Source organism: Escherichia sp. WS338 (assembly GCF_046486405.1).
GTDB lineage: Bacteria > Pseudomonadota > Gammaproteobacteria > Enterobacterales > Enterobacteriaceae > Escherichia > Escherichia coli.
In genome coordinates, this window is record NZ_JBJQLL010000001.1 from 230687 (window position 1) to 288357 (window position 57671).

Annotated in this window: 50 protein-coding genes and 1 pseudogene (2 of these 51 running past the window's edge); 24 read left to right on the forward strand and 27 right to left on the reverse strand. The window is 51.7% G+C overall.

The features are described from left to right. Nucleotides 1–6, reverse strand: partial view of an aerobic respiration two-component sensor histidine kinase ArcB gene (gene arcB, locus ACJHWT_RS01175; RefSeq protein ID WP_000809774.1) — the beginning only. 2331 nt of this gene lie to the left of the window's left edge; only the first 6 of its 2337 coding nucleotides appear in the window; its start codon is at nucleotides 4–6; its stop codon lies beyond the left edge, outside the window. 95 nt (nucleotides 7–101) lie between these two features. Further along, entirely contained in the window at nucleotides 102–1031 is a 930-nt protein-coding gene (locus ACJHWT_RS01180; RefSeq protein WP_001306030.1) for a TIGR01212 family radical SAM protein, read from the reverse strand. A 674-nt stretch (nucleotides 1032–1705) separates the two neighbouring features. Here ACJHWT_RS01180 and gltB point away from each other — a divergent pair. From gltB to ACJHWT_RS01195, 3 genes are all read left to right on the forward strand, one after another. After that, a complete protein-coding gene (gene gltB, locus ACJHWT_RS01185; protein WP_001696240.1) occupies nucleotides 1706–6166 on the forward strand; it encodes a glutamate synthase large subunit in 4461 nt (1486 codons plus the stop codon). A gap of 12 nt (nucleotides 6167–6178) precedes the next feature. Next, nucleotides 6179–7597, forward strand: coding sequence for a glutamate synthase subunit GltD (gltD, locus tag ACJHWT_RS01190; protein ID WP_000081645.1), 1419 nt, complete (start codon nucleotides 6179–6181; stop codon nucleotides 7595–7597). Between the two features lie 183 nt (nucleotides 7598–7780). Then, on the forward strand, nucleotides 7781–8908 hold the full coding sequence (locus ACJHWT_RS01195; RefSeq protein WP_000445162.1) for a YhcG family protein: 1128 nt from the start codon (nucleotides 7781–7783) through the stop codon (nucleotides 8906–8908). A gap of 59 nt (nucleotides 8909–8967) precedes the next feature. Here ACJHWT_RS01195 and nanQ read toward each other — a convergent pair whose 3' ends face one another. The 6 genes from nanQ to nanR all read right to left on the reverse strand — a co-directional run bounded on the left by nanQ (nucleotide 8968) and on the right by nanR (nucleotide 14444). Further along, nucleotides 8968–9432: an N-acetylneuraminate anomerase gene (gene nanQ / locus ACJHWT_RS01200; RefSeq protein WP_000605257.1), complete on the reverse strand. Its 465-nt coding sequence runs from the start codon at nucleotides 9430–9432 to the stop codon at nucleotides 8968–8970. Next, complete coding sequence (nanK, locus tag ACJHWT_RS01205; protein ID WP_000208991.1) at nucleotides 9429–10304, reverse strand: N-acetylmannosamine kinase; 876 nt, start codon at nucleotides 10302–10304, stop codon at nucleotides 9429–9431. The genes nanQ and nanK overlap by 4 nt, the downstream gene beginning before the upstream one ends. Next, nucleotides 10301–10990: an N-acetylmannosamine-6-phosphate 2-epimerase gene (locus tag ACJHWT_RS01210; RefSeq protein WP_000054239.1), complete on the reverse strand. Its 690-nt coding sequence runs from the start codon at nucleotides 10988–10990 to the stop codon at nucleotides 10301–10303. The genes nanK and ACJHWT_RS01210 overlap by 4 nt, the downstream gene beginning before the upstream one ends. Nucleotides 10991–11037: 47 nt before the next feature. Then, nucleotides 11038–12528 carry a sialic acid transporter NanT gene (gene nanT, locus ACJHWT_RS01215; protein WP_000108472.1) on the reverse strand — a complete coding sequence of 497 codons (1491 nt, stop codon included), beginning with the start codon at nucleotides 12526–12528 and terminating at the stop codon, nucleotides 11038–11040. 109 nt (nucleotides 12529–12637) lie between these two features. Further along, nucleotides 12638–13531, reverse strand: coding sequence for an N-acetylneuraminate lyase (gene nanA / locus ACJHWT_RS01220; protein WP_000224714.1), 894 nt, complete (start codon nucleotides 13529–13531; stop codon nucleotides 12638–12640). A gap of 121 nt (nucleotides 13532–13652) precedes the next feature. Further along, nucleotides 13653–14444: a transcriptional regulator NanR gene (gene nanR, locus ACJHWT_RS01225; RefSeq protein ID WP_000523844.1), complete on the reverse strand. Its 792-nt coding sequence runs from the start codon at nucleotides 14442–14444 to the stop codon at nucleotides 13653–13655. A 379-nt stretch (nucleotides 14445–14823) separates the two neighbouring features. On the opposite strand from nanR, the gene dcuC reads away from it, so the two are divergent. Then, complete coding sequence (gene dcuC, locus ACJHWT_RS01230) at nucleotides 14824–16191, forward strand: anaerobic C4-dicarboxylate transporter DcuC (RefSeq protein ID WP_000466981.1); 1368 nt, start codon at nucleotides 14824–14826, stop codon at nucleotides 16189–16191. Nucleotides 16192–16234: 43 nt separating this feature from the next. Here dcuC and sspB read toward each other — a convergent pair whose 3' ends face one another. From sspB to zapE, 5 genes are all read right to left on the reverse strand, one after another. Next, nucleotides 16235–16732: a ClpXP protease specificity-enhancing factor gene (sspB, locus tag ACJHWT_RS01235; protein WP_000366126.1), complete on the reverse strand. Its 498-nt coding sequence runs from the start codon at nucleotides 16730–16732 to the stop codon at nucleotides 16235–16237. A gap of 5 nt (nucleotides 16733–16737) precedes the next feature. Continuing rightward, nucleotides 16738–17376, reverse strand: coding sequence for a stringent starvation protein SspA (sspA, locus tag ACJHWT_RS01240; RefSeq protein WP_000257293.1), 639 nt, complete (start codon nucleotides 17374–17376; stop codon nucleotides 16738–16740). A 394-nt stretch (nucleotides 17377–17770) separates the two neighbouring features. Beyond that, on the reverse strand, nucleotides 17771–18163 hold the full coding sequence (gene rpsI, locus ACJHWT_RS01245) for a 30S ribosomal protein S9 (RefSeq protein WP_000829818.1): 393 nt from the start codon (nucleotides 18161–18163) through the stop codon (nucleotides 17771–17773). A 15-nt stretch (nucleotides 18164–18178) separates the two neighbouring features. Then, nucleotides 18179–18607, reverse strand: coding sequence for a 50S ribosomal protein L13 (gene rplM, locus ACJHWT_RS01250; protein WP_000847559.1), 429 nt, complete (start codon nucleotides 18605–18607; stop codon nucleotides 18179–18181). A gap of 218 nt (nucleotides 18608–18825) precedes the next feature. Further along, nucleotides 18826–19953: a cell division protein ZapE gene (gene zapE, locus ACJHWT_RS01255; protein ID WP_001192339.1), complete on the reverse strand. Its 1128-nt coding sequence runs from the start codon at nucleotides 19951–19953 to the stop codon at nucleotides 18826–18828. A 193-nt stretch (nucleotides 19954–20146) separates the two neighbouring features. On the opposite strand from zapE, the gene zapG reads away from it, so the two are divergent. The 3 genes from zapG to degS all read left to right on the forward strand — a co-directional run bounded on the left by zapG (nucleotide 20147) and on the right by degS (nucleotide 23223). Beyond that, complete coding sequence (gene zapG / locus ACJHWT_RS01260; RefSeq protein ID WP_001295270.1) at nucleotides 20147–20545, forward strand: Z-ring associated protein ZapG; 399 nt, start codon at nucleotides 20147–20149, stop codon at nucleotides 20543–20545. Between the two features lie 153 nt (nucleotides 20546–20698). Next, nucleotides 20699–22066, forward strand: coding sequence for a serine endoprotease DegQ (gene degQ / locus ACJHWT_RS01265; RefSeq protein ID WP_001316675.1), 1368 nt, complete (start codon nucleotides 20699–20701; stop codon nucleotides 22064–22066). A gap of 89 nt (nucleotides 22067–22155) precedes the next feature. Then, on the forward strand, nucleotides 22156–23223 hold the full coding sequence (gene degS / locus ACJHWT_RS01270; RefSeq protein WP_000497726.1) for an outer membrane-stress sensor serine endopeptidase DegS: 1068 nt from the start codon (nucleotides 22156–22158) through the stop codon (nucleotides 23221–23223). 62 nt (nucleotides 23224–23285) lie between these two features. Here degS and mdh read toward each other — a convergent pair whose 3' ends face one another. Continuing rightward, nucleotides 23286–24224 carry a malate dehydrogenase gene (mdh, locus tag ACJHWT_RS01275; RefSeq protein WP_001295272.1) on the reverse strand — a complete coding sequence of 313 codons (939 nt, stop codon included), beginning with the start codon at nucleotides 24222–24224 and terminating at the stop codon, nucleotides 23286–23288. A 434-nt stretch (nucleotides 24225–24658) separates the two neighbouring features. On the opposite strand from mdh, the gene argR reads away from it, so the two are divergent. Continuing rightward, a complete protein-coding gene (argR, locus tag ACJHWT_RS01280) occupies nucleotides 24659–25129 on the forward strand; it encodes a transcriptional regulator ArgR (protein WP_001257846.1) in 471 nt (156 codons plus the stop codon). 365 nt (nucleotides 25130–25494) lie between these two features. Beyond that, the gene (gene yhcN, locus ACJHWT_RS01285) at nucleotides 25495–25758 is read left to right on the forward strand and encodes a peroxide/acid stress response protein YhcN (RefSeq protein WP_000695690.1); all 264 of its coding nucleotides are present in this window, start codon (nucleotides 25495–25497) and stop codon (nucleotides 25756–25758) included. Nucleotides 25759–25812: 54 nt separating this feature from the next. Here the strand turns inward: yhcN and ACJHWT_RS01290 are convergent, their stop codons facing one another. The 4 genes from ACJHWT_RS01290 to aaeX all read right to left on the reverse strand — a co-directional run bounded on the left by ACJHWT_RS01290 (nucleotide 25813) and on the right by aaeX (nucleotide 29293). Beyond that, nucleotides 25813–26085 carry a barstar family protein gene (locus ACJHWT_RS01290; RefSeq protein WP_001029013.1) on the reverse strand — a complete coding sequence of 91 codons (273 nt, stop codon included), beginning with the start codon at nucleotides 26083–26085 and terminating at the stop codon, nucleotides 25813–25815. 91 nt (nucleotides 26086–26176) lie between these two features. Beyond that, complete coding sequence (gene aaeB, locus ACJHWT_RS01295) at nucleotides 26177–28144, reverse strand: p-hydroxybenzoic acid efflux pump subunit AaeB (protein WP_000510962.1); 1968 nt, start codon at nucleotides 28142–28144, stop codon at nucleotides 26177–26179. Nucleotides 28145–28149: 5 nt separating this feature from the next. Continuing rightward, the gene (aaeA, locus tag ACJHWT_RS01300) at nucleotides 28150–29082 is read right to left on the reverse strand and encodes a p-hydroxybenzoic acid efflux pump subunit AaeA (RefSeq protein ID WP_000854028.1); all 933 of its coding nucleotides are present in this window, start codon (nucleotides 29080–29082) and stop codon (nucleotides 28150–28152) included. A 7-nt stretch (nucleotides 29083–29089) separates the two neighbouring features. After that, nucleotides 29090–29293: a p-hydroxybenzoic acid efflux pump operon protein AaeX gene (gene aaeX, locus ACJHWT_RS01305; RefSeq protein ID WP_000051841.1), complete on the reverse strand. Its 204-nt coding sequence runs from the start codon at nucleotides 29291–29293 to the stop codon at nucleotides 29090–29092. 182 nt (nucleotides 29294–29475) lie between these two features. On the opposite strand from aaeX, the gene aaeR reads away from it, so the two are divergent. After that, nucleotides 29476–30405, forward strand: a complete 930-nt coding sequence (gene aaeR / locus ACJHWT_RS01310; RefSeq protein ID WP_000440317.1) for an HTH-type transcriptional activator AaeR — start codon at nucleotides 29476–29478, stop codon at nucleotides 30403–30405. 127 nt (nucleotides 30406–30532) lie between these two features. On the opposite strand, the gene tldD is transcribed toward aaeR, so the two are convergent. From tldD to csrD, 8 genes are all read right to left on the reverse strand, one after another. Next, on the reverse strand, nucleotides 30533–31978 hold the full coding sequence (gene tldD / locus ACJHWT_RS01315) for a metalloprotease TldD (protein WP_000055909.1): 1446 nt from the start codon (nucleotides 31976–31978) through the stop codon (nucleotides 30533–30535). Between the two features lie 155 nt (nucleotides 31979–32133). Beyond that, entirely contained in the window at nucleotides 32134–35934 is a 3801-nt protein-coding gene (gene yhdP, locus ACJHWT_RS01320; protein ID WP_001253530.1) for an AsmA2 domain-containing protein YhdP, read from the reverse strand. 67 nt (nucleotides 35935–36001) lie between these two features. After that, complete coding sequence (rng, locus tag ACJHWT_RS01325) at nucleotides 36002–37471, reverse strand: ribonuclease G (RefSeq protein ID WP_000123197.1); 1470 nt, start codon at nucleotides 37469–37471, stop codon at nucleotides 36002–36004. Then, nucleotides 37461–38054 carry a nucleoside triphosphate pyrophosphatase YhdE gene (gene yhdE / locus ACJHWT_RS01330; protein WP_000203096.1) on the reverse strand — a complete coding sequence of 198 codons (594 nt, stop codon included), beginning with the start codon at nucleotides 38052–38054 and terminating at the stop codon, nucleotides 37461–37463. The genes rng and yhdE overlap by 11 nt, the downstream gene beginning before the upstream one ends. 8 nt (nucleotides 38055–38062) lie before the next feature. Next, nucleotides 38063–38551, reverse strand: coding sequence for a rod shape-determining protein MreD (gene mreD, locus ACJHWT_RS01335; protein WP_000179409.1), 489 nt, complete (start codon nucleotides 38549–38551; stop codon nucleotides 38063–38065). Further along, nucleotides 38551–39654 carry a rod shape-determining protein MreC gene (gene mreC / locus ACJHWT_RS01340; RefSeq protein WP_000802518.1) on the reverse strand — a complete coding sequence of 368 codons (1104 nt, stop codon included), beginning with the start codon at nucleotides 39652–39654 and terminating at the stop codon, nucleotides 38551–38553. The genes mreD and mreC overlap by 1 nt, the downstream gene beginning before the upstream one ends. Before the next feature lie 65 nt (nucleotides 39655–39719). Further along, complete coding sequence (mreB, locus tag ACJHWT_RS01345; RefSeq protein ID WP_000913396.1) at nucleotides 39720–40763, reverse strand: rod shape-determining protein MreB; 1044 nt, start codon at nucleotides 40761–40763, stop codon at nucleotides 39720–39722. Between the two features lie 304 nt (nucleotides 40764–41067). Continuing rightward, nucleotides 41068–43008, reverse strand: coding sequence for an RNase E specificity factor CsrD (gene csrD / locus ACJHWT_RS01350; protein ID WP_001241448.1), 1941 nt, complete (start codon nucleotides 43006–43008; stop codon nucleotides 41068–41070). Nucleotides 43009–43159: 151 nt separating this feature from the next. Between csrD and ACJHWT_RS01355 the strand changes: the two genes are divergently transcribed. From ACJHWT_RS01355 to ACJHWT_RS01410, 12 genes and pseudogenes are all read left to right on the forward strand, one after another. Further along, complete coding sequence (locus ACJHWT_RS01355; RefSeq protein ID WP_001148486.1) at nucleotides 43160–44134, forward strand: MDR family oxidoreductase; 975 nt, start codon at nucleotides 43160–43162, stop codon at nucleotides 44132–44134. 36 nt (nucleotides 44135–44170) lie between these two features. After that, entirely contained in the window at nucleotides 44171–44335 is a 165-nt protein-coding gene (locus ACJHWT_RS01360; RefSeq protein WP_000838293.1) for a hypothetical protein, read from the forward strand. Next, nucleotides 44320–44707: pseudogene (locus ACJHWT_RS01365) on the forward strand (sulfoxide reductase heme-binding subunit YedZ); the annotation flags it as partial. The gene ACJHWT_RS01360 and the pseudogene ACJHWT_RS01365, both read left to right, overlap by 16 nt. Before the next feature lie 404 nt (nucleotides 44708–45111). Further along, nucleotides 45112–45582, forward strand: coding sequence for an acetyl-CoA carboxylase biotin carboxyl carrier protein (accB, locus tag ACJHWT_RS01370; protein ID WP_000354622.1), 471 nt, complete (start codon nucleotides 45112–45114; stop codon nucleotides 45580–45582). 10 nt (nucleotides 45583–45592) lie between these two features. After that, nucleotides 45593–46942, forward strand: coding sequence for an acetyl-CoA carboxylase biotin carboxylase subunit (gene accC / locus ACJHWT_RS01375; protein ID WP_000884639.1), 1350 nt, complete (start codon nucleotides 45593–45595; stop codon nucleotides 46940–46942). 108 nt (nucleotides 46943–47050) lie between these two features. Then, nucleotides 47051–47293, forward strand: coding sequence for a YhdT family protein (locus ACJHWT_RS01380; RefSeq protein WP_000381170.1), 243 nt, complete (start codon nucleotides 47051–47053; stop codon nucleotides 47291–47293). After that, on the forward strand, nucleotides 47283–48734 hold the full coding sequence (panF, locus tag ACJHWT_RS01385) for a sodium/pantothenate symporter (RefSeq protein ID WP_001175718.1): 1452 nt from the start codon (nucleotides 47283–47285) through the stop codon (nucleotides 48732–48734). Before ACJHWT_RS01380 ends, panF begins: the two co-directional genes overlap by 11 nt. An 11-nt stretch (nucleotides 48735–48745) precedes the next feature. Then, a complete protein-coding gene (prmA, locus tag ACJHWT_RS01390; RefSeq protein ID WP_001145825.1) occupies nucleotides 48746–49627 on the forward strand; it encodes a 50S ribosomal protein L11 methyltransferase in 882 nt (293 codons plus the stop codon). Between the two features lie 328 nt (nucleotides 49628–49955). Next, on the forward strand, nucleotides 49956–50921 hold the full coding sequence (gene dusB, locus ACJHWT_RS01395) for a tRNA dihydrouridine synthase DusB (protein ID WP_001219652.1): 966 nt from the start codon (nucleotides 49956–49958) through the stop codon (nucleotides 50919–50921). A gap of 25 nt (nucleotides 50922–50946) precedes the next feature. Further along, nucleotides 50947–51243, forward strand: a complete 297-nt coding sequence (gene fis / locus ACJHWT_RS01400) for a DNA-binding transcriptional regulator Fis (RefSeq protein WP_000462905.1) — start codon at nucleotides 50947–50949, stop codon at nucleotides 51241–51243. An 85-nt stretch (nucleotides 51244–51328) separates the two neighbouring features. Further along, nucleotides 51329–52213, forward strand: a complete 885-nt coding sequence (gene yhdJ, locus ACJHWT_RS01405; protein WP_001258942.1) for an adenine-specific DNA-methyltransferase — start codon at nucleotides 51329–51331, stop codon at nucleotides 52211–52213. A gap of 83 nt (nucleotides 52214–52296) precedes the next feature. Continuing rightward, entirely contained in the window at nucleotides 52297–52476 is a 180-nt protein-coding gene (locus ACJHWT_RS01410) for a DUF2556 family protein (RefSeq protein ID WP_001527795.1), read from the forward strand. Nucleotides 52477–52478: 2 nt separating this feature from the next. Here ACJHWT_RS01410 and acrS read toward each other — a convergent pair whose 3' ends face one another. Continuing rightward, nucleotides 52479–53141 (reverse strand): multidrug efflux transporter transcriptional repressor AcrS, encoded by a 663-nt coding sequence (gene acrS / locus ACJHWT_RS01415; RefSeq protein ID WP_001129503.1) that lies wholly within the window; start codon nucleotides 53139–53141, stop codon nucleotides 52479–52481. A 398-nt stretch (nucleotides 53142–53539) separates the two neighbouring features. Here acrS and acrE point away from each other — a divergent pair, with 398 nt between their 5' ends. Both acrE and acrF read left to right on the forward strand, forming a co-directional pair. After that, the gene (acrE, locus tag ACJHWT_RS01420) at nucleotides 53540–54697 is read left to right on the forward strand and encodes a multidrug efflux RND transporter periplasmic adaptor subunit AcrE (protein ID WP_000160347.1); all 1158 of its coding nucleotides are present in this window, start codon (nucleotides 53540–53542) and stop codon (nucleotides 54695–54697) included. Nucleotides 54698–54708: 11 nt separating this feature from the next. Then, nucleotides 54709–57671, forward strand: the 5' portion of a protein-coding gene (gene acrF, locus ACJHWT_RS01425; protein ID WP_001273248.1) for a multidrug efflux RND transporter permease subunit AcrF. 142 nt of this gene lie beyond the right edge of the window; only the first 2963 of its 3105 coding nucleotides appear in the window; the start codon lies at nucleotides 54709–54711; the stop codon falls past the right edge of the window.

The window sequence follows — 57671 nt, forward strand, 5'->3', positions numbered from 1 at the left end:
CTTCATTAGGGAATTCCTTCACGACAACCTGCCCCAATAATACCCAATTCTGACAGTTACGTTATAAATTGTGTGAGAAATGCGGAATTCCCCTCAACGACCTACTCCGTTGGAGGTAGCCACGGACGTCCCAGCGCCGATCCCTGTACGCCATGTTCATTCAGATAGCGATCCAGCTCGACCATTCCCGTCCATCGATTTTCGCACCACAGAGGAGCAAGCAGCGTCGGGCGACGGGCGCTGGCGGAAATGCGGTGGTAGATCACTTCCGGTGGCGTATGGCGAATCATTTCTCCGGCAGTGAGCGTGTAATCCTCCAGTTCAATACCGTTCAAACGCCCCGCTTCCCAGGCTTTCGCCATAATGCTGCCTTTCACTATATGCAGCGGATGCAGCTTTATGCCGTCCACGCCGGTTTCAACCACTCGCTCCAGCGTTTGCAAACATTCAGCCTGCCCTTCGCCAGGCAGGCCAACAATTAAGTGAGAACACACCTTCAGCCCACGCTCACGCGCCAGCTGCGTCGTGCGCTGATAGCAGGCAAAATCATGACCGCGATTGATGCGATGCAGTGTTTTGTCGTGGGCGGTTTGTAGCCCCAGCTCCAGCCACACTTCGTAGCCCTGGTCCTTATATTCGCAAAGCAGATCCAGCACCGCATCCGGCACGCAGTCCGGGCGGGTACCAACACACAAACCGACAATATTGGCCTGGCTCACCGCCTGCTGATACATCGAACGCAGCACCTGAACTTCCGCAAAGGTGCTGGTATACGCCTGAAAGTAGGCCAGATAGCGTTTAGCGCGGTTAACTAAATTCGCCTGGTGCGCCAGTTGCTCGGCAATGGAACGATGCTGCTGCGCTTCATCGGCAAACGAGGCAACATTACAGAATGTGCAGCCGCCACGCCCGATGGTACCGTCACGGTTAGGGCAGCTAAAACCGCCATGCAGCGTCAGCTTATGCACCTTTTGCCCATAACGACGGGTGAGATCACCACCAAACATATTGACTAATTTCTGTAACTGCATAATCTGATAGACCGCGCCTTGAAAAGAGGCCAAAGCCTGCCATTTTTAGCTCAATTCGGCGATGACCTGGATCAATCGTCCCGGCCTGCTTTTATCAACTGCATAATCAATCAAAATTACCGAAATTTCATGCATAATCACATAAATCACTTTTGCTTATCTTGTGTCAGATTTTTTTATCTCCTTATGGATTTTAGGCAAAAACAGTAGCATGAAACGTCATTACCAATTAAGGCAGTATAAAATGCTGGTTTTCTCGTCAGTTCAAGGCAGGATAAGGGTTAACACGCCTTTATGACAGTCAGGAATTGGCAGTTTCTCTAACGACTCCCCTTTTAGCCTTAAAGAGAAAATCCATTTTAATTTCAGCTAATTAATAAAGAATTTTGCGCTAAAGCACATTTCTGTACCAATAAGCTTGCCATTTGACCTGTATCAGCTTTCCCGATAAGTTGGAAATCCGCTGGAAGCTTTCTGGATGAGCAGCCTGCTCATCATATTTATGCAGTAATTGAGATCCCCTCTTCACCGTATTAACCGATGCGAAAAGGACAACAAGGGGGCGAATGCGAGGCGCGCGTATGACACGCAAACCCCGTCGCCACGCTCTTTCTGTGCCCGTGCGCAGCGGTTCGGAAGTGGGGTTCCCGCAGAGCCTGGGGGAGGTTCACGATATGTTGTACGATAAATCCCTTGAGAGGGATAACTGTGGTTTCGGCCTGATCGCCCACATAGAAGGCGAACCTAGCCACAAGGTAGTGCGTACTGCAATACACGCACTGGCCCGCATGCAGCACCGTGGCGCGATTCTCGCCGATGGTAAAACCGGTGACGGTTGCGGCTTGCTGTTACAAAAACCGGATCGCTTTTTTCGCATCGTTGCGCAGGAGCGCGGCTGGCGTTTAGCAAAAAACTACGCCGTCGGGATGCTCTTCCTGAATAATGATCCTGAACTCGCCGCTGCCGCACGCCGCATCGTTGAAGAAGAGCTGCAACGCGAAACGTTGTCGATTGTGGGCTGGCGTGATGTCCCCACCAACGAAGGCGTGCTGGGTGAAATCGCCCTCTCCTCTCTGCCACGCATTGAGCAAATTTTTGTGAACGCCCCGGCAGGCTGGCGTCCGCGCGATATGGAGCGCCGTCTGTTTATCGCCCGCCGCCGCATTGAAAAGCGTCTCGAAGCCGACAAAGACTTCTACGTCTGTAGCCTGTCGAATCTGGTCAATATTTATAAAGGTCTGTGTATGCCGGCGGATCTGCCGCGCTTCTACCTGGACCTCGCGGACCTGCGTCTGGAATCGGCTATCTGCCTGTTTCACCAGCGCTTTTCCACTAACACCGTACCGCGCTGGCCGCTGGCGCAGCCGTTCCGCTACCTCGCGCATAACGGTGAAATCAACACCATCACCGGTAACCGCCAATGGGCGCGTGCGCGTACCTATAAATTCCAGACGCCGCTGATCCCTGACCTGCACGACGCCGCGCCGTTCGTCAACGAAACCGGCTCTGACTCCAGTTCGATGGATAACATGCTGGAACTCCTGCTGGCAGGCGGGATGGATATCATCCGTGCCATGCGTCTGTTAGTGCCACCAGCCTGGCAGAACAACCCGGATATGGACCCGGAACTGCGTGCCTTCTTTGACTTTAACTCCATGCATATGGAGCCGTGGGATGGTCCGGCAGGGATCGTGATGTCCGATGGCCGTTTCGCCGCCTGTAACCTCGACCGTAACGGTCTGCGTCCGGCACGCTACGTCATCACCAAAGATAAACTGATCACCTGCGCCTCTGAAGTCGGTATCTGGGATTATCAGCCTGACGAAGTGGTCGAAAAAGGCCGCGTAGGGCCAGGCGAACTGATGGTGATCGACACTCGCAGTGGGCGCATTCTACACTCGGCAGAAACCGATGATGACCTGAAAAGCCGCCATCCCTATAAAGAGTGGATGGAGAAAAACGTCCGCCGTCTGGTACCGTTTGAAGATCTGCCCGATGAAGAAGTGGGTAGCCGCGAACTGGACGACGACACGCTTGCCAGCTACCAGAAACAGTTTAACTACAGCGCGGAAGAGCTGGATTCGGTGATCCGCGTACTGGGTGAAAACGGTCAGGAAGCGGTCGGTTCGATGGGCGACGATACCCCATTCGCCGTGCTCTCCAGCCAGCCGCGCATTATTTACGACTACTTCCGCCAGCAGTTTGCTCAGGTAACCAACCCGCCAATCGACCCGCTGCGCGAAGCGCATGTTATGTCGCTCGCCACCAGTATCGGTCGTGAAATGAACGTCTTCTGTGAAGCAGAAGGCCAGGCGCACCGTTTAAGCTTTAAATCGCCGATTCTGCTCTATTCCGATTTCAAACAGCTCACGACGATGAAAGAGGATCACTACCGCGCAGATACGCTGGATATCACCTTTGACGTCACTAAAACCACGCTCGAAGCGACGGTGAAAGAGCTGTGCGACAAAGCCGAAAAAATGGTACGTAGTGGCACCGTGCTGCTGGTGCTCTCCGACCGGAATATCGCTAAAGATCGCCTGCCGGTTCCGGCTCCGATGGCGGTTGGCGCGATCCAGACCCGTCTTGTCGAGCAAAGCCTGCGTTGCGATGCCAACATCATCGTAGAAACCGCCAGCGCCCGTGATCCGCACCACTTCGCCGTGTTGCTGGGTTTCGGCGCGACGGCTATTTATCCATACCTTGCCTATGAAACGCTGGGCCGCCTGGTAGACACCCACGCGATTGCCAAAGATTATCGTACCGTGATGCTCAACTATCGTAACGGCATCAACAAAGGCTTGTACAAAATCATGTCCAAAATGGGCATCTCCACCATCGCCTCTTACCGCTGCTCGAAACTGTTTGAAGCGGTCGGTCTGCACGATGATGTCGTGGGCCTGTGCTTCCAGGGGGCGGTTAGCCGCATTGGGGGGGCTAGCTTTGAAGACTTCCAGCAGGATCTGCTGAATCTGTCGAAACGAGCCTGGCTGGCGCGTAAGCCTATCAGCCAGGGCGGCCTGCTGAAATACGTGCACGGTGGCGAATACCACGCCTACAATCCGGACGTGGTGCGCACGCTGCAACAGGCGGTACAGAGCGGCGAGTATAGCGACTATCAGGAATACGCGAAGCTGGTTAATGAGCGTCCGGCAACCACGCTACGCGATCTGCTGGCAATTACGCCGGGTGAAAACGCGGTCAACATTGCTGATGTTGAACCGGCAAGCGAACTGTTTAAACGCTTCGATACCGCCGCGATGTCTATCGGCGCGTTAAGCCCGGAAGCCCACGAGGCGCTGGCGGAAGCGATGAACAGCATCGGCGGTAACTCAAACTCCGGCGAAGGCGGTGAAGACCCGGCGCGCTATGGCACTAACAAAGTGTCGCGCATCAAGCAGGTGGCGTCCGGTCGCTTCGGCGTTACTCCGGCGTACCTGGTCAATGCCGACGTCATTCAGATAAAAGTCGCCCAGGGCGCGAAGCCGGGTGAAGGTGGTCAGTTACCGGGTGATAAAGTCACTCCTTACATTGCCAAACTGCGCTATTCGGTGCCGGGCGTGACGCTGATCTCCCCGCCGCCGCACCACGATATCTACTCTATTGAGGATTTAGCGCAGCTGATTTTCGACCTCAAGCAGGTTAACCCGAAAGCGATGATCTCCGTGAAGCTGGTTTCCGAACCGGGCGTAGGCACCATCGCGACTGGCGTGGCAAAAGCTTATGCCGATTTAATCACCATCGCAGGCTATGACGGCGGCACCGGCGCAAGTCCGCTTTCATCGGTGAAATACGCAGGCTGTCCGTGGGAGCTGGGGCTTGTTGAAACCCAACAGGCGCTGGTTGCCAACGGCTTGCGTCACAAGATCCGTTTGCAGGTCGATGGCGGCCTGAAAACGGGTGTCGATATCATCAAAGCAGCGATTCTTGGCGCGGAAAGTTTTGGCTTCGGCACTGGCCCGATGGTAGCGCTTGGCTGTAAATATCTGCGAATTTGCCACCTGAACAACTGCGCCACGGGTGTAGCAACTCAGGATGACAAACTGCGTAAGAATCACTATCACGGCCTGCCGTTCAAAGTGACTAATTACTTTGAGTTTATCGCCCGTGAAACCCGCGAGCTGATGGCACAGCTGGGGGTAACGCGTCTGGTGGATCTGATTGGTCGCACCGACCTGCTGAAAGAGCTGGACGGTTTCACCGCCAAACAGCAGAAACTGGCACTGTCGAAGCTGCTGGAGACTGCTGAGCCGCATCCTGGTAAAGCGCTCTACTGCACCGAAAACAACCCGCCGTTTGATAACGGCCTGCTGAACGCGCAGTTGCTGCAACAGGCAAAACCGTTTGTCGATGAACGCCAGAGCAAAACCTTCTGGTTCGATATCCGCAACACCGACCGTTCTGTCGGCGCATCGCTTTCAGGCTATATCGCCCAGACGCACGGCGATCAGGGGCTGGCTGCCGATCCTATCAAAGCGTACTTCAACGGCACCGCAGGCCAGAGCTTCGGCGTGTGGAACGCGGGCGGCGTGGAACTGTACCTGACCGGTGATGCCAACGACTATGTCGGTAAAGGCATGGCGGGCGGCTTAATCGCCATTCGTCCTCCGGTTGGCTCAGCCTTCCGCAGCCATGAAGCGAGCATTATCGGCAACACCTGCCTGTATGGCGCGACCGGTGGTCGTCTGTATGCCGCAGGCCGCGCGGGTGAACGTTTCGGCGTGCGTAACTCCGGTGCTATCACCGTGGTAGAAGGCATTGGCGACAACGGCTGTGAATATATGACGGGTGGTATCGTCTGTATTCTGGGTAAAACCGGCGTTAACTTCGGCGCAGGCATGACTGGCGGCTTCGCTTACGTTCTCGATGAAAGCGGCGATTTCCGCAAACGCGTTAACCCGGAACTGGTCGAGGTCTTAAGCGTTGACGATCTGGCGATCCATGAAGAGCATCTGCGCGGTCTTATCACCGAGCATGTTCAGCATACCGGTTCTCAGCGCGGTGAAGAGATTCTGGCGAACTGGTCAACCTTCGCCACTAAATTTGCGCTGGTTAAACCGAAGTCCAGTGATGTAAAAGCACTGCTGGGTCACCGTAGTCGTAGCGCAGCAGAGTTGCGCGTGCAGGCGCAGTAAGGGGTAGCAACAATGAGTCAGAATGTTTATCAATTTATCGACCTGCAGCGCGTTGATCCGCCTAAGAAACCGCTGAAGATCCGCAAAATTGAGTTTGTTGAAATTTACGAGCCGTTTTCCGAAGGCCAGGCCAAAGCGCAGGCTGACCGCTGCCTGTCGTGCGGCAACCCATACTGCGAGTGGAAATGCCCGGTACACAACTACATCCCGAACTGGCTGAAGCTCGCCAACGAGGGGCGTATTTTTGAAGCGGCGGAACTGTCGCACCAGACCAACACCCTGCCGGAAGTATGCGGACGTGTCTGCCCGCAAGACCGTCTGTGCGAAGGTTCCTGCACCCTGAACGATGAGTTTGGCGCTGTGACCATCGGCAACATTGAGCGTTATATCAACGATAAAGCGTTCGAAATGGGCTGGCGTCCGGATCTGTCCGGCGTGAAACAGACCGGTAAAAAAGTGGCGATTATCGGCGCTGGCCCGGCGGGTCTGGCGTGTGCGGATGTTCTGACGCGCAACGGCGTAAAAGCGGTCGTCTTCGACCGTCACCCGGAAATTGGCGGATTGCTGACCTTCGGTATTCCGGCTTTCAAGCTGGAAAAAGAGGTAATGACGCGCCGCCGTGAAATCTTCACCGGCATGGGTATTGAATTCAAACTCAATACCGAAGTGGGCCGCGACGTGCAGCTGGACGATCTGCTGAGTGATTACGATGCCGTGTTCCTTGGCGTCGGGACTTATCAGTCAATGCGCGGCGGGCTGGAAAACGAAGACGCCGATGGCGTGTACGCAGCGCTGCCGTTCCTTATCGCCAACACCAAACAGTTAATGGGCTTTGGTGAAACCCGCGACGAACCGTTCGTCAGCATGGAAGGCAAACGCGTGGTGGTCCTTGGCGGTGGCGACACTGCGATGGACTGCGTGCGCACGTCTGTACGCCAGGGGGCAAAGCACGTTACCTGTGCCTATCGTCGTGATGAAGAGAACATGCCGGGTTCCCGCCGCGAAGTGAAAAACGCGCGGGAAGAAGGCGTAGAGTTCAAATTCAACGTCCAGCCGCTGGGTATAGAAGTGAATGGCAACGGCAAAGTCAGCGGCGTAAAAATGGTGCGCACAGAAATGGGCGAACCGGATGCCAAAGGCCGTCGCCGCGCGGAGATTGTGGCAGGTTCCGAACATATCGTTCCGGCAGATGCGGTGATCATGGCGTTTGGTTTCCGTCCACACAGCATGGAATGGCTGGCAAAACACAGCGTCGAGCTGGATTCGCAAGGGCGCATTATCGCCCCGGAAGGCAGCGACAACGCTTTCCAGACCAGCAACCCGAAAATCTTTGCTGGCGGTGATATCGTCCGAGGTTCCGATCTGGTGGTGACCGCTATTGCCGAAGGTCGTAAGGCGGCAGACGGTATTATGAACTGGCTGGAAGTTTAAGCTCTGTCCCAGCGCCGCCTCCTCAGAAAAGAGTCGGCGCTGAAATTCTCCTTTCTTTCTGGAAAGCGCCTCGCATAATCTTAAGAAAACCAATGTAATACGCTCATCTGGATTGTTACCGGTAGATGCCCGGCGTATAGCTGATTCCATTATTCAACGCAGCGCCATTTAAAGGGACAGATAATGGAATCGCTCTCAGAGAGAACCACAGCAGGCTACCAGCAAATCCACGACGGCATTATTCATCTGGTCGATAGCGCCCGGACGGAAACGGTACGTAGCGTTAACGCACTGATGACCGCGACATACTGGGAAATTGGCCGACGAATTGTCGAATTTGAACAAGGCGGTGAGGCCAGGGCTGCGTATGGTGCGCAGCTAATCAAGCGACTATCAAAGGATTTAAGTCTAAGGTATAAGCGTGGGTTCTCTGCAAAAAACTTACGCCAAATGAGGCTTTTTTACCTCTTTTTTCAACATGTTGAATTTCGCCAGACAGTGTCTGGCGAATTAACACCATTGGGAATTCCGCAGACACCGTCTGCAGAATTCCCATCGGCAAAGATTTGGCAGACGCTGTCTGCCAAATCTTTCCCCCTGCCCTGGTCCACCTACGTCCGTTTACTTTCCGTTAAAAACCCTGATGCCCGCAGCTTTTATGAAAAAGAGACGCTCCGCTGTGGTTGGTCTGTCCGCCAGCTAGAGCGGCAAATTACGACCCAATTTTATGAGCGAACACTACTGTCACATGACAAATCAGCCATGCTGCAACAACACGCTCCTGCCGAGATGCATATTCTTCCGCAACAGGCGATACGCGATCCCTTTGTGCTCGAATTTCTGGAGTTGAAAGATGAATACTCAGAATCTGATTTTGAGGAGGCGCTGATCAACCACCTGATGGATTTCATGCTGGAACTTGGGGATGATTTTGCCTTTGTTGGTCGGCAGCGAAGGTTACGCATTGATGACAACTGGTTTCGGGTCGATCTGCTGTTTTTCCACCGCCGTTTACGCTGCCTGCTAATCGTCGATCTAAAAGTGGGCAAATTCAGCTATAGCGATGCCGGACAGATGAATATGTATCTCAACTACGCCAAAGAGCACTGGACACTACCGGATGAAAATCCGCCCATCGGTCTGGTTCTCTGTGCAGAGAAAGGAGCCGGCGAAGCGCATTATGCACTGGCTGGTTTGCCTAACACCGTTCTGGCGAGTGAATATAAGATGCAACTACCTGATGAAAAACGACTCGCGGATGAACTCGTTCGAACACAGGCGGTGTTAGAGGAAGGCTATAGACGCCGTTAATTTCAGCGGTTTCGAATTCTCCAGACACTGTCTGGAGAATCTTTAAAACGAACTAAGTTTTAAGCCATTAAATCAGCCTTAACCTTCACCACAACCTTTTTAATCTCACCAGGTTCGCCGACAACGCATCCTGGTTTATGCGGTTCTCCCGGCATAAACACGGCGAACATTCCCGGTTTTAAGATGATGGCTTGCTCGTTCTCAATGGCGCTGCAAAGCTGGTAATCATCCTCATGGTGGAACTCTTCACACTGACGCGCAGTGCCTGCCGTGCCAAACAGAATCCGTTCCTCACCGTTTAATAACAGCTGGATATCAATGTATTGCTCGTGCAGCTCCGCTTTTTTCTCAACGGGCGATTGAGTGTTAAACGTCATGACATTCATAAAGATATTGTCGCCCTGTAATTCGTAACGACCCGGTGCTTTTTCTTGCGGCCTGGCGGCTAAGGCTAGTGTTAACGCGTCCTGTAACGCAGGATGCAATCCGGCAGACGGTAACGACTGTACTTCACCCATTATCATAATTTTTCTCCCTGGGCCAACAACGCAGCCCCAAGTAAACCTGCATCGTGGCGGTAGTGCGCCGCCAGTAAATCAACATGAAATGCCGCTGGCTCCTGCGCCAGATACGTTTCCACCAACGCCAGATACCCTTCTGCCAGACCAACGCTGCCACCGACCACTACGCACTGGCAATCAGTTGTGGCTTTAATATCAGCGATCAGCCTTGCCAGCACATGTGCGGAGCAGTGAATCAGTTGCTGCGCCTGCTCATCGCCCTGCCCGGCGCGTGTGAAAATAGTTCTCGCATCCGCGCCCGCCAGTTCACCCTGCGCTGCCGCTGCAATACCGCGACCAGAAGCAATCGCTTCCACACAACCAGTGCGTCCACAGCCGCAGACTGGACCATGAGGATCAGCCAGCGTATGCCCGATGTGCCCCGCCAGACCGCCAGGGCCGGTGAGCAGTTTGCCGCCGCTCACTACACCGCCGCCAACACCAGTGGAAACGGTGATAAACACCATCTCGGTTATATCGCCTTCCAGCGCCTGATACTCCGCCCACGCTGCGGCCTGCGCGTCGTTAATGGCAATGGTCGGCAAATCGGTAAGTTGTTCCAAAGTTTTGACTAACGGAAAGTGTAGCAATCCACCGAGATTATGCGGATTCAGCGCCAGCAGGCTGCCGTCGCGAATAATTCCGGTTGAAGCGATAGCAACCCGCTGCGCATGAACTTGCAACGGAGAGACTAATGCGGATAAGGCATCATGCAAGGCTTCTGGTGTCTGGCTGGCTGGCGTAGGAAGTTCACGACGATCGCGGATCTGCCCATCAGCGCCAATCAGCGCGGCGGCAAGTTTAGTACCGCCGATATCAATCGCCAGTGTGGTCATAGCACCGCCTTTTTCATCGCTGTGTTGTACCACTGACAAATGTGTTCAAGACGCGTAATGGCAGAACCGACCGTCACCGCCCACGCGCCGTGGCGCATCGCATCTGCCGCCTGAGCAGGCGTGTTGTAACGCCCTTCGGCAATCACCCGACATCCGGCGTCGCTCAACGTTTTCACCAGCGCCAGATCCGGCTCTTCTGGCGTTTCAGGCGTGGTATAGCCAGAAAGCGTAGTGCCAATAATTTCGGCTCCCAGCTTTTGGCATGCCAGGCCGTCTTCCGGCGTTGAGCAGTCGGTCATCGCCAGTAAACCGTGATGGTGAATACGTGCCAGCAGCGTTTCAACAGGCACCGGACGCGGTCGGTCGGTGCCGTCAATGGCGATAATGTCCGCGCCCGCCTGCGCCAGCGCATCAACATCTTCAATATAGGCCGTGATGCGTACCGGAGAATCCTCCAGATCGCGTTTCACAATCCCGATAATTGGCACGCTCACCACCGCACGCGTGGCTTGCAGATTTGCCACACCTTCAATGCGAATGGCAACCGCGCCCGCCTGTTCTGCCGCTAATGCCATGGCGGCGACGATTTCGGGTTTATCGAGCGGGCTGTCCGGAACCGGCTGGCAGGAGACAATCAGGCCACCGTTAGCAGCGATTTTTTGATCCAGTTGTGCAAGTAACGACATACATCTTCCCTTAGCGAAAGGCCCGGTACAGAGACCGGGCAACAGGATTAACTTTTGGTTTTGACTAAATCGTTTTTGGCGCGGCCAAATGGCACGGCACCGCTAAATGGTTTGCCGTCGATAGCGTCATGAGTACGCAATGCTTCCGGGCGCAGCCAACGCTGAACGCGGGAAGGCATATCCAGACCAATCAGCAGGATCACCACAAATGTCAGACTGAACGAGAGCGATGCCAGCGCAGTACCCAGATCCAGACGTTGAGCGATCAACGCGCCGATGATTGGGGCCAGTGCACCGCCCAATGCGCCGACGTTGTAGGTAAAGCCCAGGCCCGCTGCACGCTGGTCGGTATCGAAATAACCGCCAATCAGTTTCGGTAAGATCCCGGCGATCCCTTGTCCAAGCATTTGCTGGAAGAACAGTAACAGACCGAGCACCCAGACGTTTGCGCCGCCAATCGCAAATACCGGAATAATCAGCAGCTGCGAGGCCAGCAGACTACAAACGTACGCTTTGCGGGTTCCCAGCCAGTCACCGAGGAAGCCACCGACGCAGCACCCCACCGCCGCGCCAAAGCCACTAAAGAACAGCACATTGGCGACAGTATGCGGGTCATAAGCCAGATCGGTTTTCAGATACGTTGGCAGCAGCGCCTGAATCGGCCATGAGTAGAGGAAAGCAAACAACACGACCACCATCAGCATTACGCCCGTTGGCCAGCGTTTGCCCGTACTCTGCACCATAAAGCTGATAAAGATTGCGGCGCATAACAGCCCGAGTACAGCGACGATTGCGGCATTTTGCAGGTTACCGGCGAAGCAGAACCACAGCGCAGTAGCCGCCGCCAGCGTCATTACGATATTGGCAATGCGATGTTCACCACGGTAAAGAATGTCTACCATCGTGCGTACTGGTGCTTTACCCCCGTGTTTCTCTTTCCAGTCTTCCGCTTCCGGGATGTTTTTACGCAGCCAGAGAGCAAAGATGATTGGCAAAATGCCGATAAAGAACAGCGCTCTCCAGCCCCAGACCGGAACCACCAGACTATAGACCTGAGCGGCAACGACGGCCCCCACAGAGAAGCCTGAAATCAAAAAACCACTGGCTTTGTTACGCAGATGTTTTGGCCAGCTTTCAATGACATAGGTGGCGCTGGAACCGTATTCACCCGCCATCCCCATGCCGATGACCAGACGCGCGATAAACATGGTGATGTAGCCTGGCGCAAAGCCGCAGGCCAGCGTCCCGGCCGAGAAGAGAACGATGCTGGTGACCATTGCCAGACGACGCCCGTAGCGGTCACCCATAGCGCCGAGCATCAGGCCGCCGAACCAGCGAGAGATAAAGGCTGCGGAGATCAGACTTGCCGCCTGCACCGTCGTCAGCCCGAATTCACCCTGTACTTCGGTGAGTACCAGGGCGATTAAAACGAAATCAAAACCGTCAAGCAGATATCCCAACCAGGCAGCGGAAAATGCGCGCCATTGTGCACGGTTGAGATGGCGATACCACGGGATATTCTGGGTTGTAGTACTCATTGTGAGTCTCCCGCGGTGGGCGATGCCCACACGCTTTGGTATGAAAATTGTAGGGTACAGATGCGTTTATTTCCCCTCACCCGGTAGGGGCGAGCGAGGGGAAAACAACTCACCCGCGCTCTTGCATCAACTGCTGGGCCAGCGCCTTCAGTTCTGGCAGATATTTTTCATCTACCGGTCCAAACGGTTTGCGGCACAGCGGCACAGAAACGACATCCATATAATGCAGGACAGTTTTCAGGCCGCGGAATACGCCCGTTTTGATCAGTAAATCAATGACTTTGTTGCACTCAGTTTGCAGTTTCTGCGCGGTCTGGATATCGCCTTCTTTCAGCGCCTTCACGATCCCCTGATATCGCCAGCCCATGATGTTGTAAGTACTGCCGATACCACCATCAGCGCCTGCCAGCAAGCCGGAAGCGAAGATTTCGTCGTAACCGTTATAGAGCACCAGATCAGGATGTTCACGACGGATCTGTTCCATCTGATAGAGATCGCCAGAAGTCTGTTTCAGCGCACCGACGCCAGGCAACGTAACCAGGGTGTTGATCTGATCCAGGGTCAGTTTTACCCCACTCAGGGCTGGAATGTTGTACACCACCATCGGCAAACCATCCGCCGAATCAATAATTGCCCGATAGTGATCGCAGTGTTCTTCAAAGCTGAAAGGATAGTAGAACGGCGTGACGGCGGAGACGGCATCGAAGCCATAACGTTTAGCCGATGCCGCAAGTTGTTGGCTTTCGGCGGTGCTGACGCAACCGACGTGGGCGATGAGTTTAATCTTACCTTTCGCCTCTTCAGCGACGATTTCCAGTACCTGTTCACGCTCGGAAAGGCTTTGTACAAAGGCTTCGCCGGTAGAACCACCCACGTATAAACCGTCGATGCCCTGCTGAATATTGAACTGAACCAGGCGACGCAGACTCGCTTTATCCAGTGCTTGTTGTTGATCAAAAGGAGTCAGGAGTGCGGCCATTACGCCACGTAAATTCGTTGCCATAAATACCTCTGAAGTGATGCTTATCTGATAAACGATATACCTTTATACCTGTTATACCAGATCAATTAAGCAACACCCCATACAGAAAGCTTATAATGCGATCTGCTTCACTAAAGTGGCATTATTTCTTTTTGTTGGTGGTCTGACCGAAGGCGTGCCAGGTAGCAGAGACGCTGTTGAGATGCGATTGCAACGCACGATCGGCTTCATCGGGATCGTGGCGGCGGATCGCGTCAACGATCGCAATATGCTGTTGATAGCTAACGTTGTTATGCTCGTGCAGAGCCTGATCAGCCACGGTTGGACGTGCGGCGATCAGCCAGTCGAGCAAGGCAACGTGGATCGCCATGAAGATTGGGTTACCGGGGATCTCCGCCAGCACGCGGTGGAAATCAACGTCTGAACGAATGAATGCCGCGTTGTTATCCAGCGACTGACTGTTGATTTCCAGTGCTTTTGCCAGCAAATCGATTTGCTCATCGGTGGCGTGTTCAGCCGCATAGCGCACCAGGCTGGATTCAAAGAACAGACGTAATTGTTCGAAATGGGCAATCCCGCCAGGATGAGAAAGGAAATCTTTCGCCATGCCGGAAAGCTCGCCGATGATGGTGTCCGCAGAAGGACGTGAGACGCGAGCGCGTTCGCCGTTGTTTATCTGCACCAGACCTTTGCGTTTTAACGCTGCCAGCGCTTCGCGCACCGAAGGACGCCCGACGTTAAAGAACGCCATCAGTTCGCGTTCAGACGGTAATTGTTCACCTTCGCCAAATTCACGACGGCGGATCATCTGTTCCAGCTCTTCTTCCACCATTTCGGAGAGTTTTTTACGCGCCAGCGGGCGGCTGCGTAAGTTGCGGCCAATTGCAGGTGAAGAATCTTCGGTTTGCGAATCAAATGCGTTCATAAGGCCCATTCTGTAAGGTCAGTGTGATTAACATCATCAGTGACATCCTATCACAGGATTGAAAGTAGGGGGAAATGGCGGGGTTTTCTCTTTGTGCCTCATCATTACTATAATTAACTGAATAATTAACTATTGCGAAAAATTAATGTAACGCAGATAAAAACATCCCGATTGAATTATTCATAAGACTATTAACAAGTATTATGAATATTATGAATGTGTTCTTACAAAATAATCATAAGCGCATATTTTTTAATGAAAAATCACCTCATCTACAATTAAAAACACGACATCCGCACCATAAATAGCCTTGCAAAAAATATAACATCATTGTTTTCAATCTGCCGTTTATGGGATTGACCATTTTCTTTTGACACGGAGTTCAACAATGTTCGGCATAATTATATCTGTCATCGTATTAATTACGATGGGCTATTTGATCCTGAAAAACTACAAACCTCAGGTGGTGCTGGCTGCCGCAGGTATCTTCCTGATGATGTGCGGTGTCTGGTTAGGGTTCGGTGGTGTGCTCGATCCCGCCAAAAGCAGCGGCTACTTGATCGTCGATATTTATAATGAAATCCTGCGCATGCTGTCCAACCGCATTGCTGGATTGGGGCTGTCGATTATGGCAGTGGGCGGTTATGCCCGCTATATGGAGCGCATAGGGGCAAGTCGCGCGATGGTGAGCTTGTTAAGCCGCCCGTTAAAACTCATTCGCTCGCCGTATATTATTCTGTCGGCAACTTACGTCATCGGCCAAATCATGGCGCAGTTTATTACCAGCGCCTCCGGTCTGGGTATGTTGCTGATGGTCACCTTATTTCCGACGCTGGTGAGTCTGGGAGTAAGTCGTCTCTCTGCGGTGGCGGTTATCGCAACCACCATGTCCATTGAGTGGGGGATTCTGGAAACGAACTCCATTTTTGCTGCCCAGGTCGCAGGAATGAAAATTGCCACTTACTTCTTCCACTACCAGCTTCCGGTCGCCTCTTGCATCATTATCTCGGTGGCGATCTCCCACTTTTTCGTGCAACGCGCTTTCGACAAAAAAGATAAAAATATCAATCACGAACAGGCAGAGCAAAAAGCTCTCGATAATGTCCCGCCGCTCTATTACGCCATTTTACCGGTGATGCCGTTAATCCTGATGCTCGGCTCGCTGTTCCTTGCCCACGTCGGGCTGATGCAGTCAGAACTGCATCTGGTGGTGGTGATGTTACTGAGTTTGACGGTGACGCTGTTTGTTGAGTTCTTCCGCAAGCATAACTTGCGCGAAACAATGGACGATGTGCAGGCGTTTTTTGACGGCATGGGTACGCAGTTTGCCAACGTGGTAACGCTGGTGGTCGCGGGTGAAATATTTGCGAAAGGCTTAACGACGATTGGCACTGTCGATGCGGTTATCAGGGGGGCGGAGCATTCTGGTCTGGGCGGTATTGGCGTGATGATTATTATGGCGCTGGTCATTGCCATTTGTGCCATTGTGATGGGCTCAGGCAATGCGCCGTTTATGTCATTTGCCAGTCTTATTCCGAATATCGCAGCCGGACTACATGTACCAGCGGTTGTAATGATTATGCCGATGCATTTTGCCACGACGCTAGCGCGCGCTGTTTCGCCGATTACTGCGGTGGTGGTCGTTACGTCAGGAATTGCAGGCGTTTCGCCTTTTGCGGTAGTGAAGCGGACAGCGATCCCCATGGCAGTCGGTTTCGTGGTGAATATGATTGCCACTATCACGCTATTTTATTAAGCGATTAAAAAGACAAAACAGGCCGCCAGGGCCTGTTTTTGTATTACTTCACAACGCGTAATGCCGGTCGACCACCGCGTGGTGGCTGCGGTGGTTCATCGTCAGGATGAGTGTCATCATCGTGATCTGGCTTGTCGCCATCAATAACCGACATAACGGTTTCGTTGTCTGCCGATGCCTCTTCATCATTCATGATGCTGGCATCTTCATCGTAGGCAGCTTCAGGTTCAAACATCGTGCCTGCGCCATTTTCACGGGCGTAGATAGCCAGCACGGCAGCCAGCGGCACAGAAACCTGACGCGGAATGCCACCAAAGCGCGCGTTAAAGCGCACCTCATCATTCGCCAGTTCCAGATTGCCGACAGCTCGCGGCGCAATGTTGAGTACGATTTGCCCGTCACGCGCATATTCCATAGGAACCTGCACGCCAGGGAGCGTCACATCCACCACCAGGTGCGGCGTGAGCTGGTTATCCAGCAACCACTCATAGAATGCACGCAGCAGATAGGGACGACGTGGTGTTAGCTGTGACAAATCCATACAGATTAACTCCGGCCCAGACGCATTTCACGTTCAGCTTCAGTTAAAGAAGCAAGGAAAGAGTCACGCTCAAAGACGCGGGTCATATAGCCTTTCAGCTCTTTCGCACCCGGGCCGCTGAACTCGATGCCCAGTTGCGGCAGACGCCACAGCAGAGGAGCAAGGTAGCAATCGACCAGGCTGAACTCATCGCTCAGGAAGTACGGCTTCTGACCGAAGACCGGCGCAATCGCCAGCAGTTCTTCGCGCAGTTGCTTACGTGCGGCATCGGCTTCAGAAGCTGAACCGTTGATGATGGTGTTCATCAGCGTGTACCAGTCTTTTTCGATGCGATGCATGTACAGACGGCTTTCACCGCGAGCTACCGGGTAAACAGGCATCAGTGGCGGATGCGGGAAACGCTCATCCAGATATTCCATAATGATGCGAGATTCCCACAGGGTCAGCTCACGATCCACCAGGGTCGGAACGCTCTGATTCGGGTTGAGGTCAATCAGATCCTGAGGCGGATTGTCCTTTTCCACGTGTTCGATCTCGAAACTTACACCTTTCTCAGCCAGCACAATGCGGACCTGATGGCTATAGATGTCAGTAGGACCGGAAAACAGCGTCATTACCGAACGTTTGTTGGCAGCGACAGCCATGAAAACCTCCAGGTATAGTCAGAATTTTTACTGCTACCAGCCACCAGGTGGCCAGTCAGAAGTTGTGTTACCCAGTAAGGAACGACTCTCTTTGTTCGAAAATCAAACAAAAAATGAGCAATACCCGACATTTGGGCAGAAAATTGGATGATAGTTTACCAGATTTTGCGACCTTTGTGGTGAGTCGATGCCGGAAATGGGGAAAAAGAGATGCGCTTTAGTCTGAAATAGTTGACTTAGTCCCTTATTGGCGATGTGGTTTTTGTTTTACCTGTCTGTCAGGTGGCAGCAAAAAGCAACTTCCCATTTTTTACGCTGATGCAGATTTTAGCCATAAAAAAACCCGCCGAAGCGGGTTTTTTCGCAAATTGTTTTCTGCCGGAGCAGAAGCCAATTAACGTTTGGAGAACTGCGGACGACGACGTGCTTTACGCAGACCGACTTTCTTACGTTCAACCTGACGAGCGTCACGAGTAACGAAGCCAGCTTTACGCAGTTCAGAACGCAGGGACTCGTCGTATTCCATCAGAGCGCGGGTGATACCGTGACGGATCGCACCAGCCTGACCAGAGATACCACCACCTTTAACGGTGATGTACAGGTCCAGTTTCTCAACCATGTCGACCAGTTCCAGCGGCTGACGAACTACCATGCGAGCAGTTTCACGACCAAAGTACTGTTCCAGAGAACGTTGGTTGATTACGATTTTACCGTTGCCCGGTTTGATGAAAACGCGAGCTGCGGAACTTTTGCGGCGACCAGTGCCGTAGTATTGATTTTCAGCCATTGCCTATAATCCCGATTAGATGTCAAGAACTTGCGGTTGCTGTGCCGCGTGGTTGTGCTCGTTACCCGCGTAAACTTTCAGTTTACGGAACATAGCACGACCCAGCGGGCCTTTTGGCAACATGCCTTTAACCGCGATTTCAATCACACGCTCAGGACGGCGAGCAATCATCTCTTCAAAGGTCGCTTGTTTGATACCACCGATGTGGCCGGTGTGGTGATAGTACACTTTGTCAGTACGCTTGTTGCCGGTTACAGCAACTTTGTCAGCGTTCAGAACGATGATGTAATCACCGGTATCTACGTGCGGAGTGTATTCCGCTTTGTGCTTACCGCGCAGGCGACGAGCCAGTTCAGTAGCCAGACGGCCCAGAGTTTTACCGGTCGCGTCAACAACATACCAGTCGCGTTTTACGGTTTCTGGTTTAGCTGTAAAAGTTTTCATTAAAAGCTTACCCAATAAAAAGTTACACGTTGGTGAACACCCAAACGTCTTCAATTGTTGAGGTTCACACGACAAAGTCCGGCAAACCTACCCCTTCGAATAGCCTATGCCAGCACACAAAAAGTTTTGGGAAAAAAACTTTCTTGTAACGTGGGGTCGCAGGATTATAGAGAAGTCGGGGTCAAAGATCGACCCCTTTTTGTGATTTGTGGCAGGTTTTAACCCGCCAAATGCTCGCGCTTCAGATACTCTTCGCTTTGCATCTCTTGCAGACGTGACAGGCAACGCTGGAACTCAAATTTCAGCCGCTCGCCCTGATAAATGTCATATAGCGGCACTTCTGCACTCACCACTAATTTGACATGGCGCTCGTAAAACTCATCCACCAGCGCAATAAAACGTCGCGCTTCGCTCTCCATCAACCGCGTCATAACTGGTACATCAAACAACATGACTGTGTGAAAGAGGCGTGAGAGCGCAATATAGTCATGCTGACTGCGGGCGTCGACGCACAGCGTAGTAAAAGAGACCGCCAGCGTCTGGTTCTCGACGCCCATTGTCGCCAGCGGCCGATGGTTGATTTCTAATGTCGGTGAATTTTCTCGTTTCGCCCCCGCCAGCGCCAACCATAGTTTATCCATTTGCGCCCGGGTTTCATCGTTGAGGGGCGAAAGCCACAGATGCGCCTGAGTGAGTGTACGCAGTCGATAATCAACACCAGCGTCCACGTTCATTACATCACAATGCTGTTTAATGGCATCGATTGCAGGCAAAAAACGCGCACGTTGCAGGCCATTTCGATAAAGTTCGTCCGGCGGAATATTTGACGTCGCTACCAGGGTAATACCGCGGGCGAACAGGGCTTTCATCAGACCGCCAAGTAGCATGGCATCGGTAATATCAGAAACAAAAAATTCGTCAAAACAGAGCACGTCAGTTTCTGCTTTAAAGCGATCGGCAATAATTTCCAGCGGATCGGTCTGCCCCTGCAAAGCAGTTAGCTCTTCATGTACCCGCAGCATAAAACGGTGAAAGTGCAGACGCTGTTTCCGCTCTCCCGGCAGGCTTTGATAGAAAAGGTCCATCAGCCAGGTTTTCCCGCGTCCTACACCGCCCCACATATATAAGCCACGCACTGGCGTATGCTTTGTGTCTTCGCGTTTACCCCACAGCTTACCGACCCGCGCCATTAGCCCACTCGTCCTGGGGGCTGGAGGCGTGCTATTGATGAGTTCCTGATAAATAATTTCCAGGCGGCTGACGGCCTCTTTTTGAACGTCGTCGGGTTGATGGCTGCCTTCATTGAGCGCCTTCAGGTATTGCGATGTTGGGGTAACGCTTTGCATGATCTTATTGTTATTCCTTGAATAATCGGTGCGCCGTTGTTCACGGTTGACGAAAAAAAGGCCGTTCTACACTACGCGATATGCAGTCGGGATTCCACTTCTGTGGAATTAACGGTTATAGTGGCATAATCAGCCGCAGGCATGGAGCCTGAAGCCAACACCCTACGGAAACAAAAGACAACGGGAGATGTTCATGACCTGGGAATATGCGCTAATTGGGTTAGTCGTCGGCATCATTATTGGTGCTGTGGCCATGCGTTTTGGTAATCGTAAACTACGCCAGCAACAGGCGTTGCAGTACGAACTGGAAAAGAATAAAGCTGAACTGGACGAGTATCGCGAAGAACTGGTTAGCCACTTTGCCCGCAGCGCGGAATTACTGGATACCATGGCGCACGACTATCGCCAGCTGTATCAGCACATGGCGAAAAGCTCCAGTAGCCTGCTGCCGGAACTGTCTGCGGAAGCAAACCCGTTCCGTAATCGTCTGGCAGAGTCTGAAGCCAGCAACGATCAGGCACCGGTGCAAATGCCTCGCGACTATTCTGAAGGCGCATCCGGCCTGCTGCGTACTGGCGCGAAGCGCGACTAATTTATTTTTCGGGCGCAGCCATTGCGCCCTCCTCTTCTCTCCCTCCCCGACTATCATTTAATCTGGTGTCTCATTGTTAGCCGTCTGAAAATTCAATAACATCAAACTGTTTTGAATCTCTTTTCTTATCATTCAGGTACGAGAGCAGGAATAATGAAAAAACAAACCCAGCTGTTGAGTGCATTAGCGTTAAGTGTCGGGTTAACTCTCTCGGCGTCATTTCAGGCCGTTGCGTCGATTCCAGGCCAGGTTGCCGATCAGGCCCCTCTCCCCAGTCTGGCCCCAATGCTGGAAAAAGTGCTTCCGGCAGTGGTGAGCGTACGGGTGGAAGGAACGGCCAGTCAGGGACAGAAAATCCCGGAAGAATTCAAAAAGTTTTTTGGTGATGATTTACCGGATCAACCTGCACAACCCTTCGAAGGTTTAGGCTCCGGTGTCATCATCAACGCCAGTAAAGGCTATGTGCTGACCAACAACCATGTGATTAATCAGGCACAGAAAATCAGTATTCAGCTCAATGATGGGCGCGAGTTTGATGCAAAACTGATTGGTAGCGATGACCAGAGCGATATCGCCCTGTTGCAAATTCAAAACCCGAGCAAATTAACGCAAATCGCTATTGCCGACTCCGATAAATTGCGCGTCGGTGATTTTGCCGTGGCGGTCGGTAACCCATTTGGCCTTGGGCAAACCGCTACCTCTGGCATTGTGTCAGCATTAGGCCGCAGTGGGTTGAATCTTGAAGGTCTGGAAAACTTTATCCAGACAGATGCTTCCATTAACCGCGGTAACTCCGGCGGTGCACTGTTAAACCTTAACGGTGAGTTAATTGGCATCAACACGGCAATCCTTGCGCCTGGCGGTGGGAGCGTCGGGATTGGATTTGCCATCCCCAGTAATATGGCGCGAACACTGGCGCAGCAGCTTATCGATTTCGGTGAAATCAAACGCGGTCTGTTAGGCATCAAAGGCACCGAGATGAGTGCCGATATCGCCAAAGCCTTCAATCTTGACGTGCAGCGTGGCGCGTTTGTCAGCGAAGTGTTGCCAGGTTCTGGCTCGGCAAAAGCGGGCATCAAAGCGGGCGATATTATTACCAGCCTCAACGGCAAACCGCTGAATAGCTTTGCTGAGTTGCGCTCTCGTATCGCAACCACCGAGCCGGGCACGAAAGTGAAGCTTGGCCTGCTGCGTAACGGCAAACCACTGGAAGTAGAAGTGACGCTCGATACCAGCACCTCTTCGTCGGCCAGCGCTGAAATGATCACGCCAGCGCTTGAAGGTGCAACGTTGAGCGATGGTCAGCTAAAAGATGGCGGCAAAGGTATTAAGATCGATGAGGTTGTCAAAGGAAGCCCAGCTGCTCAGGCAGGCTTGCAAAAAGACGATGTGATCATTGGCGTCAACCGCGATCGGGTGAACTCGATTGCTGAAATGCGTAAAGTGCTGGCGGCAAAACCGGCCATCATCGCCCTGCAAATTGTACGCGGCAATGAAAGCATCTATCTGCTGATGCGTTAATGTCGTAAACCGGGCATCAGGCTGACGTGTGATGTCCGGTTAACTCGTGGTATGCTGCTGCCGTTCCCTTTTTTAACGATGCCTCCATCATGTTTGTGAAGCTCTTACGTTCCGTTGCGATTGGATTAATTGTCGGCGCTATTTTGCTGGTTGCCATGCCTTCGCTGCGCAGCCTTAACCCGCTTTCCACTCCGCAATTTGACAGTACCGATGAGACGCCTGCCAGCTATAATCTGGCGGTTCGCCGCGCCGCGCCAGCGGTGGTTAACGTTTACAACCGTGGTTTGAACACCAACTCTCACAACCAGCTTGAGATCCGCACCCTGGGATCCGGTGTAATCATGGATCAACGCGGGTATATCATCACCAATAAACACGTGATCAACGACGCCGATCAGATCATCGTCGCCTTACAGGATGGACGTGTTTTTGAAGCGTTACTGGTTGGCTCTGACTCTCTAACCGATCTGGCGGTGCTGAAAATTAACGCCACAGGCGGTTTACCAACGATTCCGATCAATCCACGCCGCGTACCGCACATTGGCGATGTGGTTCTGGCGATCGGTAACCCGTACAACCTCGGGCAGACCATTACCCAGGGGATTATCAGTGCCACGGGTCGAATCGGTCTGAACCCGACCGGGCGGCAAAACTTCCTGCAAACCGATGCTTCCATTAACCACGGTAACTCTGGCGGCGCGCTGGTGAACTCGCTGGGCGAACTGATGGGCATTAACACGCTGTCGTTTGATAAGAGTAACGATGGCGAAACGCCGGAAGGTATCGGCTTTGCGATTCCTTTCCAGTTAGCGACCAAAATTATGGATAAACTGATCCGTGATGGCCGTGTGATCCGTGGCTACATTGGCATTGGTGGACGTGAGATCGCCCCATTACATGCGCAGAGTGGCGGCATGGATCAACTGCAAGGGATCGTGGTTAACGAAGTGTCGCCTGATGGCCCAGCGGCAAATGCAGGCATCCAGGTCAACGATCTGATTATCTCTGTGAATAACAAACCCGCTATTTCCGCCCTGGAGACAATGGATCAGGTCGCGGAAATTCGCCCTGGTTCGGTGATCCCGGTTGTCGTGATGCGTGACGATAAACAGTTAACATTGCAGGTCACCATTCAGGAATATCCGGCAACCAATTAAGTCGTGCGCTCAAAACAAAAAACCGGAGTCTGTGCTCCGGTTTTTTATTATCCGCTAATCAATTACTTATTAACGAACTCTTCGCCCAGGGCGATATCTTTCTTCAGCGTATCCAGCATACCTTCCAGCGCGTTCTGTTCAAATGCGCTCAGGGTACCGATAGATTTACGCTCTTCCACGCCGTTTTTACCCAGCAGCAGCGGTTGAGAGAAGAAACGTGCGTACTGACCGTCGCCTTCAACGTAGGCACATTCGACAACGCCTTGTTCGCCCTGCAGTGCGCGAACCAGAGACAGACCAAAACGTGCAGCTGCCTGGCCCATAGACAGGGTTGCAGACCCGCCACCGGCTTTCGCTTCAACCACCTCAGTACCCGCGTTCTGGATACGTTTGGTCAGATCAGCCACTTCCTGCTCGGTAAAGCTAACGCCAGGAACCTGTGACAGCAGCGGCAGAATGGTAACACCAGAGTGACCGCCAATAACCGGCACTTCAACTTCGCCTGGCTGTTTGCCTTTCAGTTCCGCAACAAAGGTGTTGGAACGAATGATATCCAGCGTGGTAACGCCGAACAGTTTGTTTTTGTCATAAACACCGGCTTTTTTCAGCACTTCAGCAGCAATCGCAACTGTGGTGTTAACCGGGTTAGTGATAATACCAATGCACGCTTTCGGGCAGGTTTTCGCAACTTGCTGTACCAGGTTTTTCACGATGCCGGCGTTAACGTTAAACAGGTCGGAACGATCCATACCCGGTTTACGCGCTACACCTGCAGAGATAAGAACGACATCTGCGCCTTCCAGCGCCGGAGTCGCATCTTCACCAGAAAAACCTTTGATTTTCACAGCAGTAGGGATATGGCTCAGATCGACAGCCACACCGGGAGTCACTGGAGCGATATCATACAGAGAGAGTTCTGAACCTGAAGGCAGTTGGGTTTTTAACAGTAGTGCAAGCGCCTGGCCAATACCGCCAGCAGCGCCGAGGACTGCGACTTTCATCCTAAACTCCTTATTATATTGATAAACTAAGATATGTTGCTCCGCTGCCGCGACCTTAATCCACAAAATTGCCGTTTACAATGACCACATCTCAAGAATGTGTAGTCACGCAAGTTTAGCGTTTATGCATTTAATTGCCGTAATCAGGAACCTAACTTACGTAATTAACAGTCGCTTATGCATTAGCGCAACATTCCAACAGGTGGTGACAATATACCCTACCGTTCAGCCAAAACAACATCAATTTGATAACAATTAATTTACTTTTAAGCAGAATTTGCATGCCGTGACGCAGGCATGTTTCTCAATAACGAAATTTGATAAAATCCCGCTCTTTCATAACATTATTTCAGCCTTCTTCAGGGCTGACTGTTTGCATAAAAATTCATCTGTATGCACAATAATGTTGTATCAACCACCATATCGGGTGACTTATGCGAAGCTCGGCTAAGCAAGAAGAACTAGTTAAAGCATTTAAAGCATTACTTAAAGAAGAGAAATTTAGCTCCCAGGGCGAAATCGTCGCCGCATTGCAGGAGCAAGGCTTTGACAATATTAATCAGTCTAAAGTCTCGCGGATGTTGACCAAGTTTGGTGCTGTACGTACACGCAATGCCAAAATGGAAATGGTTTACTGCCTGCCAGCTGAACTGGGTGTACCAACCACCTCCAGTCCATTGAAGAATCTGGTGCTGGATATCGACTACAACGATGCAGTTGTCGTGATTCATACCAGCCCTGGCGCGGCGCAGTTAATTGCTCGCCTGCTGGACTCACTGGGCAAAGCAGAAGGTATTCTGGGCACCATCGCTGGCGATGACACCATCTTTACTACCCCTGCTAACGGTTTCACCGTCAAAGACCTGTACGAAGCGATTTTAGAGCTGTTCGACCAGGAGCTTTAATCTCTGCCCCGTCGCTTCTGGCGGCGGGGAAAATGTTGCTTTTCCCTCTCACCCCCCCTGCTTTCTCCTGCGATTAATTTAACGAATAGTGCGTTTTATCGTGACATATTATTCACATAATGAATACATGGGTTAAAAAAAGCACATTATGCAAAATTCATTATCTAATTGAAAAGAATAGAATTAATAATAAATAATCGTGTTTTTAATTCTTTTTTGTTATTAAAACTCACATTTTTAACACTTAGTATCAACTGAAACAGTTAGCGTGGTATTAATTAGTTCAATAATTAGTGTATACTTGATTTTGTGATATGGGTCACGAAACAAAGGCCCAGCTAAAAGATTATGTCGAGGTAAAAATCATGAAAATCAAAACCACTGTTGCTGCATTAAGCGTACTTTCTGTTCTCTCTTTCGGTGCATTCGCTGCCGACTCCATTGATGCTGCACAAGCACAAAATCGTGAAGCAATCGGGACCGTATCCGTAAGTGGTGTGGCGTCTTCGCCAATGGATATGCGTGAAATGCTGAACAAAAAAGCGGAAGAGAAAGGCGCAACGGCCTACCAGATTACTGAAGCTCGTAGTGGTGACACCTGGCACGCTACGGCTGAACTGTACAAATAAACCCTCATCGTCTTGTCCGACGATATTGCCCCCGGTTCGGGGGCTTTTTTTGCGCTAATGACGAACATTAAAACGCAAATGCCCTTCCAGCTCTTCCTCTGCCTCATCAAACAGCAATATTAACGCGCCAAAACGGCGACGCGTTTTCTCTCCCAGATGAACAAATTCAATCTCAAGTGGTAGCGGCAGGACATCGTTCATTAACACATCCCATAGTGAGTCGAGATCGCGTACCTTATCTTTCGCCAGACCAAAGGTTTGGCTAAAGTCACGATAAAAATCCTCCTGACTCTCAATCTCATCAAAATCAAAGGTATAAATATTCATCTGTTGCCACCGTCACGTTTCGCGGCGAGTTCTGCCGTTCATCGCTAAGTATAGCCATGAAAAAACCGACGCTTTTGGCGTCGGTTTTGACTTAACTATCGGTCAACGCATGTTGATACTTATGGAGCATCCCCGCCAGCCGATGAACCGGTTCCGTCACCTGCGGTGGCGCTTGCCAGATGCGTAGCTTTTCCTGGTAGATTTCAAGTTCTTCCAGCAACTGGCCAAAGTACCGACGACGTTTATCATCGCTACGGGCAGATATCACATGGTCTGCTGTGCGGCGCATTTGTCGGTGAAACGCCGATAAATCCTCGTTAACCGGGATCGGCGCATCACGCAGGCGCTGGTGCGCGATAATCATCGTCAGCGCCAGGCGAAATTTCGGCAAATCCCCTGGGAACTTATTCATCAGCAAAAACAGCTGCTGATAAAGTGCCGGGAGGTGATTCTCTTTACGACGTGCCACATTGGTAGTCATCGCGGAAACAGCGGCAGAAACAAACTGATTAAGCAGTACACGTCCAGTCCTGTCGCGCGATTTATCCCGCACCAGCAAAATAACGGTGAACGCGAGCACACAGCCGACGATTTGCCCTAATGCGCTGTCGAGAAACTGACTGAAATGGAAAGTCATCGGGTTATCCAGCACGATAATATTTATGGTGCTGGCCAGCGCCCCCATCGAGCCCAGTCGCCGTTTCTGTACTTCTATACCGAGGAAAAATCCCAGCACTGCCAGGCTAATACACAGCAATAACATGCTTTGTTGGGTATTAGGGATAATCACCAAAAAGTAGAGCAGCCCTAACGGCAGCGCCGCCAGCGTCCCATAGATAAAGTCGATCGCCACCATGCGTGGATTCGGCAAACGCATTGCCAGTGACGTCACGACCGCAATCATCACCATTGCACCACTGCCGGAAGTCCAGCCCGTCCACAGCCAGAAAAGCGTCCCCAGAATGCAGGAAAGTGTGGTTCGCCAGAAGTTAACCATCGCATGATGACGTTCGGCTGACTCTACTTTGACTTCCGGTTCGCCTTGCAGGATCTCTTCTTCAGTAGCGTTGATTTTTGTGTTACTGATAACGCCGCGCTTGAGAAGCTGATAACGCGTTGCCGCCGCGACCCAGCTATAAATGGTGACAGGCGTTTCCCGTTCCCCGGTCCAGGCGATAACTCTCCGCAGGCGTTTGAGCTGCTTGTGGACGTCCTGCGCGGTTTCTACCGGCGTGTCAAAAAATTCGCGGAAAGTATCAGTGATCAATTCCGGGCGCGTATTCTGAATAAGATAAGTTTCGCAGGATTGGGTAATCAGCGTCAGCGATAGCGTATTGATCGCTTTTAAACGTCGATTGGCCCGCGCCCAGCGGGAAGATTCCATATTCAGGTTGCTGCGCATACCTTGTAACGCCGTGGTGCGTCGCACCAGATCGCCCCAGGCTTTATCGACAACTTCACCATCGCCATGTTTGATACAGAGTTGCATTAATTGATATTGCGCGACCAGCAAACTTTCCAGCTCTCGATCCACTTCTTGTTTGATCGATCGCGGAGAAAAGAGCAAATCCGCCATAATCGCACACACAATACCGATAACGATCTCGCTACAACGTTCGACGGCAAACTGCGGCGTAAGCAATGGTTCCGGCTGAATGGTGATCACAATGATCAGCGCGGTATAACCGGCCAGCCCCCACGCATACGAGTTTTCTATTCGTACCAGCGAGGATATCCAGGTACAAAAACCGGCCCAGATACAGCACACCAGAATCATCAATAATGGTGCGCGGATCATCGCAATGATGATTACCAGTCCAGCAATACAGCCAATAAATGTGCCGATGATGCGCAAAAAGCCACGATAGCGAATAGCGCCAGAATACGGTTCACCTCCCGCAGCAAAGGCCGGACCGGCGGCAACAATCGCCGCTGTCAGTACCGCCCAGCGTGGCGTTTCCAGCTGGAAGTGAAAGCCAACAAACAGCGCCAGTACAATGGCGGTCGCCAGTTTTACCGCAAAGCGAATATGTTGATTAGCAATGGAGAAAATACCCATCGTGATTAACCAAACTCACGCAGGCGATGGGCCATTTTACGGAAGAACGAATCCTGGCTTTCGTCGCGATCTTGTTTGCCAGTGACCACCACTGTAGCAGTGGTGCCCGCAGGCCAGATGTTCTCTTGCTGGTTGTCGAGACGAATACGTACCGGAACACGTTGCGCCAAACGTACCCATTCAAGGTTAGAGTCGATGGTCGCCATCCCTTTGTCGTCACGCGTGCTGCTGGCGTTGGTGACCCCTGCGGCAACACTATCAACAGTCCCTTTCAGCACTTTGTTACTGCCAAGCGGCGTGATCTCCGCACGATACCCAGGGCGCACCCCTTCCAGCTTAGTTTCTTCCATATAGGCCAGTACATAGAAGGAGTTCTGTTTCACCAGCGCAACCGCCGTTGATCCTCGAGTAATAAACTCACCGATATAGACGTTGAGGTTGGTCACCCAGCCATCTGCTGGCGCGCGGATGACTGTACGTTCAAGATCCAGTTTTGCCAGATCACGGGTCGCCTGCGCTTTCGCTAACTGATGCAGAACCGTTTGTAGTACGTTGTTGGCCTGATCGATCTCTTCGCGAGACATCGCCTGCACACCGAGACGGTTACGACGTCCTGCCTCCTGGCGTTTCTCCTGTGCCAGTACCTGATAATAAGCAACATCGGCTTGCGCTTCCTCAAGCGCCTTTTGATAGCGCGGCTGGTCGATGGTGAACAGTACCTGTCCTTTTTTCACCAGCTGGTTATCATGAACATTCACCTGGGTAATGAGTCCAGAAACGTCCGGCGCGATCGCAACGACGTCAGCGCTAAAGCGCGCGTCACGCGTCCACGGGGATTCGGTGTAATAGACCCAGGCATTAAAAATTGCGATGAAGGCCAGAATGACTAATACGACCGTGATGGCCGTACGGGAGAATTTTCTTATTAGTGTTTTCACTTCAACCTCAAACGAACAGTCGCGATATCAAATAAAACAAGCAGCAATAGAGCGCGGTGTTGAACAACGCCGGATGCCAGACAAAGTCGTAGATACCTGTTGGCACAAGTACCCGGCGCACCAGCCAGAAAATCGCCAGTGATAAAAGCAATTCAAAAAATATCGGTGGGAAGGACAGCCCAAACACCACGATAACGGGAAACAGACTCATGTTGACCTTGGTTGTATAGAGAGAGCAGGCGTTATTATTTTCAGCATCTGTCGCCGCAGAGAAGGGCATGGAAAGCCGGGCGAGAGCAACATTGCTGTAGATTGATATTTAATATATTAGCGTAACTGTTATGCTGTTATCTATATTATGTGATCTAAATCACTTTTAAGTCAGAGTGAATAATGGAACGACTAAAACGCATGTCGGTGTTTGCCAAAGTAGTTGAATTTGGCTCTTTTACCGCCGCCGCCAGACAGCTACAGATGAGCGTTTCGTCCATCAGTCAGACGGTGTCAAAACTGGAAGATGAGTTACAGGTAAAGCTGTTAAACCGTAGTACACGCAGCATTGGCCTGACTGAAGCCGGCAGAATTTACTACCAGGGCTGCCGTCGGATGCTCCATGAAGTGCAGGATGTTCATGAGCAACTGTATGCCTTCAATAACACCCCCATCGGGACGCTGCGCATTGGCTGTTCTTCAACTATGGCACAAAATGTTCTCGCCGGGCTGACAGCAAAAATGCTGAAAGAATACCCAGGTTTGAGCGTCAATCTGGTTACCGGAATTCCTGCCCCCGACCTGATTGCCGATGGTCTGGATGTGGTGATCCGCGTCGGCGCGTTGCAGGATTCCAGCCTGTTTTCCCGCCGTCTGGGCGCGATGCCGATGGTGGTGTGCGCCGCGAAAAGCTATCTCACACAATACGGCATACCGGAAAAACCCGCCGATTTGAGTAGTCATTCATGGCTTGAATACAGCGTGCGGCCCGACAATGAATTTGAACTGATCGCACCGGAAGGGATCTCGACTCGCCTGATCCCACAAGGAAGATTTGTGACTAATGATCCGATGACGCTGGTGCGCTGGCTGACGGCGGGTGCCGGGATCGCCTACGTGCCGCTGATGTGGGTGATCAACGAGATCAATCGTGGGGAACTGGAGATCCTGCTGCCGCGTTATCAGTCAGATCCACGCCCGGTTTATGCGTTATATACCGAAAAAGATAAGCTGCCGCTGAAGGTACAGGTCGTGATCAACTCGCTGACGGATTATTTTGTTGAGGTCGGTAAATTGTTTCAGGAGATGCACGGGCGCGGGAAAGAGAAGTAATTCATATTGTACTGTTACGTTGTACAAACCTGTGCCAACGGGTTCCCCTCACCCTAACCCCAGAGGAGCGAGGGGACCGTTCGTGCACGTAGAAAGATTAATTATCCTTCTGAAAATACTGAAATTATTACGCAGTACCGCCAACAGTCAGGTTATCGACTTTCAACGTTGGCTGGCCCACGCCAACCGGCAAACTTTGCCCTTCTTTACCGCAGACACCCACGCCGTTATCCAGTTTCAGGTCGTTACCCACCATCGAAATCTGCTGCATGGTTTCGATACCGGAACCAATCAACGTTGCGCCTTTCACCGGCTTCGTTACTTTACCGTTTTCAATCAGATATGCTTCTGAAGTGGAGAAAACGAATTTGCCGGAGGTGATATCCACCTGACCGCCACCAAAGTTCGGTGCATAGATACCGTACTCAACGGATTCAATAATTTCCTGCGGGGTCGATTTACCCGGCAGCATATAGGTGTTGGTCATACGCGGCATGGGCAGATGGGCGTAGGATTCACGGCGACCGTTGCCAGTCGGCGTCATCCCCATCAAACGCGCGTTGAGTTTATCCTGCATGTAGCCTTTCAGGATGCCATTCTCAATCAGCACGTTGTACTGGCCTGGCGTACCTTCGTCATCAATCGCCACCGAACCACGGCGATCGACCATCGTGCCATCATCAACCACGGTACACAGTTCTGAAGCCACCAACTCCCCGACCTGTCCACTAAATACTGAAGTGCCACGGCGGTTGAAGTCGCCTTCCAGACCGTGACCCACCGCTTCATGCAACAGCACGCCCGGCCAACCTGCGCCAAGTACTACCGGCATGGTGCCCGCTGGTGCAGCAACGGCAGAAAGATTGACCAGCGCCATACGCACTGCTTCTTTTGCCCACGCATCCGCACGGACTTCGCCATCGAGATCGGCAAGGAAGAACTCATAACCAAAACGACCGCCGCCACCACTGGCACCGCGTTCGCGTTTGCCATCTTCTTCGACCAAAACGCTCACGGAAAGACGCACCAGCGGACGGACATCCGCCGCTAGTGTGCCGTCGGTGGCCGCAACCAGAATTAATTCATAGACACCACTGAGGCTGGCAGTCACTTCCTGTACGCGCTTGTCCGCTTCGCGGGCAACCTTATCGACGCGACGCAGGATATCCAACTTCTCTTCACGGCTCATGCTTTGCAGCGGATCTACCGAGGTATATAACGGGCTATGCTCTACAGCGCCCAGCGTCTGTACTTTGCCATCACCACTATCACGGACGATGGTGCGCGCCGCTTGTGCACTCTGTTCCAGCGCCAGCAGGCTGATTTGGTCAGCATAAGCAAATCCGGTTTTTTCACCACTGATTGCACGCACGCCAACGCCCTGATCGATGTTGTAAGAACCATCTTTAATAATACGGTCTTCTAAAACCCAGGATTCGTGATAGCTCGACTGAAAATAGAGATCGCCATAATCAAGGCGACGTTCGGCCAGTTGACCGAGGATCGCGAACAAGTCCTGATGTTTCAGGCCGTTCGCCGCTAGCAATTGTTCACTTACCAGGTTCAGACTCATCGTTTTTGCTACTCGTTAGTTACTGCAGTAGAGGATTTTTTACGGCTGCCGGATGCGGCGTGAACGCCCTGTCCGGCCTACGGTTATGTTCTGGCTCGTTGGCCTTTGGCAACGATTATCCTATGAGATTGGGGCAATTACGCGCCCTCGTCAAATCATTGCGCTTTTTCTTTACGCGGTTGTCGCAACACTTCGTTGATTTGCGGATCGTCCAGCGGACCCGAAATGTGATAGCGCAAAATGGAGACTTTGCTCCACAGCGGTCCCAGCACTTTACTGGCGGCAAACACTGCCGCGCCAACAATGGGGTTAACCGCAAAGGCCGCAGCCACACCCACCGTCGCAGAAATCTCTGGTGCGACAACCGCTTCCATATTCAGGTCGCGACGTACCAGATTTACCGACCCTTTCATAGCGATGTCCGCTTCCAGGCCATCCACCAGCGTGTCGTCGGTGTGCATAACGCCGTCTTTAATCCACGCGGTGCTGCGAATGGAGTCAAAATAGAACCCTTCGCCAAAAGTGTCTCTGAAATCAAAACGCAGCTTACGCATCAGGGCATCTACGCTCAATAAGCGCAGCAATTGCCCGGCATGTCCGGTATTGATTTCGGTAATTTCGCCTTTACCCAGTTGAGTATGAATGATGCCATTCAACGTCGCCTCATCTGGTTGCCAGGGTGCTTTGCGCCAGTGTAAATCGTAATCCACATTAAATGACGACTGGCGTATGGGCGTCGTGACACCAAAAAATTCTGCGGCGGCATCAATTTTCTGCCCACGCAGTTTTCCTTTCAGCGAGGTGCGTTCATTCCCCGGATTGTTAACCCATTCACCATCGGCAGTGAGCCGCGAAAAACCAGTATCAATCAGTCCATTAGTCAGCGTTAATGTATTGCCAGAAATGGTGATATCACTGTCAATGCGCCCGAATTTTTGCCCCCAGAACCAGCACTCTGCGCATCGTATTTGTGCGTCCGGCCAGCCACGGAAGCTAATGCGCTCCGTTGTCGGGAAAGGTGATGAATTCGTTGAGTCACCATGAGTTTTCGCCACGCTTGGGTTGTAATAAAGATATTTGATATTCGCCAGCCACGGCGCGTTATTACGCATCGCCAGCGTGGCGTTGATTTCACGCCCTTGCGCCTCAACCAGGGTGCCATTTGCCGTCGGTTGCGAAACAATACTCAGGTTATTCCATTGCTGATTTCCCAGCGACAACATAGGCGTACGTAACGTTATGTGTTGTGGGAAACTCGCTGCACCACCGACACTCTCCGCAGCGCCTTTCTGGAACAGGGCCAGCCACTCGGCACCATTCATCGGCGGCATATTGAGTTCAACGCCACTTTGTTCCGGCAACGGCGGGAGCGTTTTACTGTCTGCCGCCCAAATAGCACGGTCGAGCGTCAGCTTTTGACCGAGCAACCAGCGGCTATTGAAATGGTTATCTGCACCAGCCTGTCCGGTTAACTCAAAGCTGTTGAGATTGCCATCAACCTTAACGTTTACCGGCAGTGGTTCACCCGCAGGTTTGGCTAACGGTGAAGGTAAGTGACTGCTCACATTCTTCAGGTCGCCGTTCAGCTCTACGTTATAGGTCGCGCCAGCATGATAAGGCAGATCAATGCCCACTTTACCATCCCACGCCACGCTGCCACTTAATGCTTCGTTCACCGCTTCAGGCAGAACGCCGGTTTTCGCTGGTTGCCAGTTACCGTTGAGATTCACCGCGACCTGGTAGGCTTTTGCCCCTTCTTTGGTGGAAAAATCCACGTTCAACGGCTGATTAAACCAGCTTGCTGTCAGTGGTTCACTTTGCAGATCGCCATTGATAAAGCTGAATTTACCGCTCAAATTTTTCAGGGTGCTGTCGAGTGGTTTGATAAACAGACTGTTATTACGCAGCGTCACATCACCTTTCGCGGTTACCAGTTCGCCGTTCAGCGGGATATCAAGATGTAAGCGAGCATTCACATCGCCGTCGAGCTGGAGTTCTTGCAGGGTCGCACCCAGAGAATCTTTCAGCGGTGTCTCATCAAAGTAAGGGCCAACGGCTTTACCCGGACCTTTAATGTCAGCGTCAATCAGCAGTTTTTCTTTTGAGTAGTCAGGGATCACTGCGGTGAGATTACTTGCGCGCACGCCGCCCAGATTAACGCCATCGGTTTTCATCCATAAACCGTCGTTAATAAAGTCCAGTTCAATATCAAGGTTAGTTAATGCAGGCCAGTCCGGCTGGAAGGCAAACTTCGCGTTGCGCAGCGGTACCAGCACTTCAAACTGACCTTCGTTGTGTTTATAGGGGAAGAGTTGCGGATTGCCACCATAAACCAGCGTCGCGTTATCCGCTTCACCGCCCTGAATCGCGCCACTTAAGTAATCAACCAGGTCTTTACCCATCAAGTTTTCCGGGAAATAGCGCCAGGCTTGTGAACCATCATCGGTACTGATGCCAGCCAGAATACCCAGCCAGGGTTCATCGTTAGCTGGTTGCAGGTAACGAAAACCGCCGCGCGCATGGACGGCTTTGGCTTTAACGTCAATATTACGCCCATCCAGCTGGAAACCTTTGTCATTGTTCAGCCAGCTTATCGTTGCCTGGCCGTCGGCGATTTCCAGTGGCGCACGGAATACCGTTTCGTAAGGCATCTTTGCCTGCTTCATCGACGCAGTAAGCAAACCATTTTCTACGCTGCCGGAAAGCGTCCCGGAGAAGTGTTCCGCACCCGGTAATAATTTCCATTGCTTCCAGGCCAGATCGCTCCACGATGCCTGAAAACGGGTCTTGTCTGCCGCCTGAAGCGGGATATCCAGCGCCAGCGTGTTAATCTTGCCGCTCGGTTGTGTGGAGCGCCAAACATCACCCAGTGCAGGTGAAAGTTTCGCGGCCAGCGGGCGTATGCCCTCCAGGCCTGCCAGCTCCAGATTACTGGCGCGAATCCGGAGTTCGTCACTGCGTTTATTGTCTTTGCCGCCAACGTCCTGTTCCGGTATCCAGGCCAGCGTCAATGCTCCGCTCGGCCAGGGTTTGCCGTCCATCGTGATCCGTGTATCGGGAATAGAGAACTGCCAGCCTGGATTTTCACGCGTAATATGCGCAGTCAGATTATCCACCGACAGCGTATGTGTTTCCTTCTCGCCCAACCAGCTGGCACCGCCCTGTTTCAGCCAGACGTCACCGCCGGTTACATCGCCTTTGTCGATCGTCATCCAGCCTTCAAGGGAGAACTGTGCCGTTTCCAGCGCAATATTGTCCTGCATCCATTTACCGAGCCACGGCTTCAGGTCGATGTCATCCGCCTGGAGCCAGACGCGACCATTGCTTAACAACCCCTCATCATCGCGCAAATCCATACGCACCTGCATCACGCCGTGCTGTCCGGTAAGGCTGGAGAGGCTTACCAGGCCTTCCGCACGGTGTCGACGTGGATCGTTCAGCCAGGTGAGCTGTGGGATCGCCAGCTCGGCGCGCTGACCGGATGGCGTCAGGAAACTGACTTCACTGTCGCGGAGATCGAAATGGTCAAATTGACGAAGAAACAGATCGCTGATGTGACTGGCTTCCAGGCTATCATTACCACCGCCGCTGGTGATAGGAGTGTTGGTGCGAAAACGCAGCTGCCAGAAAGTGAGGTCGCGAAACTGCCAGCGCATATGTAACAGGCTCTGCCAGACATCCAGCGCCAGAGTAACGCGTTTAACCGAAAATTCGCCGCCATCTTTTAGTTCTGCACGGATGTCGTGCGCTTCAAGCGTCGGACCAAAATTCTGCCAGCTGGCTGAGAGCTGACTGGCTTCTACCGGCATGCCAGTCGCGGATTCTATTTTGTTGAGGATTTCCGGACGCCAGGCGTCAAGATGCGGTAAAGCAATACGCAGGCCGCTAACCAGCAGGGCAGCGATCACAACGAGCGCGGCTCCAGTAAGCAGTAAAATCCCCGGCAATCGCCTCACCCGTCACTCCTTGTCTGCTAAAAATGTGACTCAAAAACCCTTTGCCGGATGGCGGCCCAGCATCTGTTTACATCATTACGACGTCAAACTGCTCCTGGTTATAGAGCGGTTCAATTTGTACTTTAACCTGTTTACCAACGAAAATTTCCACTTCCGCCAGCGAGTGTGACTCTTCGCCTTTCAAGGCTTCAGCTACTGCCGGAGAAGCATAGACCAGGAAACGGTCGGAATCATAAGCATGGTGTACACGAACAATCTCGCGCATGATTTCATAGCATACCGTTTCCACGGTTTTCACCGTTCCGCGACCGTGGCAGGTTGGGCATTCGTTACATAGTACGTGCTCAATGCTTTCGCGGGTGCGTTTACGCGTCATCTCCACCAGCCCCAGCGCCGAAAAACCATTAACGCTGGTTTTCACCCGGTCTTTGCTCAACGCCTGCTCCAGCGAGTGCAGCACGCGGCGGCGGTGATCTTCATTATTCATATCGATGAAATCAATAATGATAATCCCGCCCAGATTACGCAACCGTAACTGGCGAGCGATAGCCTGCGTCGCTTCAATATTGGTATTGAAAATGGTGTCGTCCAGATTGCGATGACCGACAAACGCCCCGGTATTGATGTCTACGGTGGTCATCGCTTCGGTCTGGTCGATAATCAGATAGCCACCGGATTTCAGTTCTACTTTGCGTTCCAGCGCTCGCTGAATTTCGTTTTCGACATCAAAGAGATCGAAAATCGGCTGGCGTCCGGTGTAATGCTCCAGCTTGCTGGTCATCTCGGGAATGTACTCCGAGGTAAACTCCAGCAATGCTTCGTAAGTCAGGCGTGAGTCAACGCGAATGCGGTCGAGTTCGGCGTCGGCGAAATCACGCAGAACACGCTGCGCCAGCGCCAGTTCGCCGTACAGCTGATAACGAGTCTGCGGGCGCTTTTTACGCTCCATCACTTTGGTCCAGACGCGTTTCAGATAAGCGGCATCGGAGGCCAGTTCAGCCTCGCCAACCCCTTCAGCTGCGGTACGGATGATAAACCCGCCCTGCTCGTCGCAATACTCTGCGACCACTTTTTTCAGGCGTTCACGTTCTGATTCGCTTTCAATACGTTGGGAAACCCCAACGTGAGAAGCCCCTGGCATAAACACCAGATAGCGAGAAGGCAGCGTGATATCGGTAGTCAGGCGCGCACCTTTAGTGCCAAGCGGATCTTTCACCACCTGCACCATCAGATCTTGCCCCTGACGGACCAGTTCCGAGATGTCGCGTACCGTGAATTGCTTTTGTTCTTCACCCGCCACACATTCAGTGTGCGGCATGATATCGGATGCATGAAGAAACGCGGCTTTATCCAGCCCAATATCTACAAAAGCCGCCTGCATACCCGGAAGTACACGACTTACACGACCCTTGTAGATATTGCCTACTATTCCGCGTCGCGCCTCACGTTCAATATGAATTTCCTGCAGAATACCGCCATCAATATACGCCACTCGCGTTTCCGAAGGCGTTACGTTTACCAACAATTCAGCCGTCATGTTTATCCCTTTTCTCACGCAGTGCGTTAAAATTACTTAATAATTCATACGTTTCAACCAGCGGTAAGCCGACTACGGCGTGATAGCTGCCATTTATCTTCCTGACAAAACAGCCACCCAGCCCCTGAATACCGTATGCACCTGCTTTATCTAACGGTTCACCGCTGGCGACATAGCCCGCGATGTCTTCGTCTGTTAACGTTCTGAAAGTCACATCGGTGACCACCAGGCAATCGAGAATGTGCTGGCTGTCGGCCAACGCCACTGCCGTCATCACCTGATGGGTCTGACCCGATAATTTGCGCAACATCTGCGCCGCATGCTCTGCGTCGCGCGGTTTCTCGAGCACTTCTCCGTTCAGGATAACGATAGTATCCGCACCCAGCACCGGGAGATCCTGCGCCGTTTGCGCGACACCCGCCTGTGCTTTCTCGCGCGCCAGACGCACAACATACTGCTGCGCGCTCTCCTGCGGCTGACGCTGCTCCTCAATGCCCGTAACAATACGTTCAAAGGTCACGCCAAGTTGCGCAAGTAACTCCTGACGACGCGGAGAACCGGAAGCTAAATACAGAGAAGTCATAGAAACCTTTATTGCACTGCAAACTGCTGACGGACTTTACGCATCAGCAAGAAAATCCACGGCCAGAGCACCCCATTGACTACACTACTCCAGAACACTTCCGGTCTGAAAGAGACGTTAATCACTAAAAACTCTGCCCAGAAAACAATAATATCCACCACCAGCGAAAGCAACATGACGACCAGCGCCTGCTGCCATAATGCGAGGTTGCGGAAAAGCTGGTATTTCAGCGCCACCAGGTAAGCAATGATGCTCATCGCCAATACGCGTACGCCAAGCGTCGAGCCGCTGATCAGATCCAGTATGGCACCCATCACAAAACCTGTGCCCACATTTACGCGATGGGGCAAGGCCAGGATCCAATACAACAAGATGAGTAACACCCAGTTTGGCCGGAAAACAATCAGGTTATCCGGCCAGGGCATGATCTGCAGCAACAGCGCAATGAGGAAAGAGAGCCAGATTACCCAGCGTCCCTGGCTACGATAGCTCGCCACTATTGTCCTCCCGGCGCACGCGCAGGCGGTTGAGCACCACTTTGCGGCGGCGTAGCCCTTTGTGGAGAGCGATTAGCAGCGGGCTGTGTGGGCGCAGCAGGCGCAGTAACTGCATTTCCTGTCGCCGGTTGCTGCGGAGTCGGCTGAGTGATCCCCGTTGCCGGTTCAGGTAACTTTGGCCCCATCGCGTCTGGCGAAGGCAATACCTGCGGCATCATCTGCATCAAACGTTCATTAGCAACACGATGCACCTCTTCCGGCGTCATCGGGTTAGCGCCGTTACGATCCGCGCCCCACAGCAGCAGCAGATAACGCAAACGTTGCAGTCCTGCAGTCGGACGCGCCTGAATCACAGTATAAGCGCGCTGGGTATCGAGTTTTACGGAAGAGACAACCGCGACCGGATAGCCTTCCGGGAAACGACCGCCCAGACCGGAAGTCACCAGCACATCACCAACACGAATGTCCGTATTCGCTGGCAGATGCTCAAGCTGCAAATCATCCGTACAACCGTTACCGGCTGCAATTACGCGGATATCGTTGCGCAGCACCTGGATTGGCAGCGCGTGGGTCGCATCACAAATCAGCAGCACGCGGCTGGTCAGTTTAGCGACGGCCACCACCTGACCAACAACACCTTTGTCGCTGATAACCGGCTGGCCTTCATAAACGCCATTAACGCTACCTTTATCGATAACAACTTGATCGCTATAAGGATCGTTAACCGTGGAGATAACCTGAGTCACCATTTTCTGCTCATCCTGACGCAGCGGGGAACCCAGTAGCTCGCGCAGACGCGCGTTCTCCTGTTTGTATTGTCCAAGCATCAGCAGTTCACTGTTTTTCAGCAACAGTTCCTGACGTAACGCCCGGTTTTCAAGTTCTAGTTGGTCACGCGAGGCCAGCGTCTGCGATACGCCATCCAGCAATTCACGAGGAGCATTGGAAACAAAGTAGAAAGGACTGACGGCGGTATCCATATAAGTACGGATTTGACTGAACGTCCCCAGGCGGCTGTCGGCAATAATAATGCCGAGCGCCACCAGCACCGCCAGAATAAGGCGAATCTGTAGCGACGGGCCACGGCTAAAAATTGGCTTCATAAGTTATGCGTATTCTCGTATCAGACCAGGCAGGGTAAACAGACACTTCCCCTGCCTGCATCCGATTACTCTTCGCTGAACAGGTCGCCGCCGTGCATGTCGATCATTTCCAGCGCTTTGCCGCCACCGCGCGCCACACAGGTCAGCGGGTCTTCAGCAACAACGACTGGAATGCCGGTTTCTTCCATTAACAAACGGTCAAGGTTACGCAGCAGTGCGCCACCACCGGTAAGCACCATGCCACGCTCGGAGATGTCGGAAGCCAGTTCCGGCGGGCACTGTTCCAGTGCAACCATTACCGCGCTCACAATACCGGTCAGCGGTTCCTGCAGTGCTTCGAGGATTTCGTTGGAGTTCAGGGTAAAGCCGCGTGGAACACCTTCTGCAAGGTTACGGCCACGAACTTCGATTTCACGTACTTCATCGCCCGGGTAAGCCGAACCGATTTCGTGCTTGATACGTTCTGCGGTGGCTTCACCGATCAGAGAACCGTAATTACGACGTACATAGTTGATGATAGCTTCGTCGAAACGGTCACCACCAATGCGCACGGAAGAGGAGTAAACCACGCCGTTCAAGGAGATAACAGCAACTTCAGTAGTACCACCACCGATATCAACCACCATAGAACCGGTCGCTTCAGAAACCGGCAGGCCAGCACCAATTGCGGCAGCCATCGGTTCTTCAATCAGGAAGACTTCACGGGCACCAGCGCCCTGCGCGGATTCACGAATTGCGCGGCGTTCAACCTGGGTCGCGCCAACCGGCACACAAACCAGAACGCGCGGGCTTGGACGCATAAAGCTGTTGCTGTGCACTTGTTTGATGAAGTGCTGGAGCATTTTTTCAGTCACGAAGAAGTCGGCGATAACGCCGTCTTTCATTGGGCGAATGGCAGCAATATTGCCCGGCGTACGGCCCAGCATCTGCTTCGCGTCATGACCTACTGCAGCTACGCTTTTCGGTGAACCGGCACGATCCTGACGAATGGCCACCACGGAAGGCTCATTCAATACGATGCCTTGTCCTTTTACATAAATGAGGGTATTCGCAGTACCCAGGTCAATGGACAAGTCATTGGAAAACATGCCACGAAATTTTTTCAACATACTAAGGGATAATCCTGAAAGCTGGGGCGGAAAAGAAAATCCGCTTACTTTACCAACCACACGCAGCAGCGACAAGGCGCAAAAATCATCTGCTACGGTGAAAATTAGTGCAGTTCGTTTCCTTTGTTACAAATCTCTGCCTGAGTCCAGAAAGGCTTAATGCATCAGCAGCATTCCTCGCCTGTTTGCAACCGCGTAAGGTCATTCATCTGCATATGTGCTGCAACAATCTGGCGAGCAGACAAGCACACTCCCATGAGACGCAGCGCGCGTTATTCTACGTGAAAACGGATTAAACGGCAGGTTAAACCGAGTATCTTTGTGAATATTTTTTCACGTTAGTATCAAGTGGCTGTGAGGACGCGAAAAAATCCCCTTGCCCACCTGTAACACCGCGCTGAATCAGGGTCTGCCACTCGCTTCGCGAACGCACGCCGGTGGCGTAAACCTGGGTGCTGGTCCCGGAGCAGGCTTCCACCAGGCTTTGAACCAGCAGTTGGTTCTCCGTTCGCTTCTCAATGTTTCTGACCAGCCCCGGATGGAGCTTGAGTAACTCAACATTAAGTTCTTTGATCCAACTGGTGCTTACCAGCGTCAAACCAGCCTGGTTGACGGCTACCCGTACCCCTAAAGCATTCACTAAACGAATAACAGGTTGTAAGCGACTGATATGTTGACCAACATCGGCCTCTGCAAGTTCAATAATTATGTGTCTTCGTTGCGATTTTTCACATTGCATTAACGTATCGCGCAGCCAACGCTGAAAACGCGGGCGAATCAGCGACTCAACGGTAACCTGAATCGCCAGATTTTCCTCTGGCCAGTAACGCAATAGTGGAATAAGACGGCTGATTTGCAGGCGGTCATACTCTTCCGATAAACCAAACTGCAAGACCATCGGCATATACTCTGCCGAGCTAACCTCTTCATTACCATCGAAAATGCGGCACATGAGTTCACGATGATGAACCCGGCCTTCGCGAGTAACCGCCGGTTTTTGATAAAGGCGCGGGCCGCCGCGACTGAGCATTTGCTCGATAAGCGTACGCCAGCGAACATTACCGCGTCCTTTTTCAGGCAACGAGTCATCGTAAATAGCCCAGCTATTGCCGCCCTGCAATCCCGCATTACGCGTGGCAGACTCTGCATGTTCCATTACCTGCTCGGTATCCTGACCACTACGCCAGGCACAGATACCAATGTGGATCATATCGTCGCGATCGAGCATTTTATTGTTCGGCAAGGTATCGACGGCTTTGATTAACTGACTGGCGATGCTCTCTGCCTCTTTTAACGTCCGGTGCGGTAACAGCGCAGCAAAATCACTGCGGTGGTAACGCGCCAGCAGTGCGCCAGGGTAGCGCATCATAAATGTCGATAGCAGATTCGTCAGAGAGAAGAACTGTTCTTCAACCTGGCTGTGCCCCCAGGTATCACTCAACATATTGAAATCCGGCAGACGAATCATCATCACGATCCCGTGGGTACCTACTTTCTCTTGATCTTCCAGTAACGTTGCTAACTGATTATCGAAAAAGAGTCGGTTATTGAGGCCGGTTTTCATGTCCTGGGCGGCATAAGAGCGGATCAGCGTATCAAGACGGCTGTGTTGTTCGCGTGCGTTCTGAATTTCACAAAGCAGCGTATCCAGCGCACTGCTGGTTCTGGGCGGCCATTCATAGATGGTTCCCAACACATTAGAGCCACGCTCACCGTTTAAGATACGAGTAGCCCGGGTTTCCAGCAATTCTTGCCCGGCAAGTTGCCGTTGTAACCAGCGTACCGCCAGGAAGAGCATAAGAATGATAAAGCCAATCGCCCCCGTGAGCGGCGCGGTAGTCATTAAAGAATGGAAATAGTTGCCCATCGGATCCTGATAAACCAGACGCAGCGACATCCCCGGATGCTTTATCAACGGAACGCTCAGTTCACGAAACAGATCGTTGGTGCCAACCGGACGATAACTACCATTTCTGGCCAGGGTATAAACCTGCTTATCACCATGGAGCAGGTCTACACGAACGATATCTGCCGACATCATTAATTCGGTAATTTGTGGCCTTAATGTGCTGAAGTCATTCGACACTAGGTGGGTATCAATCGCCGTCGCCACCGCCTGAACACGATGACTAAACTTATACTGAATGGCGTTGTAGAAACTTAGCGAACAGCCCAGCAAAGTCACAAAAATTGTTAACCCGGTGAGCAGCGTGACAAAGGCCGAAAATTTCGTCGTTAATCTCATCCTTGTGTTAACTCCGATAGTGAGGAAGCGGGCATACTAGCAAATCAGATTTATCTCGCAATTTATTGCGCTTCATCGGCTTTGCTTTTCCATTAGCGAGTATAGTCTTCAGAAATTATTTTCCAATCCATCATGCACATGAGGACCACTTATGCAGGCGTTACTTTTAGAACAGCAGGACGGCAAAACTCTCGCATCAGTACAGACTCTGGACGAAAGTCGCCTGCCGGAAGGCGATGTCACGGTTGATGTTCACTGGTCGAGCCTGAACTACAAAGATGCGCTGGCGATTACCGGTAAGGGAAAAATCATCCGAAATTTTCCGATGATTCCTGGGATTGATTTTGCCGGAACTGTACGCACCAGCGAAGATCCGCGTTTTCATGCCGGTCAGGAGGTGTTACTCACTGGCTGGGGCGTTGGTGAAAACCACTGGGGTGGGCTGGCGGAACAGGCGCGAGTGAAAGGTGACTGGCTGGTTGCCATGCCGCAAGGGCTGGACGCGCGTAAAGCAATGATTATCGGTACTGCCGGTTTTACCGCCATGCTGTGTGTGATGGCGCTGGAAGATGCCGGTGTTCGCCCGCAGGATGGGGAGGTTGTCGTGACGGGTGCCAGTGGTGGCGTCGGCAGTACCGCCGTCACGCTGCTGCATAAGTTGGGTTATCAGGTCGTTGCCGTTTCCGGTCGCGAAAGTACCCATGAATATCTGAAAAGTTTAGGTGCCAGCCGTATTCTTCCTCGCGATGAGTTTGCTGAATCCCGTCCTCTGGAAAAACAAGTCTGGGCTGGGGCAATTGACACCGTTGGCGACAAAGTGCTGGCAAAAGTGCTGGCGCAAATGAATTACGGCGGCTGCGTGGCGGCCTGTGGTCTGGCGGGTGGTTTTACTCTGCCAACCACGGTCATGCCATTTATTCTGCGTAATGTCCGTTTGCAAGGGGTGGATTCAGTAATGACGCCACCAGCACGCCGCGCACAAGCCTGGCAGCGACTGGTCGCCGATTTACCGGAATCATTCTATACCCAAGCGGCAAAAGAGATATCTCTGGCAGAGGCACCGAAGTTTGCCGAGGCCATCATTAATAACCAGATCCAGGGTCGCACGCTGGTGAAGGTTAACTAACCATTTAGCAGGGAATAATAAGAGAGGGAACTCATTTTGAAATCATTATTCAATCGGTTAACGGGAAAAGCGGTTAGCCGGACAGCTTTCGTCGAACATCTTGGTCATGAAGTTGTACAACATCATCCAAACTGGAAAGTCATGATTTCGACTGACCATAAATTGATGCGCATTGATGCTCCACCAAACAGCCATTATTGATACGCCTCCGTCGCCTGTTAGGTTTATGGTGTTTTGCCTTGGCGACGCTACGCTTAATCTGTTACTGATTTCTGGTACCATGGGGGGAATAATCTGATTTTATTTGATTGCAAATTAACCACTTAAACCTATTGAATGCGGAACATTGTCAGTCGGTTAATTTTGCGTGCTTTAGCATTCACATCTTTCCGGACGATGCAGTGAAAATTGCGTAATCCTCAGCAACCGCTGCGTAATGTCGTCTATCTTGTCGCGATCCTGGCATCCCTACATTATTTGTGGTCTGTGAAGATTATCTCATTGCAGCCCCTCATCTTCGCAGGGCTGGCTTTACAGCTTTTCACCCTACGTTATAAGAAGTTCCGTCGATGATGGCGCTAATTTCGTGAATTGTGCGGCTTGTTGCAAATTACACGGTGTTGAAGGTTATTTACATGTTAGCTGTTGATTATCTTCCCTGATAAGACCAGTATTTAGCTGCCAATTGCTACGAAATCGTTATAATGTGCGACCTCGTCCTCCCTGACGCAGTTTTTGCGCTGCGGAAAAGGTGACATTGGCGCAACGAAGGTATATTTTGTTTTTTGCCGGAGGATAGCAGCAGATCGCTGCACAATGTCCGTCAAGTCTAACATTGACACTCTGGGGCAAAATAGACCGGCGTCCCGGCCTGCTGGAATTTATCGCTATGCATACAGCTGTCGGGGCATACGCTTTACAGACGGCGGTGAAACGCCTGTCACAATCACACTAAACAAAGAGTACGGAACCCACTCATGGATATTCGTAAGATTAAAAAACTGATCGAGCTGGTTGAAGAATCAGGCATCTCCGAACTGGAAATTTCTGAAGGCGAAGAGTCAGTACGCATTAGCCGTGCAGCTCCTGCCGCAAGTTTCCCTGTGATGCAACAAGCTTACGCTGCACCAATGATGCAGCAGCCAGCTCAATCTAACGCAGCCGCTCCGGCGACCGTTCCTTCCATGGAAGCGCCAGCAGCAGCGGAAATCAGTGGTCACATCGTACGTTCCCCGATGGTTGGTACTTTCTACCGCACCCCAAGCCCGGACGCAAAAGCGTTCATCGAAGTGGGTCAGAAAGTCAACGTGGGCGATACCCTGTGCATCGTTGAAGCCATGAAAATGATGAACCAGATCGAAGCGGACAAATCCGGTACCGTGAAAGCAATTCTGGTCGAAAGTGGACAACCGGTAGAATTTGACGAGCCGCTGGTCGTCATCGAGTAACGAGGCGAACATGCTGGATAAAATTGTTATTGCCAACCGCGGCGAGATTGCATTGCGTATTCTTCGTGCCTGTAAAGAACTGGGCATCAAGACTGTCGCTGTGCACTCCAGCGCGGATCGCGATCTAAAACACGTATTACTGGCAGATGAAACGGTCTGTATCGGCCCTGCTCCGTCAGTAAAAAGTTATCTGAACATCCCGGCAATCATCAGCGCCGCTGAAATCACCGGCGCAGTAGCAATCCATCCGGGTTACGGCTTCCTCTCCGAGAACGCCAACTTTGCCGAGCAGGTTGAACGCTCCGGCTTTATCTTCATCGGCCCGAAAGCAGAAACCATTCGCCTGATGGGCGACAAAGTATCCGCAATCGCGGCGATGAAAAAAGCGGGCGTTCCTTGCGTACCGGGTTCTGACGGCCCGCTGGGCGACGATATGGATAAAAACCGCGCCATTGCTAAACGCATTGGTTATCCGGTAATTATCAAAGCCTCCGGCGGCGGCGGCGGTCGCGGTATGCGCGTAGTGCGCGGCGACGCTGAACTGGCACAATCCATCTCCATGACCCGTGCGGAAGCGAAAGCTGCTTTCAGCAACGATATGGTTTACATGGAGAAATACCTGGAAAATCCTCGCCACGTCGAGATTCAGGTACTGGCTGACGGTCAGGGCAACGCTATCTATCTGGCGGAACGTGACTGCTCCATGCAGCGCCGCCACCAGAAAGTGGTCGAAGAAGCACCAGCACCGGGCATTACCCCGGAACTGCGTCGCTACATCGGCGAACGTTGCGCTAAAGCATGTGTTGATATCGGCTATCGCGGTGCGGGTACTTTCGAGTTCCTGTTCGAAAACGGCGAGTTCTATTTCATCGAAATGAACACCCGTATTCAGGTAGAACACCCGGTTACTGAAATGATCACCGGCGTTGACCTGATCAAAGAACAGCTGCGTATCGCTGCCGGTCAACCGCTGTCGATCAAGCAAGAAGAAGTTCACGTTCGCGGCCATGCGGTGGAATGCCGTATCAACGCCGAAGATCCGAACACCTTCCTGCCAAGCCCGGGCAAAATCACCCGTTTCCACGCACCAGGCGGTTTTGGCGTGCGTTGGGAGTCTCATATCTACGCGGGCTACACCGTACCGCCGTACTATGACTCAATGATCGGTAAGCTGATTTGCTACGGTGAAAACCGTGACGTGGCGATTGCCCGCATGAAGAATGCGCTGCAGGAGCTGATCATCGACGGTATCAAAACCAACGTTGATCTGCAGATCCGCATCATGAATGACGAGAACTTCCAGCATGGTGGCACTAACATCCACTATCTGGAGAAAAAACTCGGTCTTCAGGAAAAATAAGACTGCAAAAGCGTCAAAAGGCCGGATTTTCCGGCCTTTTTTATTACTGGGGATCGACAACCCCCATAAGGTACAATCCCCGCTTTCTTCACCCATCAGGGACAAAAAATGGACACTCGTTTTGTTCAGGCCCATAAAGAGGCGCGCTGGGCGCTGGGGCTGACCCTTTTGTATCTGGCGGTATGGTTAGTAGCCGCTTACTTACCTGGCGTTGCCCCCGGTTTTACCGGTTTTCCGCGCTGGTTTGAGATGGCCTGCATCCTGACGCCGCTGCTGTTTATTGGACTGTGCTGGGCGATGGTGAAATTTATCTATCGCGATATCCCACTGGAGGATGACGATGCAGCTTGAAGTAATTCTACCGCTGGTCGCCTATCTGGTGGTGGTGTTCGGTATCTCTGTTTATGCGATGCGTAAACGGAGCACTGGCACCTTCCTTAATGAGTATTTCCTCGGCAGCCGCTCTATGGGCGGTATTGTGCTGGCGATGACGCTCACCGCGACTTATATCAGTGCCAGTTCGTTTATCGGCGGGCCTGGAGCTGCTTATAAATACGGCCTGGGCTGGGTATTGCTGGCGATGATTCAGCTTCCTGCAGTCTGGCTTTCGCTCGGTATTCTCGGCAAGAAGTTCGCAATTCTTGCGCGCCGCTACAATGCGGTGACGCTGAACGATATGCTGTTTGCCCGCTACCAGAGTCGTCTTCTGGTGTGGCTGGCGAGTTTGAGTTTGCTGGTTGCATTCGTTGGTGCGATGACCGTGCAGTTTATCGGCGGTGCGCGCCTGCTGGAAACCGCGGCGGGTATTCCTTATGAAACCGGGCTGCTGATTTTCGGTATCAGCATTGCGTTGTATACCGCCTTTGGCGGCTTTCGCGCCAGCGTGCTGAACGACACCATGCAAGGGCTGGTGATGCTGATTGGCACCGTTGTGCTGCTTATTGGCGTGGTACATGCCGCAGGTGGTTTAAGTAATGCGGTAGACACGCTGCAAACCATCGATCCGCAACTGGTTACGCCACAAGGCGCTGACGATATTCTGTCGCCTGCCTTTATGACGTCGTTCTGGGTACTGGTGTGCTTTGGCGTTATAGGCCTGCCGCATACTGCGGTGCGCTGTATCTCTTATAAAGACAGCAAAGCCGTACATCGGGGGATCATCATCGGTACGATTGTGGTCGCAATCCTGATGTTCGGTATGCATCTGGCCGGAGCGTTAGGTCGGGCGGTGATCCCCGATCTCACCGTACCGGATCTGGTGATCCCGACGTTAATGGTAAAAGTGCTGCCACCGTTTGCCGCCGGGATCTTCCTGGCTGCACCGATGGCTGCGATCATGTCGACAATTAACGCCCAACTGCTGCAAAGTTCCGCTACGATCATTAAAGATCTCTATCTGAATATCCGTCCGGATCAAATGCAAAACGAGACGCGTCTGAAGCGGATGTCGGCGGTAATTACGTTAGTTCTCGGTGCGTTGCTGCTGCTTGCCGCCTGGAAGCCGCCAGAAATGATCATCTGGCTGAATTTGCTGGCCTTCGGTGGGCTGGAAGCCGTTTTCCTGTGGCCGCTGGTACTGGGTCTTTACTGGGAACGCGCCAACGCCAAAGGCGCGCTAAGTGCGATGATTGTTGGCGGCGTACTGTATGCCGTACTCGCGACGCTGAATATTCAGTACCTGGGCTTCCACCCTATCGTGCCCTCGTTACTACTAAGTTTGCTGGCTTTCCTGGTCGGAAACCGTTTCGGTACATCCGTCCCGCAAGCTACCGTTTTGACTACTGATAAATAAAGAGTTTTGCCATGCCTTGGATCCAACTGAAACTGAACACCACCGGCGCGAACGCGGAAGATCTTAGCGATGCGCTGATGGAAGCGGGTGCCGTTTCTATCACTTTTCAGGATACCCACGATACGCCTGTGTTTGAGCCGCTGCCGGGCGAAACGCGCCTGTGGGGCGACACCGATGTGATTGGTCTGTTCGACGCTGAAACCGATATGAACGACGTGGTGGCGATTCTGGAAAACCATCCGCTGCTCGGCGCGGGCTTCGCGCATAAAATCGAACAACTGGAAGATAAAGACTGGGAGCGCGAATGGATGGATAATTTCCACCCGATGCGCTTTGGTGAACGGCTGTGGATCTGCCCAAGCTGGCGTGATGTGCCGGACGAAAACGCCGTCAACGTGATGTTAGATCCAGGGCTGGCGTTTGGTACGGGTACCCATCCAACTACCTCTCTGTGCCTGCAGTGGCTCGACAGCCTCGATTTAACCGGTAAAACAGTCATCGACTTTGGCTGTGGTTCCGGCATTCTGGCTATCGCGGCGCTGAAACTGGGTGCAGCAAAAGCCATTGGTATTGATATCGATCCGCAGGCGATTCAGGCCAGCCGCGACAACGCCGAACGTAATGGCGTTTCTGACCGTCTGGAACTCTACTTACCGAAAGATCAGCCAGAAGAAATGAAAGCCGACGTGGTGGTCGCTAACATCCTCGCAGGCCCGTTACGTGAACTGGCACCGTTAATCAGCGTCCTGCCGGTTTCAGGCGGTTTGCTGGGCCTTTCCGGTATTCTGGCAAGCCAGGCAGAGAGCGTTTGCGAAGCTTATGCCGACAGCTTCGCTCTGGACCCGGTCGTGGCAAAAGAAGAGTGGTGCCGCATTACCGGTCGTAAGAATTAACCTTCGCATCGCCGTAGGGTGACGCAGAGCGAAGTGCGAGCGATGTCACAAAAGGCACGTTAATTTGCCGATTATTTACGCAAATTTGCGTGCCAAAATTTTCATTCATAAAGAAAAATTGAGAACTTACTCAAATTTCTTGGAGTGTAAATTTTAGTCACTATTTTCTAATATGATGATTTTTATGAGTAATTATCGCGCCACGCTCATTTTAAATGCAATTCTTTGATCCATCTCAGAGGATTGGTCAAAGTTTGGCCTTTCATCTCGTGCAAAAAATGCGTAATATACGCCGCCTTGCAGTCACAGTATGGTCATTTCTTAACTCATGCGCATCGGACAATATCAGCTCAGAAATCGCCTGATCGCAGCGCCCATGGCTGGCATTACAGACAGACCTTTTCGGACGTTGTGCTACGAGATGGGAGCCGGATTGACAGTATCCGAGATGATGTCTTCTAACCCACAGGTTTGGGAAAGCGACAAATCTCGTTTACGGATGGTGCACATTGATGAACCCGGTATTCGCACCGTGCAAATTGCTGGTAGCGATCCGAAAGAAATGGCAGATGCAGCACGTATTAACGTGGAAAGCGGTGCCCAGATTATTGATATCAATATGGGTTGCCCGGCTAAAAAAGTGAATCGCAAGCTCGCAGGTTCAGCCCTCTTGCAGTACCCGGATGTCGTTAAATCGATCCTTACCGAGGTCGTCAATGCAGTGGACGTTCCTGTTACCCTGAAAATTCGCACTGGCTGGGCACCGGAACACCGTAACTGCGAAGAGATTGCCCAACTGGCTGAAGACTGTGGCATTCAGGCTCTGACCATTCATGGCCGTACACGCGCCTGTTTGTTCAATGGAGAAGCTGAGTACGACAGTATTCGGGCAGTTAAGCAGAAAGTTTCCATTCCGGTTATCGCGAATGGCGACATTACTGACCCGCTTAAAGCCAGAGCTGTGCTCGACTATACAGGGGCGGATGCCCTGATGATAGGCCGCGCAGCTCAGGGAAGACCCTGGATCTTTCGGGAAATCCAGCATTATCTGGACACTGGGGAGTTGCTGCCCCCGCTGCCTTTGGCAGAGGTTAAGCGCTTGCTTTGCGCGCACGTTCGGGAACTGCATGACTTTTATGGTCCGGCAAAAGGGTACCGAATTGCACGTAAACACGTTTCCTGGTATCTCCAGGAACACGCTCCAAATGACCAGTTTCGGCGCACATTCAACGCTATTGAGGATGCCAGCGAACAGCTGGAGGCGTTGGAGGCATACTTCGAAAATTTTGCGTAAACAGAAATAAAGAGCTGACAGAACTATGTTCGAACAACGCGTAAATTCTGACGTACTGACCGTTTCTACCGTTAACTCTCAGGATCAGGTAACCCAAAAACCCCTGCGTGACTCGGTTAAACAGGCACTGAAGAACTATTTTGCTCAACTGAACGGTCAGGATGTGAATGACCTCTATGAGCTGGTACTGGCTGAAGTAGAACAGCCCCTGTTGGACATGGTGATGCAATACACCCGTGGTAACCAGACCCGTGCTGCGCTGATGATGGGCATCAACCGTGGTACGCTGCGTAAAAAATTGAAAAAATACGGCATGAACTAATTCAGGTTAGCTAAATGCTTGATTAAAAAGGCGCTACTCGGCATGGGGAAGCGCCTTTTTTATAGGTCTCACAAAGGGAGTGACCATGAGAACAGGATGTGAACCGACCCGATTTGGTAATGAAGCAAAGACCATCATCCAGGGTGATGCATTAACCGAACTTAAAAAGATCCCCGCCGAAAGTGTAGATCTGATCTTTGCCGACCCACCGTATAACATCGGTAAAAATTTTGATGGTCTGATCGAAGCCTGGAAAGAAGATCTGTTTATCGACTGGCTGTTTGAAGTGATTGCAGAGTGCCACCGCGTTCTGAAAAAGCAGGGCAGCATGTACATCATGAACAGCACGGAAAACATGCCCTTTATCGATCTCCAGTGCCGCAAGCTTTTTACCATCAAAAGTCGCATCGTCTGGTCATATGACAGTTCTGGAGTGCAGGCGAAAAAACACTACGGCTCCATGTACGAACCCATCCTGATGATGGTGAAAGACGCAAAGAACTACACGTTCAACGGTGATGCTATTCTGGTAGAAGCCAAAACCGGATCGCAGCGCGCGTTGATCGATTATCGCAAAAATCCTCCACAGCCTTACAATCATCAAAAAGTACCGGGTAACGTCTGGGATTTTCCGCGCGTGCGTTATTTGATGGATGAATATGAGAATCACCCGACGCAAAAACCGGAAGCCTTACTGAAACGCATTATTCTCGCCTCTTCCAACCCAGGCGATATCGTTCTCGACCCGTTTGCCGGTAGCTTTACTACCGGTGCCGTAGCCGTCGCCAGTGGGCGAAAATTCATTGGTATTGAGATCAACAGCGAGTACATCAAAATGGGGCTTCGACGGCTGGATGTCGCGTCGCATTACTCTGCGGAAGAACTGGCGAAAGTGAAAAAAAGAAAGACCGGCAACCTGTCAAAACGAAGCAGGTTAAGCGAAGTTGACCCCGATCTCATTGCAAAGTAAAGGAAGTGTAAGCCTGGTTTTCAGATTATTCATTTCGTGTATATTTCCTGCCAGACTTGGTTAAACATGCACAGGCTCAGGTAATGATTCGCAAGTATTGGTGGCTCGTCGTTTTCGCTGTCTTCGTTTTTCTGTTTGATACTTTACTGATGCAGTGGATTGAACTGCTGGCAACAGAAACAGACAAATGCCGCAATATGAACTCAGTTAATCCACTAAAACTGGTTAACTGTGACGAACTGAATTTTCACGACAGAATGTGAATTTATATGACACTTAATTCATTCGTTTGATGAATTAATTTCGTTATGTTTTCATCTGGCATGAACATTCTTAATACGTTATCGACCAGAGCGGGGGCTTGTTTATAAAGATCATAACCCGCCATATTCATTAACCAGTTTTGAACAATTCCGCTGAAGGCACCATCAATAATAATCATCACAACATCTAAATCGAGATTATTTGCTATACAACCTTGTTGCTGACACGCCTGCAATACTTCGCGGAGAGTCTGCGGATTAAAGCCCATCTTTTCGCGTATCACTCCCTCGGCCAGCATCTCATCATTAAATTCACATTTGTGATATAAGATTTTCAGCAACGCCTGCTGGCGGGGAATTTTGGCAATATATTGCAAACCGACAATCAATTTTTCACGCAATTGCTGAAACGGGTCATGCTCTAACCCAGCGGTCAAGTGATCCTGGATTAACTCCCGCAATGAAGGCTGTTGCAACCACATCTCATTAAACAGTTGAGTCTTGTTCTCGAAGTGCCAGTAGATAGCGCCACGCGTAACGTTAGCAGCGTCGGCAATGTCGTTGAGCGTCGTCTTGCTTACGCCATGCTGCGCAAACTGGGCGATGGCAGTTTCAATCAGTTCTTGCCGGGTCTTCAGGGCTTCAGCTTTGGTTCTTTTTGCCATGATTAATTATTCAGGAAATAAATATATTCGACACAGGATGAGAAAATAGAGAAGGTTAATCTATCACCTAATGTGTATTTATACGAGAGGCTAATATTGCGTTGCTATAAATCGTCAAATAAATGATATGTATTATTTACATAAAATACATTCACTTGGCCTATACATATTTCAATTTACGAGATTTTAATTCTACCTCTTTCATTCCGCGTCAAAACAAAACAGTAGAATATTAATCTTTTTTTGTGTTTATGTGCCTTGAGTTGCCAGTATTCATAACTATTCCTTACATCGACGAATGATAATTTGTAGGATAGCGAACTGTATTTTTCTTTCTGCGAGTTAACGCATTGCCTTTTTGGGCAAATAACGCGCTTTTGGTTTTTTGAGGAATAGTAATGACGAAACATGCCAGGTTTTTCCTCCTGCCCTCCTTTATTCTGATCTCCGCGGCTTTAATCGCCGGTTGTAACGATAAGGGAGAAGAGAAAGCTCACGTCGGTGAACCGCAGGTTACCGTTCATATTGTGAAAACGGCCCCGTTAGAAGTTAAGACTGAATTACCAGGCCGCACCAATGCTTACCGTATAGCCGAAGTTCGCCCACAGGTTAGCGGGATCGTACTGAATCGCAATTTCACTGAAGGCAGCGATGTGCAAGCAGGCCAGTCCCTGTACCAGATCGATCCCGCGACCTATCAGGCAAGTTATGACAGCGCGAAAGGCGAACTGGCGAAAAGTGAAGCCGCCGCCGCCATCGCGCATTTGACGGTAAAACGTTACGTTCCGCTCGTGGGTACGAAATACATCAGTCAGCAGGAGTACGACCAGGCCATTGCTGATGCTCGCCAGGCCGATGCCGCCGTGATTGCCGCAAAAGCCACAGTCGAAAGCGCTCGCATCAATCTCGCTTATACCAAAGTGACTGCGCCAATTAGCGGACGTATCGGCAAATCGACTGTGACCGAAGGCGCTCTTGTCACTAATGGGCAAACGACCGAACTGGCGACTGTCCAGCAGCTCGATCCTATCTACGTTGATGTGACCCAATCCAGCAACGATTTTATGAGGCTGAAGCAATCCGTAGAGCAAGGAAATCTGCATAAGGAAAACGCCGCCAGCAACGTAGAGTTGGTCATGGAGAACGGTCAAACCTATCCCCTGAAAGGTACGCTGCAATTCTCCGATGTTACCGTTGATGAAAGCACCGGCTCCATAACCCTACGTGCCGTCATCCCTAACCCGCAACATACGCTTTTGCCGGGTATGTTTGTGCGCGCACGGATTGATGAAGGCGTCCAACCTGACGCCATTCTTATCCCGCAACAAGGCGTTAGCCGCACACCACGTGGTGATGCAACCGTGCTGATTGTTAACAATAAAAGCCAGGTTGAAGCGCGCCCTGTCGTTGCCAGTCAGGCGATTGGCGATAAATGGTTGATTAGCGAAGGTCTGAAATCTGGCGATCAAGTCATTGTCAGCGGCCTGCAAAAAGCGCGTCCGGGAGAGCAGGTTAAAGCCACTACCGATACCCCCGCAGATACTGCATCGAAGTAAGGCAATCTGACATGGCAAACTTTTTTATTCGACGACCGATATTTGCATGGGTGCTGGCCATTATTCTGATGATGGCGGGCGCACTGGCGATCCTACAATTGCCCGTCGCCCAGTATCCAACCATTGCGCCGCCTGCGGTTTCTGTTTCGGCAAACTATCCGGGTGCTGATGCGCAGACCGTGCAGGATACGGTGACGCAGGTTATCGAACAGAATATGAACGGTATCGATAACCTGATGTATATGTCCTCCACCAGCGATTCCGCCGGTAGCGTGACAATTACCCTTACTTTCCAGTCCGGGACCGATCCTGATATCGCGCAAGTGCAGGTGCAGAACAAACTCCAGCTCGCCACGCCGTTGCTGCCGCAGGAGGTTCAGCAGCAGGGGATCAGTGTTGAAAAGTCCAGTAGCAGCTATTTGATGGTGGCGGGCTTTGTCTCTGATAACCCAGGCACCACACAGGACGATATCTCGGACTATGTGGCCTCTAACGTTAAAGATACGCTTAGCCGTCTGAATGGCGTCGGTGACGTACAGCTTTTCGGCGCACAGTATGCGATGCGTATCTGGTTGGACGCCGATCTGCTAAACAAATATAAACTGACGCCGGTTGATGTGATTAACCAGTTGAAGGTACAGAACGATCAGATCGCTGCCGGACAGTTGGGCGGAACGCCAGCGTTACCAGGGCAACAGTTGAACGCCTCGATTATTGCTCAGACGCGGTTAAAAAATCCGGAAGAATTCGGCAAAGTGACCCTGCGCGTAAACAGTGACGGCTCGGTGGTGCGTCTGAAAGATGTCGCACGGGTTGAACTTGGCGGTGAAAACTATAACGTTATCGCTCGCATCAACGGAAAACCGGCGGCGGGCCTGGGTATTAAGCTGGCAACCGGCGCAAATGCTCTCGATACCGCGAAAGCCATTAAGGCAAAACTGGCGGAATTACAGCCATTCTTCCCGCAGGGAATGAAGGTTCTCTACCCTTATGACACCACGCCATTCGTCCAGCTTTCTATTCACGAAGTGGTAAAAACGCTGTTCGAAGCTATTATGCTGGTGTTCCTGGTGATGTATCTGTTCTTGCAGAATATGCGAGCAACGCTGATCCCCACCATTGCGGTACCCGTGGTGTTGTTAGGGACGTTTGCCATCCTCGCCGCTTTTGGTTACTCCATCAACACACTAACGATGTTCGGGATGGTGCTTGCCATCGGGCTGCTCGTCGATGATGCGATAGTGGTGGTGGAGAACGTCGAACGCGTGATGATGGAGGATAAGCTCCCGCCAAAAGAAGCGACGGAAAAATCGATGTCGCAAATCCAGGGCGCGCTGGTAGGTATCGCGATGGTACTGTCGGCGGTATTTATTCCGATGGCATTCTTCGGTGGCTCAACAGGGGCAATTTATCGACAGTTCTCTATCACTATTGTTTCAGCAATGGCGCTTTCAGTACTGGTTGCGCTGATTCTCACCCCCGCGTTATGTGCAACATTGCTGAAACCAGTCTCTGCCGAGCATCACGAAAATAAGGGAGGATTCTTCGGCTGGTTTAACACCACTTTCGATCATAGCGTTAATCACTACACCAATAGCGTTGGCAAAATCCTCGGTTCCACAGGGCGATATTTACTGATCTATGCGCTGATTGTTGCAGGAATGGTGGTGTTGTTTTTACGTCTTCCGTCTTCCTTCTTACCTGAAGAGGATCAGGGTGTCTTTCTGACCATGATTCAGTTACCCGCTGGCGCGACGCAAGAGCGGACGCAAAAAGTGTTGGATCAAGTGACGGATTACTATCTGAAGAACGAGAAAGCGAACGTTGAAAGTGTCTTTACAGTTAACGGCTTTAGCTTCAGCGGCCAGGCACAAAACGCCGGTATGGCTTTCGTCAGTCTGAAACCGTGGGAAGAGCGTAGTGGTGACGAAAACAGTGCGGAAGCGGTAATCCATCGTGCCAAAATGGAATTGGGCAAGATCCGCGACGGTTTTGTCATTCCATTCAATATGCCAGCCATTGTTGAACTGGGCACGGCAACGGGTTTCGACTTTGAGTTAATTGATCAGGCTGGGCTGGGTCATGATGCCCTGACCCAGGCCCGTAACCAGTTGCTTGGCATGGCGGCGCAACATCCTGCCAGCTTAGTCAGCGTGCGTCCTAATGGTCTGGAAGACACCGCGCAGTTTAAACTGGAAGTTGACCAGGAAAAGGCGCAGGCATTAGGTGTTTCACTTTCTGACATCAATCAGACCATTTCAACAGCGTTGGGTGGGACTTACGTTAACGACTTCATTGACCGTGGTCGCGTAAAAAAGGTGTATGTTCAGGCGGATGCCAAATTTCGTATGCTGCCAGAAGATGTCGATAAACTTTATGTCCGTAGCGCCAATGGCGAAATGGTGCCATTCTCTGCCTTTACCACTGCACATTGGGTGTATGGTTCTCCGCGACTGGAGCGCTACAACGGTCTGCCGTCAATGGAGATTCAGGGGGAAGCCGCGCCAGGAACCAGTTCCGGCGATGCCATGGCGTTGATGGAAAACCTTGCATCACAATTACCAGCTGGTATTGGTTATGACTGGACGGGTATGTCATATCAGGAACGCTTATCGGGAAACCAGGCTCCCGCTCTGGTAGCAATTTCCTTTGTGGTTGTTTTCCTGTGCCTTGCTGCACTCTATGAAAGCTGGTCAATTCCTGTCTCGGTTATGTTGGTCGTGCCGTTAGGGATTGTCGGCGTGCTACTGGCGGCGACACTCTTTAATCAAAAAAATGACGTCTACTTTATGGTGGGCTTGCTAACGACAATTGGCTTGTCGGCTAAAAACGCTATATTGATTGTTGAGTTCGCTAAAGATCTCATGGAGAAAGAGGGTAAAGGTGTTGTTGAAGCGACACTAATGGCAGTACGTATGCGTCTGCGTCCTATCCTGATGACCTCTCTCGCCTTTATTCTCGGCGTATTACCGCT

Excerpts from the sequence above, each read along its gene's own strand:
- ACJHWT_RS01180 (WP_001306030.1), bottom strand. The coding sequence starts at position 1,031 with ATGCAGTTACAGAAATTAGTCAATATGTTTGGTGGTGATCTCACCCGT.
- gltB (WP_001696240.1), top strand. The coding sequence starts at position 1,706 with ATGTTGTACGATAAATCCCTTGAGAGGGATAACTGTGGTTTCGGCCTG.
- gltD (WP_000081645.1), top strand. The coding sequence starts at position 6,179 with ATGAGTCAGAATGTTTATCAATTTATCGACCTGCAGCGCGTTGATCCG.
- ACJHWT_RS01195 (WP_000445162.1), top strand. The coding sequence starts at position 7,781 with ATGGAATCGCTCTCAGAGAGAACCACAGCAGGCTACCAGCAAATCCAC.
- nanQ (WP_000605257.1), bottom strand. The coding sequence starts at position 9,432 with ATGATAATGGGTGAAGTACAGTCGTTACCGTCTGCCGGATTGCATCCT.
- nanK (WP_000208991.1), bottom strand. The coding sequence starts at position 10,304 with ATGACCACACTGGCGATTGATATCGGCGGTACTAAACTTGCCGCCGCG.
- ACJHWT_RS01210 (WP_000054239.1), bottom strand. The coding sequence starts at position 10,990 with ATGTCGTTACTTGCACAACTGGATCAAAAAATCGCTGCTAACGGTGGC.
- nanT (WP_000108472.1), bottom strand. The coding sequence starts at position 12,528 with ATGAGTACTACAACCCAGAATATCCCGTGGTATCGCCATCTCAACCGT.
- nanA (WP_000224714.1), bottom strand. The coding sequence starts at position 13,531 with ATGGCAACGAATTTACGTGGCGTAATGGCCGCACTCCTGACTCCTTTT.
- nanR (WP_000523844.1), bottom strand. The coding sequence starts at position 14,444 with ATGGGCCTTATGAACGCATTTGATTCGCAAACCGAAGATTCTTCACCT.
- dcuC (WP_000466981.1), top strand. The coding sequence starts at position 14,824 with ATGTTCGGCATAATTATATCTGTCATCGTATTAATTACGATGGGCTAT.
- sspB (WP_000366126.1), bottom strand. The coding sequence starts at position 16,732 with ATGGATTTGTCACAGCTAACACCACGTCGTCCCTATCTGCTGCGTGCA.
- sspA (WP_000257293.1), bottom strand. The coding sequence starts at position 17,376 with ATGGCTGTCGCTGCCAACAAACGTTCGGTAATGACGCTGTTTTCCGGT.
- rpsI (WP_000829818.1), bottom strand. The coding sequence starts at position 18,163 with ATGGCTGAAAATCAATACTACGGCACTGGTCGCCGCAAAAGTTCCGCA.
- rplM (WP_000847559.1), bottom strand. The coding sequence starts at position 18,607 with ATGAAAACTTTTACAGCTAAACCAGAAACCGTAAAACGCGACTGGTAT.
- zapE (WP_001192339.1), bottom strand. The coding sequence starts at position 19,953 with ATGCAAAGCGTTACCCCAACATCGCAATACCTGAAGGCGCTCAATGAA.
- zapG (WP_001295270.1), top strand. The coding sequence starts at position 20,147 with ATGACCTGGGAATATGCGCTAATTGGGTTAGTCGTCGGCATCATTATT.
- degQ (WP_001316675.1), top strand. The coding sequence starts at position 20,699 with ATGAAAAAACAAACCCAGCTGTTGAGTGCATTAGCGTTAAGTGTCGGG.
- degS (WP_000497726.1), top strand. The coding sequence starts at position 22,156 with ATGTTTGTGAAGCTCTTACGTTCCGTTGCGATTGGATTAATTGTCGGC.
- mdh (WP_001295272.1), bottom strand. The coding sequence starts at position 24,224 with ATGAAAGTCGCAGTCCTCGGCGCTGCTGGCGGTATTGGCCAGGCGCTT.
- argR (WP_001257846.1), top strand. The coding sequence starts at position 24,659 with ATGCGAAGCTCGGCTAAGCAAGAAGAACTAGTTAAAGCATTTAAAGCA.
- yhcN (WP_000695690.1), top strand. The coding sequence starts at position 25,495 with ATGAAAATCAAAACCACTGTTGCTGCATTAAGCGTACTTTCTGTTCTC.
- ACJHWT_RS01290 (WP_001029013.1), bottom strand. The coding sequence starts at position 26,085 with ATGAATATTTATACCTTTGATTTTGATGAGATTGAGAGTCAGGAGGAT.
- aaeB (WP_000510962.1), bottom strand. The coding sequence starts at position 28,144 with ATGGGTATTTTCTCCATTGCTAATCAACATATTCGCTTTGCGGTAAAA.
- aaeX (WP_000051841.1), bottom strand. The coding sequence starts at position 29,293 with ATGAGTCTGTTTCCCGTTATCGTGGTGTTTGGGCTGTCCTTCCCACCG.
- aaeR (WP_000440317.1), top strand. The coding sequence starts at position 29,476 with ATGGAACGACTAAAACGCATGTCGGTGTTTGCCAAAGTAGTTGAATTT.
- tldD (WP_000055909.1), bottom strand. The coding sequence starts at position 31,978 with ATGAGTCTGAACCTGGTAAGTGAACAATTGCTAGCGGCGAACGGCCTG.
- rng (WP_000123197.1), bottom strand. The coding sequence starts at position 37,471 with ATGACGGCTGAATTGTTGGTAAACGTAACGCCTTCGGAAACGCGAGTG.
- yhdE (WP_000203096.1), bottom strand. The coding sequence starts at position 38,054 with ATGACTTCTCTGTATTTAGCTTCCGGTTCTCCGCGTCGTCAGGAGTTA.
- mreC (WP_000802518.1), bottom strand. The coding sequence starts at position 39,654 with ATGAAGCCAATTTTTAGCCGTGGCCCGTCGCTACAGATTCGCCTTATT.
- mreB (WP_000913396.1), bottom strand. The coding sequence starts at position 40,763 with ATGTTGAAAAAATTTCGTGGCATGTTTTCCAATGACTTGTCCATTGAC.
- csrD (WP_001241448.1), bottom strand. The coding sequence starts at position 43,008 with ATGAGATTAACGACGAAATTTTCGGCCTTTGTCACGCTGCTCACCGGG.
- ACJHWT_RS01355 (WP_001148486.1), top strand. The coding sequence starts at position 43,160 with ATGCAGGCGTTACTTTTAGAACAGCAGGACGGCAAAACTCTCGCATCA.
- accB (WP_000354622.1), top strand. The coding sequence starts at position 45,112 with ATGGATATTCGTAAGATTAAAAAACTGATCGAGCTGGTTGAAGAATCA.
- accC (WP_000884639.1), top strand. The coding sequence starts at position 45,593 with ATGCTGGATAAAATTGTTATTGCCAACCGCGGCGAGATTGCATTGCGT.
- ACJHWT_RS01380 (WP_000381170.1), top strand. The coding sequence starts at position 47,051 with ATGGACACTCGTTTTGTTCAGGCCCATAAAGAGGCGCGCTGGGCGCTG.
- panF (WP_001175718.1), top strand. The coding sequence starts at position 47,283 with ATGCAGCTTGAAGTAATTCTACCGCTGGTCGCCTATCTGGTGGTGGTG.
- prmA (WP_001145825.1), top strand. The coding sequence starts at position 48,746 with ATGCCTTGGATCCAACTGAAACTGAACACCACCGGCGCGAACGCGGAA.
- dusB (WP_001219652.1), top strand. The coding sequence starts at position 49,956 with ATGCGCATCGGACAATATCAGCTCAGAAATCGCCTGATCGCAGCGCCC.
- fis (WP_000462905.1), top strand. The coding sequence starts at position 50,947 with ATGTTCGAACAACGCGTAAATTCTGACGTACTGACCGTTTCTACCGTT.
- yhdJ (WP_001258942.1), top strand. The coding sequence starts at position 51,329 with ATGAGAACAGGATGTGAACCGACCCGATTTGGTAATGAAGCAAAGACC.
- ACJHWT_RS01410 (WP_001527795.1), top strand. The coding sequence starts at position 52,297 with ATGATTCGCAAGTATTGGTGGCTCGTCGTTTTCGCTGTCTTCGTTTTT.
- acrS (WP_001129503.1), bottom strand. The coding sequence starts at position 53,141 with ATGGCAAAAAGAACCAAAGCTGAAGCCCTGAAGACCCGGCAAGAACTG.
- acrE (WP_000160347.1), top strand. The coding sequence starts at position 53,540 with ATGACGAAACATGCCAGGTTTTTCCTCCTGCCCTCCTTTATTCTGATC.